The organism is Hyunsoonleella pacifica, from assembly GCF_004310335.1.
Taxonomy (GTDB): Bacteria; Bacteroidota; Bacteroidia; order Flavobacteriales; family Flavobacteriaceae; genus Jejuia; species Jejuia pacifica.
In genome coordinates, this window is record NZ_SIRS01000005.1 from 115344 (window position 1) to 173014 (window position 57671).

Here is a 57671-nt window from a genome sequence, read left to right on the forward strand (position 1 = left end):
ATTCGTTTGATTTGAACGATTTGTTATACTATTGTTAGTAGTCACGTCTATTTCTCTATTTTTTGGAGAAACGTCAGCAACTTTGTTTTCATCAATGGAAAAGTTCTCTAAGTCCTCTAATATTTGTTCAAGTGAGTCCTTTTCTTTTTCCCTCCCAACAATATTTTTGATTTTACCTTTATCTCGCAATTTGTCCAATGAATCATTAACAGACTCTTTGAAGTATGTGTTAGGGTCTTTAATTTCAAGTTCATTTGATTGATTGGGCAGGCTATTATTGTAACCATTATTTTCAATTGAACTATCAGGTGGAGAAGTCATTCCCTGTATACTGTTGCTGATAAAGTACACCAAGAGAAGAACAACAATAGGAAGTGCCATAGCAAAAAGCTTGTGCTGACGTATCCAACTATTAAAATTTTGAGCGAGTTGTGCCATAGTAAGTTAAGTTTTTACATTCCAGTAGGTAAGTCGTTATTTTCTCTAACAACAAAACGGACAATCTTAAGACCGTTAAGGTTGTTAGGGGTAGATTTGGTTTCCTTAATATAGCCAGTCGTTATTAGACTTCTATATTCTGTTTGTCCATCTTTTTCAATTTTTTGCTTTCCAATAAATTCAAATTTGAAAGGGTACTTAGAGTAATCAACAATTATTGTATCTCTTTCTAGTTCTATAGAATAACCACTCTTGGCTATATCATCGTAATAGTCTTGATCCACAAGCCTATTGTAAAGTCGGGCTCCGGAATGACCAACCATATAAAGAGCCTTTTCTTCAATATTCTTTTTTATGTACTCTAAATCCGGTTCTAAATCAAAAAAGAGTTCATGAAAGATTTCTATATGCCCTTCACACAAAATGTCAATTGCGTTTTTGTAGTCCTTGACCCTTACCAGTGACAGCTTTTGTCCATTATCTAAAAGGTAGAATCCATTTTTCGCACTTTCACTGGTTTTGTAAACAATGAATGTGCAACAAATGCTACAAAGAAGCATAAACGTTAAAGATAATAAAACCAGACGGTTAGTCCGCCTTTCTGACATGCTTATATCGTTAAAAACCTTGTAACTTTCGTTTAACTTCATGATTACCCTATTGAATTAATGTTCTTACGGCTTTTGTAGTCCCGCCAGTTTTGGCGTCCATCGCAGTTTGCGCAGCCTTTTTTGTATAATGTTTAGTATTATCTTTAAGTTGGTTTGCACTAACATTCATCCCTTGCATTATGAAATTTGACAATGCAGGTGCTTTTAAATAGACAAACAAGTTCATCAGTACTAAAAGACCACTTGTCAAAACCATACCTAGATTCGCTCCATTTCCAACAAGTAGAGAATCGATTAACTTCTCCATTATTCGAAGCATAAAATTGTCTATTAGATATAGCATTGGAACCCATAGACAAACACTCATAAATTTTTGCACCCATGCCTTCCACATATCGGAAAATGCGGGGATAAAGGATAGCCCAATATTTAAAGGGCCGAAAATTATTAGGACGAACAGATATACAATTGACATTGCCTTAATACCAATAAAGACAACAGTAGAAATTACAGCCGCAAAGGTTGTTATTCCAGATGTTAAACCACTAAGCACAATAGCTTCAAGTGAAGCTGAATCCATAGCTATCAAACTCCATGTTCCACCTTCCTCTGCCAATGCTTTTGTTTGAGCTATAAATATTTTCGTTTGTAAAACATCCCACGAAATATCATTTGATTTTAAAGAATTCCCAATTACCAAATAGAATGACAGAATGGAACGTGTGACGAGTTTATACATGAGAAGAAAAATGGCCAACGGGACCCATTTCAGGTATTCAAAAAAGTCCGTTCTGCGTTCTTCACTCATAAAGGTTTTTAAGGCTACTATTGCAATGCCAATATAAGCTAGCTGTAACCCAATATTCAAAATAGGGTCAACCATTTCAAAAGCTTCTACGATATATGCGTCAAATATATCGTTAGCCGCTTCGCGTAAACCTTTATCTGTTCTATTTTGTAACATTCCAGTCTTTACTTCTTAATTGATATCAATCACTGATTGACGAATTTTTCTTGATGCATTTAACCTAAGTAACTTTTCATTCTCGGCTATAAGCTCCTCTAATATTTGTTCTAGCCTTGCGTTAATATCTCCTATCCTATTTATTCGTTCTTCAGGGTTAATAATAGAATTCGTGTTGAGTATTGTTTTGCATTGTTTGAATAAGGCATTGGTTTTTTTAATTGCCTCAGATGCATTAAGCAAAAACTGTTTTTTCTCTGAAGATTCGAGATTTTTAAAGTCCCTTATCTGCTTTTCACTTGAACGATAGGCCGCTAATATTTTGTTCTTCAAATCTTCTGTAACAACTACTTCTTGCGATTGTAACACATAATTTGGAGCGGTCTTTTTTGCATCCAACTCTTCCTTAAGAATTTCTCTTGATTTAGTTGAAATGTTATTATTCTTCTCTAGTAAACGTATAACCCTGACCAAGTTTCTATTTACACCATTGAGTTGAGCGTTTATCGATTTCAACTGCAAATTCATTTGTAACAATTGCTGGTTCGAAATCCCTAATGAGGCATTTGTAGCTGCATCTGTGACTGGAATTTGGCCCATTACAATAATTGGACACATAATAAAGAGGTAAACTAACTTTTTCATTTTTCGTTTCTATTTAGAGGAATTATAGGCATATGACTTTGCCGTTAATTCCCAGTTGTTATTATTGTTTTTATAGATTGTATTTATCTTGTCGCACTCAGTAGCATTGGTTTCATAAATGCATTTTTCGATTAAAGAAGTTTCAACGCCATAAACTTTCACCCTATCCATCCAACAAAAGGCTACTTCTCTTAGTTTTCTTTTTTCTGGTAAATCTTTATTTATAGAGAGTATGAGTTGTTTTTGTTTTTCACCCAATCCCATTGTGGACTGAACTTTATCGAATGAGTTCTCTAAATCCCTCATATCCAAAAACAGTTTAATATGGGAGTTAACTACAATGGCCGTTTTTATTACTTCTGAAGAAATGAAGTCATCCACTTTTTGAGATATGAAAATAGGCTGTCCCCCATACTTTCTTGCCATTCTTGATTGCCCATTAAAATATGACTCAAGCTCAGGCCTCACTAACGCCTTCCATGCTTCGTCCACAACCATCATTTTATTTATGGATAGCTTTGACTTATCGTTTAGCTTTTTAGTGAAAATCTCCATTATCATTAGCGCCGATATTGGAAACAACAACTCATTATCAATGAGTTTTCCAAGCTTGAAGTAAACAACCTTTTCCTTGCTCAAATGAGTTATACGCTCGTCTTCATGGTTCAATAATTTGCCACGTGGACCATCTTTGTAATATTTCTCTAGTAGAAATAGAAATATATCTGGGTCAAAAATTGTTCTTGAAATACCTTTAGACTGAATAAGAGCAAGAATTGATTGCTTTGAGTATTCAAAAAAGGAATCAAACTTAAAATCTGTCCTATTATAAGACCACATTTCATTGTAATAGCCTACAATGAGGTTTTCTAAAACTGTATTTCTAACCTCTAATGGAATGGAAGGCCCTTCCTTTGAACTCCCACCGGTTATCAATTTTAAAACCGTGACAAGAAAAACTATCTTGTCCTCAGATAAACTTGCCGTAGTGTTACCATTGCTATGTCTGTGAACAACATCATATTCATCTAGCTTAAAGGGATTGTAAGTGAAGGGTTTTTCATCATTATGCTCTATGATAACCCCATTGAAGACTTGGGTTATCTTATCATAGGAATTGCCATCTTCCATTATTACAGCCTCGGCACCTCTTCTTAGTTCAGAGGCCATATAGTGATTTGAGACAAAGGACTTACCTCCACCTGATCCTGAAGCTATTAGTGTTCCTCTATTGAATATCCAATCATTCTTTTCTGGTTCCTCATAAACGCTAACTGTTAGCGGTCGTCCCGAAGTTCTGTCTACTAACCTAATACCGTCTATTGTGTAAGAACTATCTTTATATTCACCTTCAAAATAGAGCATAGAAGCCGCCATATCACTAGACATTGGCAAATACATATCAGTAGATAGTCCCACAGAATTCCCTCCAACACCAGCGAAAAACAAGTTCTTACGGTCTAAAGAATTTTCCTTAATGTTAATTTTCAACTTTTTAAATGCACCAGAAATATTGTTGCACATTTTTCTTCTATCTGCTGAATTTTCTGATATACCAAGAACATTTAAATGGTAATAGACTATCTGTTTATGATTTTCCAGAATGTCCTTGTTGAACTCATATATTTGGTTGGCGTAGATGCTATTTCCGTCGTCTTTCTTTCCATTCGAAAATTGGTTGAATCGTTTCGCCTTTTTTCTTAATTGACTTAAAACTTTCTCTTGATTTGGTATATATATGTATTGATTTATTATGTGCTCATAAGGAATTTTAAAACCTATCGAAAACAGGTTGCCTATTGGAAATAGATTGTGTCTAGTTGTGAATTTACCGTAGTATTCATTTTGACCTATGTGGTTCTTTGTGAACTGGTCCAGATTCTCTAGAGTGAAAAATTGTGCCTTTTTATTATTTATAGATATTTCATTTTCAGAAAAATCAATATCTGGAAGTTCTATGTTGCCATTTGAGATACTAAAGTATCTAGAGTACAATCCATTGTCGTCAAATAAGGCGTCATATTCCAAAACTTTACATTTAACCAGCGATGAACTATTTATTAAATCGCAGACGCTCTCAACGGAATTTTCAAAGTCATTTATTACCTCACTATTCATAAACTCTTCTGGAATGGTTTTCTCTAGAAAATGAGCTCTGGTCTTATTAAGAAAAGAATTAACCCTTCTTGGGTCGTAGTGAATGTAGTTTGAGGGAACTTTACTGATAAAAAGGAAATGCTTAGTTCTTAAATACGGCCTATCTGAAAAGTGAATTTCGTTACCCCTTTCCATGAAATCTCCTGCCAATCTTTTGGCTAGAGGCTTGTAATATTCCTTAAAAAAGTAATCTTGTTTATGTATGATTATGCTAGAACCTAAGACACTGATAATGTTCGAAAAAAGCTCGTTAAGCGCGATATAGTCAGACTCGTCAAGAGTAAAAACCTCTGGCAGTTCTAATTCTAGTGGTACAGTTATACATCCCTTTTCTTTAGAAATCAGGGATTTTCTATCGTACCCATAAATGGGAAATATATCGAGTAACTCTACCTTCTTTCCCATAACACCATTTTTGAAAATGAACCGGAAACCTTTACTTGTTGAGGCTTAGAATTATCTGCTATTTTTTTTATAAACCCATTGGCTCCATAAGTCCTAGAGTAAAACAGAAGTATTACAAAGACACATCCCACCATACCTGTGGTAACTAGTAAAGCCAGACTGGTTGGAATTAGCAGTGAAAGTCCTAAACCAAAGGCAATTACACCAACCCCGATATAAATACAGTAGTTGATGTATTTAGCCTTTAGCCCCAGAAACAGAACTTCTTTCTGAAGTCCTTTTCGTATTTCGGTATAGTTATGGTTCATAAAGAATTGGCTTTATGAACGAATACTATCCCCAACAGCAAGAATTATCCAAAACAAGGCAATTCCAATTATGATTTGCCCCACTTTCTTGGTTAAATCATTTTGCTGTTCACGCAAATACAAGAATACTAAAGCACCAATGATAACAGAAACGGCGGCAATAGTCTTGACAGCACTAATAATGATATCAGCTACTCTTTCAAAACCTGAGCGGCTTCGTTCTAATTCTTGTGCTAAGTCTTCTATTTGACCTATGGCTGTACTCGGAATAAGTACAACGCAGCAAAAAATAATTAATAATTTAAGTTCCGGAATCGGAATCTTTTTTGTTCGCAGAGTCCTCGCTGCGAATGATTTTAAATTTTTCATTCTTTTCGTGAGTTAAGGAATATTTATTTTTTTCGCTTGTAGAACCTTTCTTAAAAACCTCCAGGAGTTCAGAGTTGTTTTCAACTTCATCAACCTGGCTGAGTATGGTTTCTAAATCAGTTTTTTCATGTTCAGAAAGCGAATCATTTACAAATTTATTATTTATTTGCAAATATGCATCATTTTTATCATCTTTTATTTTATTATCTTTCTTTTTGGATAACAATACCCCTAGTACGTATACATAGTATACGCCAGCAAGAGACAGTAATGTAATCCACATAATATTCAAAATCAGTGTTTTATAGTTTTGCTATTATAGCTTGTAATTGACTTTTCCTCTTGTGCATATAGTGCTCAAGAACTTTTCGTATAATATCATTTCTATTAATTCTTTTCTTCGTTTTAAAGCTCATGCCAAAGGCAATGTTCTCATAATCTTCTAAACAATCTCCACTTAGGGACATTAAAAAAGGCTCTTTCTTATCTCTATAAAACTCGGAATCAAGCATTTTATTGAAATCCGACAATACTTTTGATTCAGTGTTTGACACATGTGTTAACGTCTCCCTCTTGTGTGACCCTGAACTAGGAATATCTTCGTTTTCTGTATCAGATTCTTCTTCGTACTTTTTTATAGCTGGTTCTCTTTGATTTTTGAACTCATCCAAGGCTTCAGAAGACTTGTCACCATCAACAATGATTTTCTTGATTAAATCGTTGGTGCTATTATTTTTCATAGTGATAATTTAAACTTGTTCAACTACTTCTGGTATTATAGTCTTTTCTATTATCTCGTTAAAGAAATTCTTAATATCATTACCTTCCAACTCTTTGGTTTCTGGAATTGCATAGAGCGTACTGCGATATTGTTCGCGATATATCTGCTTTTTCTTAACAACACTGTCCATCATTGGGATACCTATATTAATCATCTGTTCTCTAAGTGCCGCAAACTTGTTCCTTTGAATTTCTTGATATTGGTTGAAAAACAAGTGTATCGATTTCAAAACCCTATCATCGTTGTTGAGGAAATTTGTTTTTAAAGTATTGTAAAAGAACAAAGTACTTTCTATTTCGAGCTCATCATGATCGAATGGTATAAAGATGTGTTCTATGAACATCAACCCTTGGACCACCTCTGCCGTTAATCCACCATGGAAATCGACAACTATGAAATCGACAGTACCGTAATATGCTAAAATCTTGTCCTTGATGTTGTCAATCGACACCTTCTCTATTGGATAGGTTTCCAACTCATTTAATCGATCTAAATCGACGAGGTTCAGTTCTCTGTTTCTTTTTTTGAATACCGAGTATTGAGGGTCATCGACATCCATAAGAACTACTTTCTTTTGAAAAAGATGAAATAGGTTAGTGGCTAGCATAATACTTAAGGTTGTCTTTCCTACTCCTCCTTTTTCACTGGCAATTGCAATAATTTTTGTTTCCATATATGTATGATTTAACTAATTAATAAATACATATATAGATATATGAATGAACGTATACTGATTTAAATATATAATCATATATCTATATATGCAACTTTGTAAACACCTTGTAATCAAGTGTTTGATGTTTGTGGTAATTGTTGAAGTACCTTTCCGACATCAGAAAACTAATCTCGGTTTGGTTCAGAGCAATAAATGTTCAGGGTACAGAATTTCTACATTCTGCAATTTTCTCGCTTAAAACAGAATTTACTTAGAGCTTTGATTTGAAGTCCGACAAAGCTTGAGAAACGACACTTTCAAGTGCTTTAAAATCCTTTTGAAGATCTTCTTTCAAAAATAAATTTTCACCCATATTCTGCTTGGGTATAAACTCATTATCTTCCAAAATTATCCACATAGGATTGTAGCCAACCGTATAATAATACATGATTAGCTTAAAAGTCGTTATTGATATTGTTCCTCTTTCCACATTTGTCAATGTAGAATAATCAATACCTAATCTGTCGCAAACATTCTTTCTTGAAAAAAAGCTATCTCGTTTATCCGCTACATCATCTTTTTCGATAAGGTCATCCCTTATTTCTCTTAGCCTTTTACCGATGTAGTAGAAGTTTTCTGCTTTCGCATTTTTGATTTCGTCGCTGTTTTTCATTAGTCTTCGATTTCGATTGGATAGGACGAGAACACATCCTCATCAAAGAGAATATTATCTTCTGGTATTGGGTCCATTGTACCAGCAAATATAGGATCTTGGTTGCTCAAATCAAACTTGTTTAGTAAATCTGTTGTTGACATTTTGTTGTAATCATTTATAAAGTTTTTAGCTATTTCTTGATTGTTTTCTATTGTTGCTTCGATTTCATCATTGATTTTATCAGGGTCGAAAACTGTAAATTCTGGTTGCTTTCCGGTACACCTATAATACTCGGTATTGACTAACGAATCAATGTCTTTCAATACGCTTAAAAAATTCTCATCTAAAACCCTGTTAATCTCTTTTTCGATGAACATTCGTTCCACCCTTTTCCGAATGAATTTTTTTATACTTCTGTCAGTTTGAGAATCCTTTTCTATAATGTTTTTAACCTCGCTTAAATGGTCAAAGAGCTTCAACTCTCTAACGACTTTAATGAACTGCATCCTTTCAATCTTACTCTCAAAGTTTTGTTCTGTGAACTCATTCAGGTAGTCGTTATAGAATTCAATGTAATCAATGAAATCTAGGTTTATTTTATAAAGCTTTTCGTAGAAGTTAAGTCTCTCTATTAAGGCTACTTCAGTCTCCACCAATTCCTTATGATTCGCTACTTTAAAATCCCTTATAACCGGTGTATCATACTTGTTTTGCACTTTCTTAGACTCCATATTGGGTTTCAAAAGTCCGTAACACAGTTTTTGTTTAATGGGATTCTCAAAAGTATCTTGAACTATACCACCAAAATAACCTGTGGACATAGCCGTAATTTTACTTTTAGGTAGCAGTTCCATCATTTGGGTACTTACGTTAGTTGTTGTATCATTTTTGGTAATGTTTTTGGATGTCTTTTCCTGATGAATTTTCCCAAATATTTCACTTATTCGTTTTGCACTTTCTCCTTTGGCCGCACCACTAAAAATATTAGCACAGTTGTCGAAAATCACGTCGGCTAACTCTTTTCCATAATCAGCTATGAGTTGCGAAATACTTTGAATACCAAGTACAGTAGCAATAAGATGAGACCTGCCGGTGTCTATTATTTTACGCAAACCCATTAAGAAAATGGTCGGAACCTCGTCAAGAATAACGCCCATTGGTCTTCCTCCTGGTTTATTGACAACCTGCAATGTCTTGTTAATGATTAATCCGATTGGGGCAGCATAAACTTCCGAACGGTCAGGGTTATTCTGTACACAAACTATTTTTGGCTTTGAGGAACTGTTAACATCCAGTTGAAAATCATTACCCGTCATTACATAGAAGATTTCCTTTGTCGTTAACATAGATAATGATATTTGTGCGCTAGCCGTTTGTCCTGACAATTGTTGACCAGCTTCACGCTCTAATGCGTCTTTAAAGGGAATCATCAAACTACGGACTTCCATATCTTTAAGAATAATCTCAAGTAAGTATTCAATGTTTATTGTAGATAAAATAATCACATGAGGAAGGGTGCATATATTTTTTCCGAGTTCCTCAGCTTTCTTTTTTAAGTACCAGATTAAACCTGAAACATAGCTGATTGCACTTCGTGAAAAGAAATCATTTTGTTTAATCCATTCTTTGTTTAGGTTCTTCATTATTATAGTTGCCGCATCAGCCGCATCTATTTGACTTTTCATTAAGTAAGGATTGATAGGGTTGTTTCTATGTGATTTCTCTGGATTATCAAAAGAAATTGCAAAAAACTCAGGTAATTTTGATAGGTCAGTGCTTTTGGTCTCTTCAAGCTCTTTTTTCTTCCTAAACCAATAATTAAAAGCTATCCTAGTAAGCGTGTCAAGCTTAAAATCATAAATGAGAAGCGTAAAGTATTTATTTATAAACTGTTCTATTATTTCTTCAATTAATGCAAATGATTTTCCACTACCAGGTGTCCCGATTATTAAAAGGGCTCTAAATAGGTTCACAAAATTTATCCATCCATTTCGCAATTTGCCTTTATACTTATACTCAAACGGAATGTTAACCGAATGTTTCGTATCAATTTTTTCTTCCATTTGAAGGAAACTCTCATTGATGTCATTGAATGGGTCTTTATTCGCAAGGTTATCAAAAGAGAGAACTTGAAACAGGTTATTAGTACCGGAGAGTGTAAATAAAAAGCCAAGGAGATATGCTAGTGACGACATCCAATACAAATTCAGATGCCCAGTTTTCATAATATCACAAAATGCCAGAAGCCCAATGCCAAGAATGAAGTAGGTCAGACCTTTCGAGTACTTTTTTCCTTCTACCTTTTTAGGGTTATAGAGCATTACAGAGGCTATTATCGCCATTACCAATAAAAATTTATTGGTGTACTTCAATTTAATAGGTTCGAACTTTATCAAAAACCTATATAGGTGATCTGTTTCAAAACTTACTTGATTGTGGTATACTGCAAGTGGGTAATAGTCTACAAAGCCAATCGCGAGAAATAGAAAACCAGAAATGAGCATGGCAGAAAATGCCATTTTTGTGTCGTTCATGTTGAGTGAGTTTAAGGAATATTTAAAATGGATTACATGAACGTCTGTTCCTTCCAGTCTTCTATAACGGTGGCGGACGCTTGAATAAATGATATTTCTTTTTCACGGATTAACTTAACCGTATCGTCCATTAGCCGAGCAGATTCGTTTTGAATGAATTCTGTATACTCGTCTCTAAGCTGATAGCTGTTTTTTAATTCAATGTTGTATTCTTCAATGAGAGCATCTATTATTTCTAAATAATACAAGTTGTTCTTTAAATCTTCTGATAATTCTTTCATGATGTTATAGTTTAATCTCATTTTTGGACTTTGCTAATTTTCTATTATTTAATTTTTCATCTAGGTTCATTGGTGTCCAATGTTCTTTTATTGATTTGTAAGGAATGATATAAGAGTATTTTAACCCAAAATCAGCAAGAACTCCATGCGACTTAATAACCTTCACCTCACCTACGTTAGTTGACCCCTCTGGGCCTTTCTCGGTTTTAAGAACAATCTTATCCCTTACTTTTATATTATCTATTTTGACCTCACTCATTTTTTGATACTTACTTTTTTTTTTGAATCCATCAAATCTTGATTCCAGTCGTTAGAATGAGATTTTAAAACATCGGTTCTAAAAGGCAAAAAAGTTTCGTTAACGGCCAACATAAATAGTTTTAATCCATTGGTGTTTTGAAAAGACTTGTAATTTAATTTCATTAAATCTTGAAGATTAAACTCATACATGAGCTTATCAGAGAACATAGTTTGTCTAATACTTTTACTTAACACAGGACTTATTGTTAAAGCTTCACCAATCTTTTTAGAATCTAGGCCAAGTTCAGCTATTGCCTTTTGATTATAATGAATTCTTAACTCTACTATCCCATTCTTAAAACTACATTCGACATACTTATCCTTGGCATATTGATTTATCATCTTGGTAAACACCAAAACATCGTACTCATGTCCTGCTTTATCATTGTCAAATGCGGAGACGAGCTCTACATTGTTCTTTTCAATTATTGGAGCAACCAATTGAGATAAAAAATTAATTTTCTCTTGATATATATTTCCACCAAGTGAAATATAAAAATCACCCTCTTTACCATTCAGTTCATGAAATGACAATAAATCAATACCACTTTCGCCTAATATTATTCTATGAATTCCATTTTTTGGAAAGTTAGAATGAAACAAAAAAGCATCTTTTTTGTTTAAGACAAGTCTAAATTTTTTCTCTTCACCGGTATCTTTATCCTTGTACGGTTTATTATAAATGATATAGTTTACTCTCTTATTATTTAAATCGTATTTAGGAAAAGCAATATTGGGAATTCGCCCGCCAGTATCTCTAAAGTGATAGGCATTGAACACCCTACCTTTAAAAGCATTGGAATTCAATGTTTCCAAATTTATTGCTCGTTCCTTTACTAAATAACTAGGATTTTCTAAAGCAACTATATTGTAGTTCTCCTCTATTGACCTACTCGTAGATTTTGGTTTTTCTGGTAGTACTTCTTGATACTCGTAGTCCCTGTTAATAGCACTCAAACCGTCTTTTACCGCTTCATAAAAATTGGCACTCCGTTGTCTTATGAACTTAAAAAAACGTCCTTTATCATTTGAATCGTTTCTATTAAAGTAGGTTGCTGGTTGTCTTGAAGTCAATACTACGATTCTGTCATCATTCTGTATGAACTCCATAGAACCTGCACTTTTTTTCAAAAGCTTAAATCCTGAGTTCAATAAATACCCGCTAAAATTGATTTCGTCATTGATTTTTTCAATGAGCCTTTTATAATGTTGTGGGTTATTGTTGTAACTAATGTTAGCCATATCGGAATTGAATTAAAATAGCCGAGATAAACTAGTATTTCGGCTATTTTATAGATTACTAATAACTACTGGGCTAATTGACTAGACTGTTGTTTCTTTTTTTTTTCAGTCGTCACATTATTCGCAGAGTTTACCTTTAAATCCTTCACTTTATCCATTTCCATAGTTTTAGTGATAAAGCGCTCTGCTTTTGGGCTATAGCTTACCATATAGGTCTTCTTCCCTTTAGTGGTATCTATTGTAATCTGAACAGGCTCACCCTTGTTCATAGATTGCGCTTGACTTTTTGTCAACTTTTGTCCGTAGAAATAAGTGTTTTCAGAAAGTGCAGTCTTCGTTCTTACATCATTTATTTTTGGCTCATAATATGCGAGCTTATTGAAGACTTCTCCATCCCTGGTACTGCCTTGAAAAAGAACATGCTTTCCTTCTTTTACCATGGCATCAAACTCTTGCTGAGTAAACTGATAATTATAAGCTTTGGCTTCCTCTAGGGTTACAGGATTATTGCGCTTAATTTGAACATCTAGCTTAGAGCCAAGGTCCCTATCAAACATCAGTTGAACAGCCTTTACTCTTTCTTTCATTTCACCCTCATGTAAATAGGTTGAAGAGTGTATATACTCTTCTCCCTTTATGAGAGATTCTCGAACGTTTCTGGGGAGCTTATTAAAACTTATGTAAGCTCCTTCCAGCTTTTCCTTGGCATCGCCCATAGCAAACTTTTGGGCTGGAGAAATTGATCGCTCAAAATACGGGCTTGATTCATCAATTTTAAATTCTAGATTTTCAGCGGTTTTAATACGCAGGGTTGAGCCCTCTTGAGACACGATTTCACCCTTTGTCCAAACTTGATTTAACTTTACAAAAACTTTCTGTTTTTCCATTTTAATGAGTATTTAATTGTTAAGGAATATTAATTTTTTGTACCTTTGAATTCTCGCTGACTTGTCAGTGAGTTAAGGAATATTAAGGAAAGAGGGCGGGAGCGCTCTTTTTCCATTTATAATGCAATCTTGTATGTTTTCAGTATTTCCTCCTTTCCTTTTAACGTTATACTTTGACTAGATTCATATTCCAAAAACCAACTATTCAACTTTGGTTTAAGAATATCTATTGAATTTTTTAAATAATTCTTGTAGTAAGACCAAACGAAAAATTTGATAGCATTAACCTCTAATGGCACACGCACACTTAATCTATTTCCTTCTTGTGATACTGTAATGCTGTATTTGTTGATACGATGTTGGTCAATAATTTTGTTGTACTTTAAAAAGCTCTTGGACAGCCCTTCGTTATACCTTCTTACAGAATTGTAGAACCTAACAAAAGTCTTTTCTTCACCAATTTTAAAGCCCACTTTTATTTCGCCATCATAAAGCTGCATGGAAAAATTTGAGCTATCCATGAATGAAAAGAAATTCAGGTCCCTTATGTAGCTCTCTATTTTTTTCTCTCCAGTAAATGATACTATAAGCCTCTTTGATTTTGTTAAATTCTTTATTTGGAACAAAAGTTTTGTAGTTTCATAATTGATTTCTCCTAAAGCTATATATAGAGCCTTATCCAAATCAAATTTTTGATGAAAAGCCACCGCCTCTCTTGGATTGTTGAAAATGAGTAACCACTCCATATCGTCTGGAATGTTTGAAAACCACAGGGAATTTTTAAAACTTGATTCCTTGTAAGCCTTGACCCCATCGGTAGTATCAACGAAGTACCCGTTAATTTCGTTGTTTCCATTGTACAAAGGAAACAACGCCTCACCAGAAGCATTTTGATAAATTCTTTCGTCAAACGCTACTGTTTGATAAACTTTTGAGTAAAGGTCACTTTGTTTTGAGTTTAAAGGAATATTATAGGAAAGAAAGTGATTAAAGGAAGGAGTGACCTTTACCAAGTTTTTATTAGAACTACCCTTAAGTAATAATTCTTCAGTATTTAAAATTTTGTTGTAGTACTCATCTATTTTATCCCAAAGACTCTCGTTATTCTTTCCTTCAATCCTTGATACTTCTTCTATAACCAAGTTTGATGCGGAAAACTTATTCTTTGGACTTTTAACATGATAGTACAGAAATCTGTCCTCGCAAAAAACAAGTACGCAGTATTGTTTTTTTCTTTTGAAAACAAGGTATTCTTCTGACTCATTCGTCATTGAAAAACCGAAGTGTTTAAAAAGATTCGGAAGATTTATTAAATGGTCTTTATCTAACCAGGAGTTCGACATATTTTAAAAAAGTTGCTTATTTGTAAATAATACCTAAATTTGTAAATAATACCACAAATATATGAAACTTTTTAAATTAACAAATCTTTTCTTGAAAAAAGATAACATCTCAAAAAACAAACTCTTAAGTATTCTAAGAAAAAAAGAACCTTGGTATGCCACTTTTATTATGGTGATAATTCTAGTATATCTTGCCAACAGCATACTCTCATCGGACAAGAAAAAACTTCATGAAAATCTTGTAGTGTTAAGTGGTTACGACGAATCCCTAAAAGCGAATATCAACGAATCTATAAATGACAGTATGGTTAATGCGACTGAGCGTAAAAGGTTGTTAAATCAAATTGAAAACAAAATAGTTCACTTCTTATATGAAATCCCTGATTATTCGTATTTCACTCCGTTGGAGACTTATTTGCAACTCTATCCAAAACTATTGGATGAAATACCTTCTTGTTCACCACTAGAGAAAGGTGGCTACTATATTGGTAGCAAGTACGGATATAGGGTTCATCCCATCACCAAAGATGTAAAAAAACATTATGGACTAGACTTTGCCGCCCCAAAAGACACTCATGTTTATACCACCGCTTCTGGTACTATTATATCCATTAAACATTCAAAAACCGGGTATGGAACCCACATAATTATTAAACACAGATTTGGTTTTGAAACCCTCTATGGCCACCTAACAAAAGTCTTAGTTACAAAGGGACAGTATGTAGACCAACATCAGCTTATCGGGACTGTAGGAAGCTCTGGAGCTTCAACTGGAAATCATTTACACTATGAAGTTGTAAAGAATAAACAGAAAATAGACCCGATACCATCACTAAATCAAAAGAAAAATATTCTCAAAAAACTAATAACTAATAACTAGGATTATGGAAAAAGAAGAAAAAAAGAAACCCAAGCTAGTCAAAAGAATACGGAAGTTTTATGCTCAGCTTAGAAATTTTGGGTCCACAATAAGTAATAAAGAGTTTAGGGAATTCAAGACTCTGGAATATGGAAATGTTAGGCCTGAAGATTTAAATGATGTTGAAAGACTTAAATATCTAAGAAATCTAGACCTTGCTCAAACTGGATATATAAACAGTAATTTATCTAAGCTTATTGATTACCACAAAATGAAGGACCAACTTATTAAAACTGACATGGAAGTGTTTCGAGTGGGTCACATTAAAATAAAAGAAGCAGAAAATTTAATATCAACTATACACTTGGGGTTTAGCGATAAAATTAAGGGTTTCAAAATAGCTTCTAGTAAACATGAAAATATTTTAAAATGGAAAACCTTGAACCTGTTAGAACTAGCCCAGAAAATTTCTAGGCTACACCCTTCCAGCGAAAACGCGCTTAATTTTGACCACTCTTTTTTTTATGAGGATGTTAAGAAAACATTTACGGATAATTTAGAAAACATAGTTCAGGTATATGCCAACATTGTCAACTCATCATTCAACTCAAACAAATACTTCGAAAATGGAGTAAAGTCTTTGAACCCAAATATTTTGGAAAACCCTTCTGAACATATCGGAAAATCTTTCACTTTTCCAGTTGCGTATAGAGGGCACCAAATTTTAAGATTGACAGAAGGGAACGACAATTATCTCGTATTTCAACCATTTTTAGAAGTCATACCTGCTTCTAATACTTTTCATTTTACACATGATGACATAAGACAATTATATTTTGAAAGCCATATTGAGAAAATATCCAAACTCAAATATGATGTTGTATTGGGTGTAAAAGACGGAGAACTGTTTATCGGCAAGAACTACAACAGTTCAAACCAAGCACTAAAGTGGTACTCTTTTAAAGATGCACTTGATAGCAAAGATTTTCCTAGCACTGTTAAATACTATTTATCGAAAGAAGTGATAGATAGAAAAAACTTCCATTTAGAAAAGGGAGCTATCGAACTTACAAATGGAGGGCATACTGGGTATTTGAAGAGGCACTACGGTACAAACCAATGGCACTTCGCGCAAAGCTATAATGGTAATAGCAAAGACCTTTCCTTTAGACCAATCTGGGACAACTTCAAGAGTTATATTATACAAAATTTTGAAAATGACCAAAACAAAAATCTTGCCTTGAAAATAGCAGACCAAGCTATTACGAACAATCCATTAAAGGAACCTAAAACTGAAATAAAACTTTAAAAAAAAATTAAATGGTATTCACATTAACTATTACTGACCCACAAACAAAACTCATTTTTTCTGATTTGTTTATAATGAACAGCGAGTTAGAATTTCATTCAAAGTTTAAGTTTTTAGGAGAAAAGCAAAAGCACAGAAAAACTCAAAATGCATATTTCTTGGAAATCAAAACCCTTAAAAAAACACTTATTGAGGTTTCCACGGATTCAACAACTCAAATACAAAATCTAAAAGCAAAAATATACGATGTTCTCATTGAAAAAGTAGAAGCAGATACGCATTACCACTCTCCTGAATCTAATTTGAGCATTAACTCAACAACTAATAAATAACCAAATATGATTTAAAAAAAACAATTTTTAATAAGCATTGAAACAACTCAAAGCACAACATAAATTTCAATGCTATTCCTTAACTCACTGATTTATGAAATACTCCAAGAAAAAGTATCTGGATTATATGATCCGGACTATAGAGGCGTTGCGAGATGCCCCAAACAACAATCACGTATTTATTAATAATCCAGGATTTGGAAACATTTTTGACATCCTTAAAAATGATAGTTACAGATCGCGCTTTAATGAAGCTTTAATATCCTATGTTGACCAAGAATATTCCGAGACTATTATTAATAGTCTGAAGAAATCCTCTTTGAACTCATTTTTTACTCCTGCCCCCTTAATAAGAGCGATTACAGAATACCTGTCATCTATCCCAAACTTTAAGCCCATAAACATATTAGAGCCATCGGCGGGAAATGGACTTATTATTAGAGGACTGTTAAAAGAGTTTCCGGATGCAAAGGTTACGGCATTCGAAAAGGAAATTCTGACGACAAGAATTTTAGAACATAACTTTAAGAACAAACCAAATGTCACTGCATTTGGGATTCCCTTTGAGGCTATCGGAAAGACAACAGCTCCTAAAAACTATGATTTAGTTATTAGCAACATTCCATTCGGTGCAAATAAAATTTTTGATCCAGATTTATTAAAGCATCCATTGAAATCGGAATTGACCAGCAATATTCATAGCTACTTTATTTACAAAAGTCTGAAACTGCTTAAACAAAACGGGATAGCGCTATTAGTCTGTACTAAGAACTTCATGGATAAATCTAAGTATCAGTCCATTCGCAAACACCTTATTGAAGAAAACAACTTTATAGGTGCGGTTAGATTACCTGACAACACTTTTGAAACCGAAAACACATCCATTGTTACCGACATTCTGATTTTTCAAAACAATAGAGGTCTTGAAATATCAAAAGAGCAACATTCAATAAACAGTCTTTTTACCTCATCAATTAAACGATTAATTGGGGAAAATGAAGTAGACTTTAGTGCATATTTCCATGAATATGAAAATAACATTTTCGGTAAAACCCTTCCTGGTGGGCTATATAACAACTCTGATTATACAGTAACAAATGAATTCAATCTTGTAAGGATAGAACCAAACATAAAAAGCTCTTTAACAAAATTCAATCCCTTACTCGGCAAAGCCGTACAAAACTCAATACAAAAAAAGCCAACAAACAACATACAATTCAATAAAACAGACCAAGTATATAACGGTGATTTGAAGCCTGGAAACCTCTTTATTAAAGACCAAAAAGTTGCGAAGATTACCGATACAGGCAGTTTCTATTTTTTAAAGACCAAACGAAATGAATTTCAAAAACTATCACAAATCATATCATTAAGGGATGCCTATTTGAAACTCATAGATGCTGATGATTATAATGGAGAAAAGATACTGAATGACCTAAAATATCAATATGACGTATTCGTCTTTCAGTACGGAAATCTTAATGCCGATTCAAACTATCAATTAGTTACAATAGATGCACAAGGGCCATTAGTTTTATCCTTAGAGACCCCAAAAGACGGACAATTTGTTAAGAGCCAAATACTGCTTGAACCCTGGCATGGAAAAACCAAAAAGCCCGAACTTCTATCTCTTGCAGATGGCATAATGTACTCGATGAATAAAACCAACGATATTAATATAGATGTCATTTCAGACAGTACAGGGTTACAACCAGAGGACATAATTAAGGAATCGCTCGCAAGGAACCTGCTATTTGTTAATCCTTCCAAAGATGGGCCTCATCTTACTCCTAAATTCAGGTTTCTTTCTGGGGATATTTCAAAAAAAATTCAATGGTACGAAAGTAGACAATTTGGAGCGTTCCAACCATATATGGATAGAGCTCAAATATCTCAATCCATTGTTGAACTGGAAAAAGTTAAACCACCAATTACACCATTTGAAGACTTAGATATAAACCTCCATGAGCCTTGGTTTCCAATTGAGGTAACTCAGTCCTTCATATTTGATACTTACAAAACAATTACAAAAATTGATTACATAGAATCAACTTCCAAATATGCAGTAAAGATTGAGTCATACGAGTACTCCCTTATTAAAAAGTTCTATGTCAGTTCAGAAAACAGAAACTATGGATTTAAAGATGTACTTGAAGGGGCATTGAATTCTAGCATTCCCTACATAACAAAAGGTTCAAAAGAATACAAAAGAATTGATCGCACGAAAATGCAAGAGTTTAAAATGAAACATGAACTCATATACAAAGAATTTAGCGAGTACGTTCATCAAAACAGTGAGTTAAAATCTTCTTTGGAAAATCATTTCTATGCAACCTACGAGGCTAAAATAATGCCTAGATACAACGGCGACTATTTAAAGTTTGACGGTCTACAGAAATTCACCCCATACAGGAGTCAAAAAGACACCGTTTCTGGAATTATCATGAACCAGGGTTTATTAGTGAATAAAGAAGTAGGGTTTGGAAAAACACTTGATATGGCTCTATCTGCTCAAAAACTAAGAGAACTTAATTTATCAAACAGAACACTGATAATTGGGCTTAAACCTACTCTAATTCAATTGCAAAAGGAATTCCTTAATGCATTTCCAAGAATGAAGCTCCTAGTAGCCACGGACAAAGAAGTAAGTGGAAAACTAAAAAGAAATCAATTCTTTTCTAAGATAATCTCGCAACAACCTGATGTTGTACTTATGAGTCATGATACTTTTCAGTTTATACCACAATCGCCCGAAGTGATACAAAAAGTGGTTCAAGACGAACTAGACAACCTGACAAAGGACCTAGAAGTAATTTATGACAATAAGTATGATATCAACAAACGCGTCTTAAAAGGATTGGAAACTAGAAAGGAAAATTTGCAAGCACAATTAGACGGAATATATCATAAAATTGAATCTGACAAGAATGATATTCTCGACTTCGACCAACTGGGGTTTGACCACATCATGATTGACGAATCCCACAAGTTTAAGAATTTGATGTATACAACACGTCATTCAAGAGTTGCCGGTTTAAATACAAGTAAAGGATCTCAAAAAAGCAAAAACTTATTAATAGCAATTAGAACCTTGCAAATGAGAAAAGGTACTGATTTTCAAGCAACGTTTCTCTCAGGTACTCCTATATCAAATTCAATAACCGAAGTCTATGTTTTATTCAAATACTTAATCCCAAATCGTCTTGAAGAACTTAATATTTCTTCATTTGACCAATGGGCACAAGTCTTTGCTAACAAATCATTCGAATTTGAACCTACCATATCGGGAGACTACAAGGTAAAAGAAAGATTTCGCTCTTTTAAAAAACTAAAACTACTTTCCTCATTATACAATGAAATATCCATCATAGTTAATGGACAAACGCATACCATAGAAAGACCGAAAATCGCCGTAGATGTAAATACTTTAAAACCCACACAAGTTCAGAAAGACTACTTTGAGCAAATAAAATTATTCTTAAAAACTGGAAATTCTGAATACTTATACGGAGCCAAGAAATACTCTGATGAGCAAAAAACCGCTTTATCATTAATAGCACTTCATCACATGCGTAATGCGTCTATTGACACTAGACTTTTAAATCCCTTCGGTGAAGACAATGAAGAAACCAAACTCTGGACTGTAGCTAAGGAAGTTCATAAAACCTATACCGAGAGTAACCACTTTAAAGGTACTCAGGCAATATTTTCAGATTTGGGAACTCCAAAAGAGTCATTTAATGTCTATCATGAATTAAAACGGATACTGACGGAAGAACTAGGTGTGCCGGATGAAGAAATAGTATTTATTCATGATTTTAAATCAGATAGTAAAAGGTTAGAGTGTTTTAAAAAAGTAAACGCTGGAGATTTCAGAATTATTATTGGCTCAACCGAAAAGTTAGGAACAGGCACAAACATTCAAGAAAGACTAATTAGAATCCATCATGTCAACATACCACATCGCCCAACGGATGTAGACCAGCGAAATGGCAGAGGGGTAAGAAAAGGAAATGTTTTTGCCAAGACACATTGGAACAACCAGGTTATTGTATCATTCTATATTGTTGAAAATAGTACAGACAGTTTAATGTTGAATAATATCAACACAAAAAAGAATTTTATTGAGCAAATAACTAACGGGACAATTCAATTTAACAGGCTCGAACTAGGCGATGTAGATGAGAACGGAGGTATTGACTACAAGACACTATTGGCAGTTGCAAAAAACGACCCTCTTTACCTTGAGAAAGAACACCTAACAAAAGAACTAGAAGAATTAGTACTAGAACAATCAATTTTTAAAAAAAATAAGTTAGAGGCTCAAAACAATGTAAAATTCTATTCAAAAGAACTAGAAACAGCAAAAAATAACTTATCAATTCTAAACGACGATGTGAAACATTGGCACAAGCTACAAGACAGAGAAATTTATTACAGTAAAGTAAAAAGTGTACTCGGGATGTCTCAAAGCTCAACTCCAAAAGATTTAGGTGATGCAATTTTGAGAAAAGTAAAAACCTTAAAATCTCAAAACACCGAAATCGAAATATTCAAGATAGAAAGCAGTTCTCTAAAACTCAAAATCAAATCGGAAGGACATACCTCACTATTAGTTAAAACTGAAAATGCCTCTTACGGCTATGGTCTAAGAAAACTAGTTAGTAATCCAATAAGCATGGCCAACTATTTTTATAACGCACTTTCTAAAATTCCAAAATCAATAGAAAATCAAGAAACAACTATTTCAGAATATCAGGAACTACTAGAAGCCAACAACAAAATCCTAAACCTAAGTTTTGACAAGGTAGACCAACTGATAAGGATTGAGGGCAAATTATCACAAATTTCAATAGACCTCGATAACAAATTCTCTGAAACTCAATCAGAGGAAGAGGAGAAAGAAAAAGACAAAACTATTAAAACCCAAAAAGGAATTTCAAACAATCAAATAACCAGATAGTATAAGAACAAAAGAGCTAAATTTTGCTTTTATTAAAATCCTGCGTTTGTCGCAAAACATAGCACCCTAAAGGGTGCTTTTTTTGTGGAGAGGGAAAATGAAGAATAGGGTGGATATTCGACTTTTAATTCCTGAAAATCGTGTTATTCATTAGTATTTTTACAATATAAGTAATTGTAAAACAGATAATTATACTACTATGTGCGATTTTTTTTCATCATTAAAGGAGATGGGTATTTCTCAAATTGGTTTGAGTATTACCTACGATAAGAACCTAGTTTCGGTGTCATTACTTCCCAAGTCCGAATCAAATGACAAGTCACTAAAAAAGCTGAAAGCTTTAACCATAAGTCTGCCTGTAAATGAAATGGACGAAAGGTTTTTTGAAATCATAAACGAACCTCTTGAAAAAACCAAGGTTGGATTCAACAATGTGGAAGCCTATGAGAAATCTCTTCAAGATAAGTTAAGTAAAACTGAAAGCGGTAAGAAGCAAAAAGAGAGCGTTTCAAAGGATGTTAAATCACTTCAAGAATTCGTTGGTAAAAACGGTTTTAACCCATTGAAAGACCATAAGACCGCCATTGAAATGGCTGAAAAGATATTGGCAGTAAACCCGAATCAAAAAGATGCCAAAAAGGTTATAAAAGACATGAGCGCATATACCGAACCATCATTATTTTAAACATGGAAGCAGTAACATTATTAAGAAGAAAATTCACCTTTTTGAAAGGTAATAGCGAATCGATTGAATTGGATGATTTCAATCCAGATTTAGGAGTTAACCAAATCATGTCTCATTATGCACAACTTTATCCAGAGATAACAAACGCACGAACGGAAGACAAAGGCATTCAAGACGGATTTCACCTTATTGAGTTCCACTCCCTTGCGGGTACAAAAGGTTGATATATGAATGTTGATGAGTTTTTAAAAAACGGAAAATGCAAACAAAGACAAGAGAGAAAAAAATCGAAAGAACTCAAGAAATTCCACAGTTCTTTTTTCAAAGCTATAACTCAGGAAAGTTACAAAAGCGACAACCGAAAAATGAGCGTATTAATATGCAATCAAGATTTCTATTTGACGTAAACTTAAAACCAATAACATCTACTCGACCATTCAACGAATTTAACGAAGTTGATTGTAAGGGCATAGCTAAGTTGATGGTAAAGGCAACTAGAGAATTGACTGGTAATTTGTCAGACTGGAAGTTTTCTAAGAGAGATTCTTTGCAAGATTTAATCTTACGCTGTGCCTTTAGACTTCAAGACAGAGCGCAGGTTGACCACATAGACACCATTGAAGTTGCTCCAAACGAATATGCGCTTTTGCTAAAAAGACATCTAGGTTCAAGAGACAAAGTGTTTTGCATTGAACTGGATAGGGTCTTTTTGTTAAGAGATAAGAACAGATTACTTTATGAAATCATACTATCCTTTATAAAGAATTTGCCTTTTCAATCAATCTTTGATTTGAACAGCCCAATGATAGAATGGTGTTGGTCGTTTCTTCTTGACGAATTTGACTATTGCGAAGAAATCGAGAACACCTTGAAAAAGGTAAAACAATCAGAAGGTTCTATCAATTTTATTAAGAGAAACTATAAGGCTTTTCAATCCCATGTTGAAAGTGATTGGTCAAATCAGTTAAAACACTACAAACCAATAAAGCAAACATATAAGGACATTAAAACTTTGTTGCTTAAATCGGAAAAAATAGACTTTAACTCCATTAATAAAGTGACAATTTATGATAATCGAGAGTGTGATACTGATCACATAGATTCCTTTTTGATTGCAGATTATAATGAAAGTGATTTTGTTAGGCAGTATATAGATATTTTGAATCAAGTATCTGCAGATACAGATATACTTTCGGCTTTTTCTTTTGCCCGAGTAGATTCCAACAAGGTTGAAAGATTCGACGAAAACTTAGCACAAAAAATTTCCGATTTAGAAGATTTTGTATGCGATTTAAACGAGTTACTAAACAAACTATAGACGATGAACGATATTGTAAGAATTGAAACGGAAGAACACTTCACTCCTCAATTTGCAATTGTGGGTTACAAAAAAACACGGAGTTACAATGAGGACGACCACTATTTTACCTACCACAAGGTTAGAGCAGAAAAACTAACAGCAGGGACACCTCTCACAAAAGATACTGCAAAAAATATATTTGAATGTTTAGAGGGGGATTTAATCAAATATTCATTTAAAGGTATAATTCCTAATACGCTATTGCATTTTGAGTTCAAAGGAAATCTAAGTCTAGTATGGACGGTTTTTCCAAAACAAACAACACTTTATTTCAAGGAAAAAACAGGTATTTCAAGTGGACATTATCCAATTCCTAAACTTGTTTTTTGCCTACAAGGTAACAGTCTAAAAGTATTCGCTTTGAATAGAAAAGACCGCATAGAAGCATCAACAAAACTAATGTATGCTCCATTTTTAAACGTAGGAACGAATGGAGATGTATGTATGGGAACTGCCTCGATAAACTACGAGGGATTTGAGTACTACGAAGACATTATGTGTTATTCGGAAAGACAATTTTTTAATTCTGTTTTTACCGAAACCCACAATAACAGACTAATAAAAGGAAACATAGTAGAGAGAATGAACTCAATTAAAGGAAGTGGAAAGTTTGATGATAAACTACTTGTTTCGAGCAACCTACAATTAAAAGATTTATATGAAAAATAGAGTACATATCGCACCGAATTATTTTTTCAATCCTACACATCCGATTACCATTTCACTAATTGGGTTGGGTGGAACTGGCTCTTTGTTACTCGCAAGGTTGGCAAGGATTGATTATGCCTTACGGTACATAGGTCATTCAGGGTTGCACGTTAGAGCATTTGACAAGGACATTGTAGAACCTATGAACATTGGGCGACAACTTTTTACACCCAACGATATTGGGGCAAACAAAGCAGTTTGCGCTATGACAAAAATCAACCAAACATTTGGACTATTATGGGAAGGAATACCATTTCATGCTAGTCCTTATGGTAATGATATTCATTCCAACATTGTTATTACTTGTGTAGACAACGCCAAATTTAGAACTGAACTTTCAAAGTCTATTAAGGATGTCTATAGAGGGAGTGAATATGAAACAATGTTTTACTGGTTAGACATTGGAAATAGCAGAAATACAGGTCAATTTGTTTTAGGGAGTTTATTTAATGAGGAAAGAAACTTTAAAGAGGTAGAATTTGAACCTATACAAAGTTTAAAATCAATAACAGATTTCTACACCAATTTGAATGAGCAAGACAATACAACCCAACAAGGGGAGGGATGCTCTTACATTGAAAAGTTAAACGAACAATCACTTTTCATAAATGATGTGCTAGTTACCCATGCTAGTGATTGTATTATGAGACTATTAATGAATAAAGAGGTAAGTATTCAAGGTGGATTTGTAAATCTAGAGAGTGGTGTGGTTAACCCTATAAACGTATGAATATGCAAAAAGATTCAATCGAAGAATATTCTCCAAGTTCAGTTTCTGTTGGGGATATTTTTGAGGTAAGTATCCCACTTTACAATTTGAGAATTGGGACATTGGTTATCGCTTATCATCTTGACGAAAATGGTATTTATCTATTGTCTGAAAAGATGCTCTTTTTCTATATGTCGTTTCAACAAAAGTCTTGGAATAGTTTAAAGTTTGTTCAAAGGTCAGGACTTGATTATGAATACACCTATGAAACATTTACCTCGGATGTTTACAAAAAGTACTTCAAAATGTTGTTTGTACGCTTCAAAAACTTAGATAAAACTAATTAAATACGTAATATCATGAATTTTAATCAATTGTACGAAGATCTTCCTTTTACTGGATTTTTACTGGTGGTTATTTATACTTTTTTAGGTATAATGAGAGTAAAACGAATACTCAGAATACCACTAATTGTAATGATTATTTTGCTTGGGTTTATACCTGGTATTTGGCTTGCTTTACCAATATTTGCTGCGTTTGAGTTAACTATGCAAATTATGAGAGTATTGAGACCATACCTCAATTAATATATATATCGCCCTATATGTTTATATATTTATAGGATTGTACATTCAGTTGTGTAATCATATAAACATATATTGATTTATTTAAATTGAGATAGATTCATACATAGCTATATTTAAGTCTATATCTGAATATTAATATTGATATATGGATATAATAATACATAAAAATTAAATCACAAAAAGTTCGGAAAATATCCGAACTTTTTGTATATTTGCATCAAGAATGAGATTAGCCAATAAGAAAGCCCTAGAGAAGCTTAAAAGGAAAAATAGAGGAAATACCTCATTAGCAAAAGAAATTGAACTTCTTATTGAGGATATTGAGTCTAATGAATGGAAAGACCAAACTGAATTAAATGAAACTAGGTCGGATGCAGATTGTGTCCATAGTGATGGTTTCTATTTTTTCAATATATCAGTTCATAGAACTATGATAATGATTGAGTTTGATGATGGTGAGGCTACAGTTGTTTGGGTTGGCAGTCATCAAAAATATGAAGAAGTATTTAAGAACAACAAGAACACCATTAGGAAGTGGCTCAAATCTAATAACTGGATTTAATATGAAAACACAATTTAGCTTAAAAGATTTTTTGGAACTTACGGAAATCCGTAATGAACTTGAATTGGAACGTGCCTTGATAGCAGACCGAAAGTTGCGTGTACTCGCTAAAGAGAATCCTGAATATAAAAAGGTCAGAAAGCAACTCAGAGACTTAATTGAAGTCTACGAGAATAAGAACTGGAGCTCCAGTTCAAGAATTTCTGATAAAAAAATACTTGAAAGCGATTTTGCTGAGTTCATTGCCGAAAAGGAGCGCATATTTATTGAGAATAGAAAGGCTCTTATAAGAAAGAAACTTAAGAATGTTGGACTCAATCAAAAAGAACTTGGAAGTATTTTGGGGCATCGTAGTAAAAGTTATATGTCTGAATTAATGAATGGTATTAGTCCTTTTACTTTGAAAGATTTGGTAATTATCAATCAACTTTTGAAAATTGATTTGACTGATTTGGTACCGACATTCTTACCCCATGATGAAAGAATTAAAATAAAAAGCAAAATTGAGAAGTTGGAAAAACCAAAACTGAAGATTGCCAATGAGGAAGATTTTGCACTAGTTAGTTAGATGTCTAAAACAAAATATAATATACTTGATTATAAAGCTCATATTAATGATACTTCCTTTAATGAAGTATTGAGGGATATTGAGGCAAGAAAATTAGATGTTACTAACTGCTCTCTTTCTGATTACCAACTCAAAACATTACTATCCCTCACATTCGTTTATGGAACGTATTACGATAAGATAGATAACAAGGAAAGAGAATTGTTCCTAAAGGCGGTATTTGATGAAAAAATACCTGCTTTGGACCTTCCCAAGAGGTTTTGCCTGCACTTGTTAAACAATTTAGAGATAGAATCAAATCAAGAATTCCGCAATTTAGCTGAATTAAAGTTCGACTTAATCAGTCCTTTAAAAAATGGGGCTGTTTTAGACTTTGTAGAAACGGATTTAATTGATGTTGTGGAATCCCATAGAAAGTGGGAATTTGGACGTTTTGTTGCGGAGAATATGTTCAACAATCCAGCATTGACGAAACTACGTACTGAGTTTGAAACAAACCCACAAAAGAGGGATAAGTTTCAAGATAAACTAGAAAATCAACTTACTAGTACCAAGTCACAACTTAAACCATACGAGAGTACTTTTCTAAAGCTTCTATTCAAAACCAAGTTAAACCCAAAGTCAGCAAGTATTGCGGAGTACTTAATGATTGCAAACATCTTTCAGGAAAAAGTATTCCGTCTTTCCCTTTCAACAAAAAAATATGTTGCTATTTTGAATACTGTTATTTCGAAAACAAATTCGAAGCAAAAGGGCAAAGGTGAGCAAAGGTTATGATTACAAATGAAGAACTTCTAAGACGTCTCAACAAGATTGCTGAAAAAGATGACCTCGTAATCAACAACAATCAGTACACACTTTCCCAAATAAGACTCGCTGAGAAAATCCTTCAAGACCTTGAACTTGATATAGAACTCTCCAAAAGAAAACCTAAGCTTTCAAGAAGACGGGCTTTTATTGTAATCTTGGAAGAACTCTATTACGATGTAAAAGAATATCCCAAGAATCTCACTTTAGATGAAATTCATAAAAGAGCCTCAGTAAGGTTTGAATACTTGAACAGAGATTCAAGAAGTCTTGAGACCCCTTCAGAAATTCATCCAAAAAACCCATGTCTTTATTATGAAGACAATGGAAATGGCAAAGCTAGATACAGAACAGCTATAGAACTTCTTGCCAATAACACTTCACGGTATTTCGAAAAGCCCGAAGCAGAAATTTCCATTAAGGCAATTCTGGAAGAAATAATGCTTTGTTAAGGAAACTATGTTTATAAAGAAGCTGAAAGAACCAAACATTATTAGAACACTCATAATTGCAACGGGGTTATGAAACCCCTGTCATTCAGGTTTTCCCTTACCACTTTTAAGAAACTTTAGTTCACCTTGTTTTTAGTAAAAAAACGAGAATAATGGTATTATTTGCTATTATTATTCTAAATAAACTATTTAATGGAAATAGATTTTCATTTAAATAGGTCTATATACTTCCATTTACGACTTTTTTAATTGCCTCGACCATTCTGGATTTTTTAAAAACAAAAATCTGCCGTACAAAACTCTATGTACGGTAGAGGCTTTTTACACTTCTAAATCATGGTAGGTTTGCTTTAAACGGAGGTCACGAAGCAAGCCATGTTTTTGATAGCAAAAACTGCTCACTGTGTTCGCAGGCTTGTTGGGGATGCTCCCCAAACCCCTAAAGTAAACTAGATATGGCAAGGCCTAAAAAGAACATCAAATCAATTAAGTCAATTCAAGTAAATGTAAGATTTACAGTGGATCAATTTTTACTTGTTTCGGATAGTGCTCATTCTTTAGGTATTGAGACTACAGAATATATAAGAAGAAAATCTGCAGGCCGTCCAATGCCAAGGACTCAAATCAACAATACTGACAGAGCTGTTTTTGTAGAGCTAAGCAGAATAGGTAACAACTTAAATCAAATAACGAAAAAAGTTCATATAGGAGCTCATTCACTGATACAACTTCAAGTACAACTTGTTGAATTAAAAAATGCACTCGATTTCATAAAATCTAAAATTTTAGGAGATGATAGCAAAACAGATTAAAGGAAAAGATTTTTATGGAGTTCTAGCTTACAATCAGAAAAAGGTAGAACAAGGAGAAGGTCACGTAATTGATAGCATCATAACATTGGATGAGACGGTAGCAATGACTAAAGAATTCAACTTAGTTAGACAATTACGTCCTAGGCTCGGAAAGGCTGTGTATCATGTATCCTTGAATTTGCGTCCTGAAGAAAACTTGAGTGATGAGGAATTTAATTTACTAGGACTGGATTATTTGGTCGAGATGGGTTTTGATGATAACCAATACATCATTTATAGACACACCGATCAAGAGCATCAACACATTCATATCATAGCAAACAGGGTAAAGTTCTCTGGAGAAGTGGTTAGCGATAGCAAAGATTATGAACGAAGTGAAGCTGTAGTAAGAAAGCTAGAGAAGAAATATGGTTTGTTAGAATTGGTCAACAAGAAGCCAAAAAATAAAACAAACCTTACTCAAAAAGAAATTGAGAAAACTATTAGAACTGGTAAGATTCCAATAAAACTTTTGCTTCAGGGCAAAATTGAAAATTCTCTATTACACTCAAATAATTTAGGGCAATTCGTTCAAGCCTTACTTGCTGAAGGCATATCACCCAAATTCAATGTAAGTAAAAGTACTGGTAGAGTATCAGGTGTATCCTTTAGACATGACGACGTGATATACAAAGGAAGCACTTTGGGAAGAAATTTCTCATGGAACAACATTATAAAAAGAATAGACTATGAGCAAAGCAGAGACCATTCAATTATTCTCGAAGCTAATAGAGCAAAATTTGGAGCTGCGGGAGTTGCTTTTGAATCTTCAAAAGGACCAGTCAGAGTCAATAAAGAGACAAACAGTTCTTCGGGAAGGTCAAGAGCAGATTTTGAAAAATCAAAATATTATTTGGGGACTACTCAAAAAAGTACTTTGACGGTAAGTAGTGAATTTAATTCGGAATGGACTGCATTTAAATTAGAACTGAATGATTTAGGCATCAAGAAGTCAAAAAAGAAAAGGAAAAAGAAATTCTTGAGACATTAAAATGAAAACGGGTCTGGAACATACAAATATTGTTGAAGCGCTCAAAGAGGCATTTACCATTGAGCAGCTTGAAACGATGTTATCTGAAAAGAGACAGAAAGCAGGGATAGAAGAAATTTCTGTTTTACCAGACCCTATGACTGAAGAAGAACGAATAAAGGAGGAGATGAGGCAATGGCTTTTGGGAACTAGGATATTGTTTCCACCCAGATAATTAGGACATATATTATAGGAAAAAGCGGAAGGAGTAAACTTGAAGAATTGAAAAAGTTTATTATTTTATTGGATTTTATTTTCTTATGATATTATTTATTCTACATTTCTTTCTAAAATCAAATTTAAAAATGAAGTTGGTTGCAAAAAGTAGTTTGGATTTTCCTCCAACTTTTCTTTTATGAGAATAAGACCTCCATTCGTATAAGACTCCATCGTTTTAAGAATTAATTTGATTGCTTGATCTTCGTCAAGTTCACCTTTCTCTAGTTCTACCAAGTCTATATCTGTTTTTGCGATGATTGCAATGAATATGTTTTCTTGAAGATTAGTAAAATCCTTTCGTGTGGTAATTGTCGTTTTGCTTCCCCAATGCTGAATGTGATGACTAAAATCCGTTTTCTTTTCCTTATCTGGAATTGGACTATATTCATTGTTATAAAGTCCTAGAAAAAAGGCGTAGGTATATAGTTCGTAGTTAGTACTGAAATGCTTCCCCAGATTAATCTTCTTTTCGCCTTCCGCACCAAACTTTTGAGAAAGTGAGGCAAACAAATCTTTATGTACCACACTGTATTTTGGAATTTTAGTTTTCCATTTTTCAAATAAATTATTCATCTTATAGTGTAATTACTTGTGAATTAATTGTTTTCAAATTATTTGGGTCAAAAGGTCTTTCTAGTTTTACCCAAAAAGCTTTATTTCTTCTAACGCTCTCAAATTCTTTTTTGATAGAAAGTGCTTTAGTCGTTTTATCAGTATTTAGAAAATCTTTAATGAGTAATATTTTTTGATTCTCGGTTTCAAAAATTAAGTTCAGGAACTGCGCAGTTTTATTCTCACCAAATGATGATGTGGGCGCATCAAAAATCATTGGAAAATTTTCTTCTTTTGTTTCTGTGGCTAATTCTGAAATAGCAAAAAGGATTGAGATATGCATTGATGTTAGCAACGATTGATTGGGCTTATAAAAAACTCTACCATCCTCTTGCAACTCTACTTCAACTATAGTTCGACTAATTTTATTTCGTCTTATAAACACAATCGTACCCGTGAACGCATCAATGTTAATTTTCTTAAAAAAGGTATTTGACTTTGATTGTAGCTTCTCAATAAACTCATCAAACTTTTTCTCTTTAGTGTCCAAAAAGATAGTTTCAATATCTCGCAATATATTTCTAGTTTTAATCAGGAAAGAATTTGCAGAATCAGTATCAATCTTATCTTTTTCCTCTTTCTTTATTTTCAGTTGTGCTTCAATCTTTTCATATTCTGATGTATATCTAAGTTGATCCCGGTTACGGTTTTTCAAATCATCTTGCCAAGCATTATAATTTTTAAGTACATCAATTAATTTTTCTTCTGCAATGCTAGAGTTTCCTAATATCCTCTCTCTTTCTAATTTTTCCTTTTCTAACTGCTCATTAAGTTCTTCAATCTCTTTTTTCCTATCACTATTAAACTCAAACAGTTCTTTAATTTTAGTTCTTATTGATCGTAGATTTTTCAAATTGTCTTCGTGGCTAATACTCAAATTTTCTAGCCTATTTGTGTAATCTAATTTAAAAAGTGGCTCATCTTCTTCGTCTTCTGTTTCATCTACAACTTGGCTTTCGAGATAAGTCTTTAGTCTCTCCATCATAAATTCATAGGCGTCAGAGCCCTTTTTTGCTTCACGATTACAAACTTTGCATATTTCATCTTTTAGCATTTCTTCCATATGTGCCTTTGATGGTACACCGGTCGGAAGTGGAACAGCATTATTGAGCAAATCAGCTTTTGCTTTTTTCTCACCGAGCTTAATTCCCTTTTCTTTATCAAACTCCGATTGAAGTTCTCGTCGTCTTATACTGTGCTTGGATACCTTTTTAGCGAATTCTTTATGATATGGTTCGAAATTGACAAGAATCCAGTTTTCATCAAATAGTGATGTCGTGTAGTTTTCATCAATTTGACCGTTTAGGGAAGAAATATTTTGTTCAATCTCTTTTATACGTTTATTCAAAGTTTCTAGGGCATCAGCATTTTTAACGTGACTTGCTGCCGATTGTAAATTCCCCTCAATTTTCCTAATTTCTTCATCAGTAGAGTTTAGATGAACTTCGTATTTAGCTTTCTCCTTTTGAAGAAGTGAAATTTCCCCCTCAAGTTTCTTGTAAAGATTTGCATTTTTCTTGTCAAGCTTCGCAGAATCTTCTACTGCTTTTTCAGCTTTTTCTCTTAGAAAAGTTCCTTTCTCTGAATATTTATCATAGTGTTTTGCCTCTGAAAATAAATTTATAAGGTTAACTAGAGCATTATCGCTTTCAAAAATGTTCAAATCAGCTTCGCCCTTAAACATAGAGTATTTTCGAATTTGAAAAGGGAATATTCTATCTAAAAGCGTAGCCCCGTCAACTTGACTTCGTTCACCCAAATTATTTTCTTCAATACCTTCAATCATAAAGCTCGATGTTGAACACTGATTCTCTTTTTCCTTCCTAGCTACAAAAGATCTTGTTATTATTTTATTATCGCCATACTGTTCAACAGTCATTGAAACCCTTACTCTAAAACTTTCGCCGGTTTCGGTTTCACTTAATTTTTTTGCAGAAACTAGTAGTTCTAAGTCTTCATTTTCACCATTGAATAACCAATCCACAGCTTCAAAAAACTTTGTTTTTCCTTCCCCATTTTCTCCAAGAATAATATTCAAGCCTTCCGACAATACAAAAGGATTAGTGTCATAGTAACATAAGTAATTGTCTATTTCAATCTTTCTGATAATCATAAGGCCTCGTTTAAATATTGTGTTACTTGATTCCTTAAAACTGAGTCCGTAACTGGTGAAGTACCATCTAATCCCTCTACTATCAAAGCAATTGCTTTTACAATAGTCTTGTCTGAATTTAGAGCTTCCCTTATTGTAGTTGGTAAATCTGTTTTATCAAATTCATATTTAGATTGAAGAAGGTCGTGGTTTAAAAAACTTTTGAGTATGGTATCTTTTCTTGCCATAAGAGTAATATTATATATCGTTCAGGTTTAAACTATAGTAGTCTAAAACATTCTTTAGTGTTTCATAGGTATCAGACTTATTCATAGCTAAATTGGCGAAGTCAACAACTCTCTCAAGTTCTTTCCTTACCAATCCTTTTTCCATCTCAAAAGTATTTTCTTCAGAGCCTACCTCAGGCACTACTACTAAATCGTGAATTGTTGCGTGTGTTTTATCGTCGTGCAAACGTAAAACCCTACCTCTACGCTGAATAAATTGTCTAGGATTTCCTGTGCTAGCACAAAATATGGCTAACTCTGAGCGTGGAACATCTACACCTTCATCCAAACACTTCATTGATGTTAATACGTGAGTATTGCCAAATTCAAAACTCTTGAGTATGTCTTCACGATTGATAGAGTTAGATGTGAACTGCTTTACCATAATAGAGTTATCTGTTTGACTAACAACTCTGGTGTACTCATTTATCAACCTGTTTTCATCTTCCGTTTCGACACTAAAATCCACATTTTCAAAATTTGATTCTACTCCTTCTGGGACATACACCAATGTATATTTTAGATTTCCGCGCTTATTATATTCATTGTTTAATATACTTTTAAAAGACTCTAACTTATTTGCTGCTTTGTGAATAATACGTTTTCTTTGAAGAAGCAATCTCTCGATTTCTGGACTACTCTTGAATGCACCTGTTTCTTCATCAAACATTCCCATTCTTAATAATTGCAGAGATAATCTCTTATATTCCTCCAATTCCTGAGGGGTAAGTCTAACGATGTGTGGGTAATAAGTATAACTACACAACCATCCAATTTTTAGAGCTTCCTCCATAGAATATGAAACTATGTAAGGCGGCTCATCATTAAAAAATTCTTGAATGGCTCTATTTCCAAGTTCATCAAATTGTCTATGCGGTGTTGCAGACAGTCCAATTCTCTTCTCCAAATGTACGTTTGGTAAAATTCTCAAAAGGCCTTGTGAACCCAGATTATGGGTCTCATCTGCTATTAAGATGGTATCGCTAGGAAGTTGGGTAAAATAGCTCTGAAACTTCTTTCTTGGTAAAGAAGCATATGTAACAATGACAATAAAGGATGTTTCAATAAGTTTTGAGGCTGTATTGAAGAAAGCAAGATTACTATCCCAATTTTCCTTGGAACTTACTGTAATAATATTTTTGAAGTTAAACTTGGCACATTCCTTTTTCCACTGCTCTACTAAAGCAATAGTGGGCACCATTATAATGGCCCTATAGACGTTTGTTGTTTTGTATTCATTCAAAAGACAGTTAAGAGAAGTGATTGTTTTTCCTGTCCCGGTAGCCATTGCGAAAACCCCCTTATAATTATTAGAAACCCATTCATTATATGCATCAATCTGATATTCTCTAGGGCCTTCTTTATATGGAAATTTAGGTGTTCTGCGAATGATGTCGATTTGATTGAAAAGTTTTGTAATCGTTCGTTTTAGTTTAGGATTTGAGATGAGACTTCTCTTCTTTTTTAAGAGTTGTTCTTCCTGAACAAGTAATTCATTGATATCCTTTTTACCGAACTTATCCTTAAGTACAACTTCTATCTCATCGACGGGAATATACTCTACGTCTTCATCCTTTTCAGAAAAATAAGTATCAATTAATTTCCGTTGTTTTCGTATCAAGGTATTTGATCGTCCATTTTCCCAACTTAGAAAAGCTTCTAGTTCCTCTAAATTTTCTGATAATCCATAAAGAGTGAAATTACAGGATGCCTTATAACCTACCGAATCTTGTCCATCACTAAAAATCCCAGACTTATAGTGAGCTATTCCTTTTCCATTTTTCGGTTTTATTACTTTGATTTCAATTCGCTTTTCAGAAATGAGATAAGTTAAACACTCAAAGAAGTGAGTATCATATTCGTCCAACACTTTTCCTAAAGAAACTACATCCATCAAATCAAAAACCTTTCCTTGAGGTTCATTACTTGCTCTTGTAATAGCTTCTTTGTCTTTTGAAGACAGTAAATGATTTATGACCATTTTCATTGTACCACCTTTACTGATGAAGGTGGCAAAGCCAACGGAAAGAAGATTGATAGCAGAAGAACTGAAATAGCCTAGTAGTAGATTAAACTCATTACTATTGGCCAACCCATCTAAGTAAAATTGTAGTGGCTCATTTTCCAAACCTGTTTTATAGTCTCGATCTTTTGACCATTCGCAATCTTTAAGCATATTTTGATTGAGGTTCAGTTAGTTTTCTTATGTTCTCAACAACTAGTTCAACATCTTCCATTGTATTATACTTTCCCAATGAAAAACGTAATGACGCGAGTGCATCATCATTACTAAGTCCCATCGATTTGAGAACGTGAGATGGCTCAAAAAAAGCTGATGAACAAGCCGAACCATTTGAAACTGCAATGTTCTTCATTCTACCAATTAGTACATTAGCATCCTGCCCTTTGAAGCATATATTAGTTGTATTATAAATCCTTTTAGTTGAATCGCCATTTAGTGCTGTATTGGGCATTCTTAACAATTCATTTTCCAGTTTATCCCTTAATTCAGATATGATTGTCCTATCCTCTTTCATTTCCTGACTAGAAATTTCACAGGCTTTCGCTAAGGCTATAATCCCAGGTACATTAAGTGTGCCGCTTCTTAATCCTATTTCGTGACCACCACCGTGTGTTTGAGGTGTGAGATTTACCCGTTTATCGCTCTTTCTTACGTATAAAGCACCGACACCTTTTGGGGCGTACATCTTATGCCCGCTGAAACAAAGTAAGTCTATATCTAATTGCTTTACATCAACTTCAATTTTACCAACAGCTTGGGTAGCATCTGTCATAAATAGTGCTCCTTTTCCGTGGGTTATCTCAGCTATCTTGTTGATAGGTTGAATTATCCCTGTCTCATTATTGACATACATAACCGAAACAAGTATAGTATCCGTTCTTATAGACCGTTCTAAGAGGTCCAAATTCAGTAAACCATTTTCTTCAACTGGTAAATAAGTAACTTCAAAACCTTTTCTTTCCAAATCTCCACAAGTATCCAAAACTGCTTTATGTTCAGTTGAAACAGTAATGATGTGACTTCCCTTGCCTTTGTAACTCTCTGATATTCCCTTGAGTGCGAGGTTAATTGCTTCTGTAGCTCCACTTGTGAAGATAACTTCATTGGGTTCTGAATTTATAAATTCAGCGATTTGGTTTCTGGCTTGTTTAACTTTTTCGTTTATTAATTGACCGAAATGATGTGTGCTACTTGAGTTTCCAAAACTATCCTTTAAATAAGGCAACATTGCATCTACTACCCTGGCATCGACTGGGGTAGTAGAATTGTAATCTAGGTATGATATGTTTTGTTTTTGATTCAATCAGATTTCCAATAAAATGTTCAATAGTTTTTAATAATATTAAAAATGGAAGCAAAACCTCCTTGGCTTCTTACAATTCCAACTCCTTAATTTTTCCACTTATTCGTTTGAAAATCAAATGAAACAAGCAGCACATCCTTCATTCTCATCATCACCCAAGATGTCAACCAGATAAGGGGATTTAACTTTAGATTTTCTTTCCATCCTTTTGATATATTCCTCTTTAATTTTTTCTATTCTTTCAGGTTGTATCAATTCTTCTAAACTTTCATTTTGACCCCAGGTATAACCATCCTTCTCATAATCCATAGCTTTCTTATATAATTCAGGGTGTTGTTCATATAACCAAACCCATTCGATTTTTTGTTGAAAAAAGCAAAAGAAACATCCTGAACGGCTTCGAGCATATTCGCCTTTTTTACCGTTAACCTCAAACTCAATTTTATTGTAATAGGCGGGAACGCCTACACCACTTTCTTCTAAAATCTTGAAAATATCAGCTTTAACTAAAACTTCGTCATTGTCCAATAATGGAAACACTTCTTCTTTAGCCAAAGGATAATCTGTTGTTTTCAAAAAATCGAAAACTAGGTGATTAAAGGCTTTAACATTTGAATCTAACAATATGTTGAGTTTCTGATCAAGAGTAAATTGAGGGCTCACCATTTGTGAAAGGGCTTGAAAAGCCTTTTCTTGATTTTGACCAAAATCTATAGTTCTGGACATTAAAACTAGTTGCTCTATATTTTGATTGGATAGCATCTTTTTCACCACATCCTTACTCCAAATATTCTTACGAAAAGGAAATATTGACTGAATATTTTTCTTCGTAGAGATGTAACCCTCTCTTTCTTCATCACCTCTAATACCAACGTATGAAACTACTGGGTCATCACCAACATAGTTCTCAAAAGGTGCTAATTTCAATTGTTTCGTACACCAGCGAGCATTGGATGAAGGTAAAAAACCACCATACATTTTTAGAAAATGATCAAATGAATCTTCTGAACTTTTCTCCGCCCCCTGTAAAAGATTAATTTTTACACCAAGATAGACTTCTAAATTTCTAATCAATTGATATGTTTCTTCTAATTCCTTACCCGTGTCACAAGAATAAAATTCCAAATCAATGGATGGATATTTAGTCTTCACATAAATAGCCAAAGCAGCACTGTCCTTGCCTCCCGATATACCTAATACGTGTCTTGTTTTGCTCATTGCAATAATTCTTTTAATAGATTCAATACAGCTGCTATATTCGAAGTATTATCTTTACCAAGCTTATTCTTTAAATCGTTTTTCAATCGCTCAATCTCTTTGCTCTTACTTTTGGGCATTCTTACTACCTTTGGGTCAATCTTGCTGAAGAAAGAATCAATTTTAACTCCAATTACTTCCTCTTTACTTTCGTCTATATCAGTTTTAGAAATTTTCGTCAAGCTATCTAAATCTAGAATCATTGACTTAAACTTCTCATATAGCAAAATTTCATCTTCATCAGAAAACCTTTCAAGAGTTTTACCCATTATTGCCTGTCCAATTGAATTTAACCAAGCCTTTTTGTCATCAAGCGGTGAGTCAAGGCGTTGAATGAATGATTTTTGATTGTTTAAAAGCATATGCTTTTTTAAACTTGAAAATCTTTTTTGAAGAGATTCTCTATAATCCTCAAATTCAACTTTACTGCCAACAAACTCATTAACTATGAACTCTTCGAACCTATTAAGAAGACCATCATATGCCGTTCTTAATTCCTTAACTGCATTTTGAAGGTTTACAGTATAATTTTGAAGTTTGGACTTATCCTTTTGCAAAGCGCTTAAGGTGATTCCAAGAGCGCTTGGAAAGGCTTCAAAAAATGTTTTTTCAGGATCCCTACTGTTGGCAATAGCTTTACGTATCTTCTTGGCGGAAGGGGATAATCTATTTGTATGTTTACTGTATTCTGGCAATTGTTTGTAAAAAACAATAAATGGCTTAATAGTTTCAATAAAAGACTCGTTATCAAATTTTTCCTGAGTTCCAATATCTAGGAACGTTCGATAGCTGTTGAAAATATCTAGTTTAACACCTTCTATGTCGAAGGCTTTGATGGAATACTTGTCTGGGTACTTAGCAATTAATTCAAGATTTTCTTCAGAAAGGTCTGGTATATAACTGTCATCGTTGAAAATTGCAAAATCGTCGCGTTTTAAAAATAGAAAAGTAGGAATCCAAAAATCAATAAATCCTTGTTTAAGTTTAAAAGGTCTTTTACACAAAATATTAGCCAACTCTGAAATCCTAAGTTGCTCAGATTTGGCACTTTCTATAAAATCTTCAGAGGCTCTCCATAATTTATTGAACGAAGAATTTTCTTTAATGGTCACTACACCTGTAGTGTTTTCTCTTACTGGTGAAATCCCATTTTCTTTTAAAAGTGATAGATAAATAGTTTTTTCTGGCGGAAATTTGGAATCTTCAAAACCTAAGTTCGCTTGATCCCAGCAATTTGTTAAGGCTCTAAAATAATTTCTTTTGGCTGTATGAATTGAAGAAGAAATTTTGTGTTTATTTACCAATTCATTTTTAAATATGGGCGTTGCTTCGTATACGAAGCTACAAACTTGAGAAAGTAGTTTGTTAAAGTCTTTCTTGTCTCCGATAGTTTTTTCCTCACCATTGAAATACCACTTTACTTCTTTGCCTCCAGAATATATGCTATCCTTTATATAATGGTTAAGTAGCCTAATTTGTGATTCTACTATATTTTCGAGCTCCCTTTTAGCAACCTTGTCATCTTTGTTTTCTTCTATGACTTTCTGAATTTTCTCTATCTCAAATAACAAATTTTTAATCTCGGCAGAATTGTTGAAAAAACAATAAATTATAGCTTCTTCTTGAAGTTTAGATTTGTTTTTAATGTCACTTTCTTTCAGCTTACTACTAAAAATAAGATTTACGAAACCGTCAACTTCTCCTAATGGTATTTCCTGAATCGGATAATCTGAAATAACGAACTCAAAATATCTTGGGGTGCCAGTTATGAAAGAATACTGCTTTGCAAATACAGGGCCAAAGTGGAAATGCTTGTTCAAAAGCGTAGTTATATCAACTACTTCCGAAATTTTATTTCCTGCTTCAATTAAAGCATTGTGGATATCCAAATCTGTTCCTTCGAACAAAATAAATCGTTTCGAATGCTCACGATAACGAATAATATTTTTCGTTTCGAGATTCTCAATTACGATCTTTGAGTTAGTGATACCACAAGCAGTTTTAAGGTAATCAACCAAAAAATTCAAATCTAAGACTGAACCACTAGCAGAAAAAATGTTTAAAAGGCCGATAACTTTAACAGTCTTGATATAGTTGTTGATATCAAGGTCAAATGCTCTTTCGACTTCTTCAATAGCAGAACGAATAGAACCCCAGGCAGAAAAATCAGGATTATACCTTGATATTAAAAACGAATAAAAATTAAAATTTAAATAGTCATATACGTTGGACAAATTGTAAAAAGGATTTTCACGCTTATCAAATTTTGATAGGCCGGTATGATCCGAAGATTCAAGAAAGGAAAACAATGATCTTTCGTTTTGACCATATTTTTGAAGAGAAAGAGTTAGAGTGTTAGCCGAAAGAATATCTAAAGGATATAGCTTTGAAGCGATATCCTTCAAAAAACCTGTATTAAAGTTGAAGGCTTTCGTTTCAGTTGTCAATGTCAAGCACTTTTCAATATCTTGAGCCGATGTACTTGCATCAAATTTTTCAACAAGATACTCTGATGCTAAAAACAATAACTGCTCAACAGGCTCATTAAAAGTTATTTCACGAAAACGACCTTTGATTTTAGTCCATTCCTGTTGCTGAGTTTTACTTAAGGAATAAGCATAAGATTCTAAACTCTGGTGAACTGTTGTGATTAGAACAATATTATGATTCGGGTTGTTGCAAAATTCTGCAAGTTGTTGAACAAAATACAGTTCCCTTTCAGGGTTGTTTCTCGTAGCATATTCCAAGAATTTCCCAAACTCATCAACCAAAATAAATAAAACCTTGTTTTGGTCACCTAAAGAATGGTACCTATTGAATATCTCAGAAAGTATGTTTTCCTGTAGATTTTTTTGAGATACAACATCAAATGTATCTTTAAATTGCTCTATAATCGACGTGTAAGAGCCAATTATTTTAACAAAATCAAAATTAGGATTGCTTATAAAATTTGGGTCGAAGTAACGTTTTTCTCCCTTTACACTTTGTTCAAATGCTAAGAGGAAAGATGACTTCCCAGTACCATAAGTTCCTACAACATTAAAAGAACGAATTCCCTTTTTAAAATCATTGACTATTTGACTAACAACTTGTTTTGCATTTGGTGTGGGGATATAATTAAAATCCCTGTTAGTGTCTCTAATGATATTAACTGATGTCGTGAAATTATTTGCCATAATATTTATCTAATATCTTAAATGCTTGAACCTTATTTTTGAACTGCAACTCTTTTATTCCCGCTTGGTCTGTAAAAGTTATTCCTTCAAACTCACTAACTATTTCAGAAATTTTATTCATCAAGCCTTGACGGTTCAATGCAAAAATTGAGCCTGGGCTATTGATATTGAACTCTAAGGAATTTAAACTGATGGAATTTCCGTAATCTTCATTTTGAAGAATTGCATAGAGCACGACAAATTCAGATAGGCTATCTCTTTCGCTGTTTTCTATATAGAATTGTTCATCTTTTCCTTTCCCGGTGGTCAATAGAAGCCCTATTTCAGATAGAATCCCTGTGAAACTATCTTCTATATTCTTTCCTTTAGATTCATTTTTATACAAATTCGTAAATACATTAAAGTCTTTAGCAACAGTATTTTCATTGAAATTAAGATGACTATTACTTTCAGCAATCCTCTTCAAATAATTAATATATGTTTCTTTATTAAAGAAGAGCTTTTCTTTTCTGAACTCATTGAAAACAATGCTGTATATAGAAGCAAAACCAGTTTTTACTAAATTGTAGTGTAAAAGCCATAAGCTTGCTTCATCTTCCAAAAATGGGTCATAGCCAATCTCGTCATCAAATAGCTTTTTCCCAAATTCGGTCGGTGAATCATTATTGTCTACAATGTTGAACGCTTTTAGCCAAAAGCGAATTGAAGAAACCATATTTTTACCGACGCCAAGTTTGACAACTGCATCTTCATCATTAAAGTTTTTATTATCGACTACGTAGTCATAACCTTTTTTCAACCACAACTGTCTACACTGAAAAGAGTCGTGTCCTGAAAAAGTATATTTCGTATTTAGCGAACCCAAATTTTATTAGTTTGATATGTATTTTTCTCTCTACTATGGTAAATAAAAAAGCCAGAAACCCCTGGTTTTCTAGCCAATTTACATCTTCAAATCCAATAAAAATCTTGCATTCTTTTGATAAATTAGCTTAGACAAATTCCTGAAATATAATCTGAAATTCAAGCCAAGCCTAAAGTCATCTCAAGAAATTTTCATCCCATATTCAAGGTCACTTTGAAGTGTTAAATTAATTTAAATACCCAATGGGTAAATCTACAAAGAATTGATTCTGTTAACAAGTTTTTGGGCTTCAACTTTGACCAAAAATTAGACTAATTTCTGTATGACTCTTATAAACTTGAACAATTGATAAATTTCTGTGTATTCTTAAAATAGTGTTATTATGAAGCAGGTATTCCTAATCTCTCTGTTAAACCAGACTCTATAACCATTGAGGAATCTACAAAAGAGGAAATGAGAAGATGGATTTTAGGAACCAGAATATTATTTCCACCCAGATGATATAAACTATATCAAGTCCATTGCAGTGCATAATTTACAAATACACCCTCTACTTTTCGAAATTGCAATTAACAGTTTTAAATTATTTGAATTTAGGCAAACTTTGAACTAACATTCCACTATAGTCCTCAGCAAGTTCGGCATCTATATCCCTTAAATATTCTTTTAGAGCTTTTAGAGTTGAATGACCTGTGACAAGCATTAATTTATCATAGGTTTCTGTTATAGTATATTTTTTCCTGAATTCGCTAAATAATATTGTAATGATTGTATGCCTGAAAGAGTACATGGTATGGTCATCCGTTAGTTGGTAATTAATGTTTTGCTCAATTAGATACTCATTGAATTTCGTTTTTAAACGCCCATATCTCTTTGTGAAATATTCTCTTCTACTTGTTTCTTGTACTTCCTTTCCGTTTTTTCCTTTTACCAACCAAGATTTTCCCATACCACCTGGAGTAAAAAGAAGTGCATTTTGCTTAGAATAGTCCAGATTCAACAATTCCGAAACAACTAGATCAGGAATGAGTTTCCTTTTTGTGGGCTTGTTTTTTGCTTTAACATAAAGATATTTTTCTGGAATAATCAAATCCTTTAAGCGCAATCTACATACTTCTATAGGTCGTAAAAAATTATAGGCTACTACTTTCACAAATAAGAATAACAAGGGGTCATTCTCAATCATAAATTTGAAAAGTTCTTCTAATATTGAAATTGGATAAGTTTTATGTACTACTGAATTGGTTTTAAGATCATCAATATCCTTAATGAAGTTTCTTGGAATAATTTCATCCTTTTCTAGAACACCGAAAAATGAACTCAATACGGTTTTATGATTATTGCTAGAGCGAGAATTAGAAATTCCATTCAAATAAAGATTTACATGCCTTTTTGTAACATCTAATATATTTCTTTTTAGAAGCCCTTTTTTTTCAAGATACTCCTTGAACAATTTATGTTTGCTCTTATAATCGGGTAGTGTGGTTGCCGATACTTTTTTAGTTCTATATTCCAATGCATAATCCAAGGCAGCTTCAGCAGTATAATTCAGTGATTCTTCATTAAAGAACTTTTTTCTGTCGTATGGTGAATGCCCTTGCTTTAACAATTCATGTATTACGTCCCTGAGCCATTCCAAATACTTTAACCGCTCCCTAACCGTCTTGAACTTTCTATTAGCCCCGTACATGATATGCGACTGGCGAACCATTTTGGGAGATCCATCTTTGTTTTTTAATGTTGGATGTTCATACGAATAATAAACGAACCATCTTTTCGAAAGGTCAAAATTGTCACCACCATGATAGATACGTGGCTCGATGTATTTCTTTTTTAAGCTGATAGGAAAGGTATCTTTATATTTAGTGAATTCTGATTCACTGTTTACGTTACTGTTTACGCTTTGTAAGATACTAAAAAAATAACTCATTGTATTAAGACTTAAAATCTTGAATAACAATGAGTTATTGTTGTAGCGGGAACTGGACTCGAACCAGTGACCTTCGGGTTATGAGCCCGACGAGCTACCTACTGCTCTATCCCGCGATATTGGACGACAAATATACAACCCTTTTTAGATTTAGCAATGCTTTATTTTGAAAAATTTATTGTTCTATACTAGTTGCCTGAAACTCTGCGATTTCTGAATTAAAAAAGGTAATCTTTATTTGTATTGGGTTACAGCACACTTAACAATCTTCAATATACTCTTGTTTCATTATAGAATCATCTAACAACATTGAGATCTCCTCCCAACAATATGGACAAACAAAATAGTGTTCTTTCATATATAAATATAAAAAAAGGCACAATTACTTGTGCCTTTTACCAATAACTATTTTTCAAACTATTTATTAATCTTTTTCAATGTCCATTGTTGCTGTTGAATTATTAGATTCAATCAACATCAACGATGGTGGATTTTTTCCTGATACACTAATGTATTCTTTGTTTAGCTTGTTATCGCTAACCATTATTGTATTTAATTTTGTTAAGTTTATAAACTCAATAGGTACATCTCCTGTAAATTGGTTTGTAGATAATAATAACTCTTCCAATTCTGTTAACTGAGCCATTTCTACTGGAATTTCTCCATCCATTTTATTATCCATTACACTAAACTTCTTTAACTTTTCTAATGCTTGGATTTCTCGTGGAATATTACCAGTTAAAAAATTACTTCCAATTAAGAGCTCTTCAAGATTTGTCAAGCCCATAATAGATAAAGGAATATTACCTGTAAGTTGGTTACTATATAATTTTAATGATTTCAACTTTTTTAATTGTCCTAACTCAGATGGAATTTCTCCTTCAAACTTATTCATAAACAACTCTAAAGTTTCAAGGTCTTGTAAATTACTTAATGCAGTTGGTACATTACCTGTTAAACCATTAAAACCTAGATTTAATTTTACCAATCCTTTAAGGTTTCCTATTTCAGCTGGTAATGGTCCTCTTAAATTGTTGAAAGGTAAATTAATTTCTACTACTTTATTATTTTCTATTCTAACACCATGCCATGTATCTATTGATGATGCTGTATCCCATGGGGAATTCCATTCTGCACCATTAGTACTATTGTACAATGCCAATAATGCTTCCTTTTCGCTATTAGAAATATTAGCAAAGGCTGCAAATGATATTAAAAAAGTTAAGATTGTATACTTTAGGTTTTTCATCTTTAGGTTGATTTGGGACTAATTTCTATTACGAAAATAGCAACCAAATAGATAAAAAACTATTTTTATCGATGAAATACATAAAATTTTAACATTTCACACTAAACTAATGCTTCAATCTGCATTTGAACATCTTCCCATTGCTGCATATAGACATCTAAATCTGATTTCTTTTTTTGGTAATTATCAAAGAAATTAGGTTTTGAGGTTGCCTCATGATAATTAATTTCCAACTCTAAATCAATGGCTTTTATTTCTTTTTCTAATTGTGATATTTTAGATTCAATATTACTTAACTTATTATTTAAAGATTTTAATCGTTTTTGTTCTTCATAAGATTGATTCTTTTTCGCTTTTGGCAACTCTTTTACTGCTGTACGCTTTTCAACTTCTCTTAAGTTTTCAACCTGTCGCTCTTCTAAGTAATAGTCTATATCTCCAAGGTATTCTTTTATTTTATGATCTTTAAACTCATAAACCATATTGGTTAATCCTTGTAGAAAATCCCTATCGTGAGATACTAACAGAAGCGTACCTTCAAAACGCTTTAAGGCTTCTTTTAGCACATTTTTAGATTTGATATCTAAGTGATTGGTAGGCTCATCCATAATAAGCACGTTAAAAGGCTGTAACATTAGCTTTGCTAATGCTAAACGGTTTCGCTCTCCTCCTGACAATACTTTTACATATTTCTCTACCTCATCGCCTCTAAACAAAAACGATCCTAATATATCGCGTACTTTACTTCTATTAGTTTCATTGGCCGCATCTATCATGGTATCTAAAACCGTTTTATTACCATCTAAATATTCTGCCTGGTTTTGAGCAAAATAGCCTATTTGCACATTATGCCCCAATTTTAAACTGCCGTTATATTTAATCTCATCTACTATTATTTTGGCTAAAGTGGATTTGCCTTGCCCATTTTGTCCAACAAAGGCGGTTTTACTATCGCGTTCAATTAATAAATCAATTGACTTTAGTACATGATTGTCCCCATAACTTTTTGAAATAGCTGAAGCCTCTACAACTACTTTTCCTGGAGTAACCGAAACAGGGAAATTTAAAGTCATTACACTGTTATCATCTTCATCAACTTCAATACGCTCAATTTTATCTAATTTTTTAATTAGCGATTGTGCCATTGTAGCCTTTGACGCCTTGGCCCTAAACTTTTCAATAAGTTTCTCAGTATGTTCAATCTGTTTTTGTTGATTTTTTTGAGATGCCAGTTGCTGATCTCTAATTTCTTTTCTAAGAACTAAATACTTAGAATATGGTTTTGGATAATCGTATATACGCCCTAAAGAAATCTCTATGGTTCTATTAGTAACGTTATCCAAAAACATTTTATCGTGAGATACTATCACTACTGCTCCTGAATAATTTTTTAAAAAACCTTCTAACCAAATAATAGACTCAATATCTAAATGGTTTGTAGGCTCATCCAAAAGCAAAATATCGTTATCTTGAAGCAGTAACTTGGCAAGCTCTATACGCATACGCCACCCCCCAGAAAACGTGTCAGTAAGGCTATCAAAATCTTCACGTTTAAAACCTAAACCTTGTAATATTTTCTCTGTATTACCTTGATAATTGTAACCTCCAAGTATTTCATATTGATGCTGAAAATCGTTAATATCAATCATTAACTGATTATACCCTTCACTTTCGTAATCGGTACGTTCGGCTAATTGGGTATTTATGCCTTCCATTTTAGCTTCTATCCCTTTAATCTCAGTAAAGGCTTGGTAGGCTTCTTCTAAAACAGTTCTTCCAAGAACAAAATCTATATCTTGTTTTAAAAACCCAATCTTTAAAGCTTTATCTGCAGCAATTTGTCCTGAATCTGGTTCTAATTCTTTTGATAAAATTTTGAGCATTGTAGATTTCCCTGCTCCGTTTTTACCAATTAAACCTATTCTATCGCCATTCCCAAGTTTAAACGTGATATCTTCAAAGAGGTATTCTCCTTGAAATGAAATAGATAAATTATGAATGTTAAGCATAGAAATGTGACTTTAGTTACAGTCGTTTAAACTTTAAAATATACCTTTGTATTATAATATTGCGAGCAAAAATACAATAAAAAATTACTTGTGATTTTTTATTTAGATTCCCGTTTCCTCGGGACAGATAATTTTAACTGAATCCTCGACACTATGAGTTGAGAAGCCATTTTTAATAAAGAAATGTTTAAAAAAGGAACCAAAATTTATAGCATTTTAACTGGATGTTGTCCTAAATGCCATCAGGAGTCTATGTACAGTAATAAAAATGCCTATGCATTATCTGAGACATTAAAGGTAAACGAACGTTGCTCTAAGTGTAATACAAAATATAGGATTGAACCTTCTTTCTTCTATGGCGCCATGTACGTAAGTTATGCTGTTGGTATCGCTTTTGGCGTAGCTGCTTTTGTGGTTAGTAACTTAATATTGGGTGCAGATTTAAAAATTACCTTTATTTCTATAGTGGGCACACTAATAGTGTTTATGCCAATTATTATGAGACTTTCAAGAAATATTTGGATTAATATGTTTATGAGTTATGATGAAACTCTAGTGCATAAAAATGAGAAAACTAATTAAGTCTTGATAAACTAATTTCTCGATCCAAAGGGTTTTCATTGTCAATAAACTCAAAAAGTTGCTTTGCTACATAAGGTCCAATCATTACTCCTCTTGTCCCTAACCCATTTAATAAATACATATTTTCATGGGTTTTATGCTTACCTACTAAAGGTCTTCTATCTCTTACAGTAGGTCTTATACCTGCTACTTGGTTTATAATTTCAAACGGACAAGAAATCATACTTTTTAATCCGTCTAAAAGTTTCATTTTTGCTTTATCTGTAGTATTATGTGTTAAATCGTATAATTCATAAGTTGCCCCAACTACATACAAATCATTACCTATCGGAATTAAAAACACAGGACCTTTTAGGACAAAATCAATTTTTAATTCTGGAGCGTGAATAGTTAGTAACTCTCCTTTAGTTGGGCTTAAAGGTAAGTCTGTAAAAAATGGATTTTTTGTAACTCCAAAGCCTTCAGAAAAAACAATATGCTTGGCATTGATATTATTGTAGGTTATAGGTTGTTTTTTAACATTTAGGGCATCATAGTTAAACGATTCCTGAATTAAAGCGTTATGAGAGTTTAAAAAAGTTTTATACGATGTAATGAGCTTACTTACATCTATACGGCCAGTGTGTAATACTTTACCAAAACCGTAATCTGCTTTTATTCCAGCATTTTCATTTGCAATAATAGCACTCGATAGGTAAGTCTTCAATTTTGGTTTATCTGTAGCTATAAACCAATTGTTCTGCTCCTCGATTGAAGCAAACTTTCTATATACTGGAATCTTATAGTCTAAGGTAACTTTTAAAAGCTTTTCTAAATCGCTGTAATGTTGCAAAGCTAAGTTTAGTTGCTCATCACTTTTCCATACTGAAGTAAAGCGTTTTAAAACTACAGGATTATACAATCCTCCTGCCACAACTGATGATTTTTGCGAGCTATCATCAAATACCACAAATGTTTTATTATGTGCTCGTAATTGTTCGCAAAAACTTATTCCTGCTAAACCTAGGCCTACAACTATATAATCTACTTGCATTTTGCGAAGATAAAAAATGGATACCTGTCTTTATATAAATCACAAAAAAAACGCCTACTTTTCAGTAGGCGTTTCCATATAATTTTGAATTTAAATTAGTATGTCCACATATCTAATTCAAAATCTCTAATTTTTGTTTTGATACGTTCGGATTCTAAAAGCTGCATTAATGCATTATCCGAAATATATTCATTTACTTTTCTATCGCCTTGAACATTTTCCTCTTTATAGATATAGCCTTGGAAACGTCTGGAATTTAGTAAATGATCAAACGAGTGTGGTATAGCACTATTAGTATTATTAAAGGCCTTAGATTCATGTAATACTTCTCTAGCATCTGGGAAAAACACCCAAAATAATGGCACTAAGTCAGGGTTTTCATCATCAATAAAGTTAACATCTGGAGCTACTGGAGCAATTCCCAAAAGCCTGTACTTCATTTCAGCATGGCGCTTATCAAAATACCATAATCCTTTCACTCTATATTCAACAATATCAGCAGCAGTAATATCGCGTCTATCGATAAACTCATCAGATAACTCTTCTCCTGCATTTAATTGCTCGATACCATATTCGGTAGTATCAATTTTAGACAAAGCTGCTTCAATATCCTTTAGCGTACGCTTTGTTGTGAAATAAGAATCGTCATAAATGTTTTTAATTTTACCATTTTTAATGCTTTTCATTAAAACATCATACAATGAACGTCTGTTACTACCAATATTGTTGGTGTCGATAGGATAATATAATGGAAAGTTTGCGCGCTCATCAAGGCTTACTCTTTCCCATACCATTTTAGAATAGAGTATATCTCTATCATCAACATACCCATACTCTAATGGTTTATCGTTATCAATAGCTTTTTGTTCTTCTGTTCTTACTCCTATTTCTTCTGGACTTTTAGCATTAAGTATATTAGCTTGTGCAAATACACTTGACACTGTAAAAACAGTTACAACAGTTAATAAAACACTTTTCAAATTCATCTTATTCCTTATTTTATGTGTTATTAGGCTAACCGCTAACGATTAGCCTAATATATTTTAATTTGTAAGCTCAACAAATACTGGAGATACTTTTTTAAGAATCACACTTACGCCACTTGCTTTTGCTTCTATATCAAATATTTGAACACCAGAACCACGCTTCGCTTTACGTAAAGCACTTTTAGCTCTGTCATTTAATTTGTTTCCTCTTACATTAATTGTAGGCTGTCCTGGAACTTTAAATTTAAATCCGCTAACTCTGAGTGGTAATTCAAAATCGAAATCATCAAACTTAGCACCGATAGAAGATTTTTCTAAACTCTGACGTTGCATTTTAATAGCACCATCCTCACCTCTTACAGTTCCTGTTGGCTTTGGTAAATCTTTAATTCTGAATTTAGCATTATCGCTAACTTTTCCACCATCAGGAAGTGTACCTGTTACATTAATAGTAACTTCTCTACCTTTGATAGATGTTGCATCCATAACATATTTACTACCACCACCTCTAGATAATCCTTGAGCACTAGCATTTACTTTGTTATCAGGAATACCAGCAAATGAAATCGTCATAGGGTTTTTAACACCTCTATACACCACATTCATTTTATCAGCAGAAATTGTAGCTGCATTTGGCTTAGCAACAGTTGCAAAAGATGATTTTACTGGAACTTCAATTTCCTCACCACCTTCTCCAAAGATTAATTTACCTTCAATTTTGTGCTCTCCTACTCCACCAGTACCTATTTTAAGCTTTACCTTACCATCTTCAATAGCGTATTGATTTTCTGAAAGTTTTCTTCCATCTAAAGTCAATTCAACTCTCTTTGGCTTAGTAGTAGCATCTTTACGACCTAAAACGATTTGTCCATCAAACTGCTCACCATTGAAATAGGCAGATTTTGAAGTCTCCATTAATGTTGTATAGTTCGTCATAGATAACTGAGCTGCTTGAGTACCTTGTAGCATCGTTGATAAAATTTGAGACTCAGTAGTTTTGATATCAGCTTGCAATTGCGTCATTTTTGTTAATGAAGCCACTAAAGGAAAACCTTTGTAGTGGTAGTCTAACCAATCTACTTTGATACCATCTCTGTTTTTTACCTGATCAGTATTAAACTTTTCATTAACTTCTTTTATTACTGGTGCCATTGCTGGATTATCTCCTAGTACTTCTGCAACACCTTCTCTAAAAGTTTTCATGTGGTTTAAGAAAGCTTGACCTTCTTCCTTTATTTTGTCTCCTTTAAAGAAATTTTGATCTAAATAATCTCCCTTATCCATTACTTCGTAATCTGTAGCATCATCAATTTTAGCTGTCATTTTTCCTTTTAACTCAGATAAATAAGAATCAAAATCATGAGCTAACTTGTCTATTTGACTCGCTTTAGCCTGTAAAGGTTGATACTTCTCTGGTTGATCAGCAGCTTTTTGCTCTAAACTAGCCACAAAGCTTTCATTTCTTGCTTCGGTTGCCTCGTTGGACTCCGTTAATTTTTCGTTCATTAAACCGAACGCTGATAATACTTCTTTTGACATATTTAACGCTAACATCGCGATGAATATTAAATACATCAAGTTTATCATTTTCTGTCTTGGGGTTTCTTTTCCTCCTGCCATGTGTAATTAGGTTTTTGGTTATTAAAAATTTGGGTAACCCCTAATTATTTGTTCATTGCAGATAACATTCCACCATACACACCATTAAGCGACGATAAGTTTGAAGCTAAAGACTCCATTTGTTCTTTTAACTTAGCAGCATTTTCTACAGATTCTTCGTTAATAGAAGCTTGTTTGTTAATGCTTTCTAATTGTACTTTATAAAGGCTATTTAAAGATTCCATTTGTGCTGCTGCTAATGATAACTCTTCGCCATATTTTTGAGTAGCTTGAATAGAATCTACAGTTGGAGAGATCCCTTTGGCTGCACCTTCGAAGTTTTTAATACTCTCACCTAAACTAGCCATTAATTCTCCATCAATTTTAGCTTCTTTAAGTAACTCATCTAATTTTTGAGATAATACACCTTTAGGGTTTTGTGCTTCTTTACTTGAAGCTTGTCCTCCTGCTAATTCAGGATATACTAGAGACCAATCTAATTCATCATCTACAGGTTCGAAGGCTGATAATGCGAAAATAATTGCTTCTGTTACCAGACCTATGGTTAACATTACGTTACCTGTTAAGAATCCGATTTCGAAATGTATAATTTTGAATAATGCTCCAACGATTACAATTGATGCTCCTAATCCGTAGGCCATATTCATAAATTTCTTGCTTGCTTTTGACTTTGCCATAATTTTTGGTTTTTAATTTTAAGTAGACAAACTACTTAAGTAGGTTAAATTAATAGTTATTACTGATTTGATTTAATACGATTTATTTCCCGTTGTTCGTTACGTTTGTCCCCATGTAATCTTGAACGGTTCTGAAACCTATATAACTTCTTGCAGAATCTGCATATTCGTAATCTCGTGAACTTACCTGTAAAAAGTAAGCTACATCTTTCCAAGATCCACCGCGGATAACTTTACGCGTATTATCCGGATCGTTAACGCTTGGATTTATTGTTGATGAGTATTCATAAGATGCTGGATCGTATGAAGCATTTACCCATTCTGAAACATTACCAGCCATGTTATATAAATTATAATCATTTGGCTCATAAGATTTTGCTTCTACTGTATATAATGCTTGATCTGCTGCGTAATCTCCACGTACTGGCTTAAAGTTTGCCATAAAACAACCTCTATCACTTTTTGTGTAAGGTCCTCCCCATGGATAGGTTGCCGCTTGTAAACCACCTCTGGCAGCATATTCCCATTCTGCTTCTGATGGTAATCTAAATCTATTTACCATAGCAGCACCTTTTCTACTCTTTTGGTATGTATTTTTATTTATGGTTCTCCACTCACAAAATGCTTTTGCTTGCTTCCACGTAACTCCTACTACTGGATAATCGCCATAAGCTTCATGCCAGAAATAATCGTTATGCATGGGTTCGTTATATGAATATTGGAAATCTCTAATCCATACTGTTGTATCTGGATAAATTTCTACTTCTTCCTTTTTAATTACCTTACTACGCTTTACGCCTCTGTTTCTAGCTGCTTCTTGGATATCCATATAGCTGTATTGGAACTTGAATTTTTTAACGTCCCAAGTACGTTGCCCATTATAAGATTCTTCTAATGGTAAATACATAGTATCCATTACCTCTGCATAGTACTCATCTAAATACTCCTCAGTATCTAAAACTAAATCTATGTCTTTATTTATTTTTCTACCTTCATATCCTGTAGGTCCCAATCCTGTATAATTCTCGTACATATACTTTTCGTATACAGACATATTTTCAGGATCTGCATCACTAAATGCATATTCTCCAATGGTACCTGCATCTGCTTGAGTTAAACCTACATCATCAGCTAGGATTGCTAATTTCATTCTAAGAATAGAATCTCTTACCCAATGTACAAACTGGCGATACTCACTATTTGTAATTTCGGTTGCATCCATATAAAAGGCTCTAACTGTTACTGTTTTACCTGGAGCATCATTTACCCCAGCAAGATCGTCATCAGCTTTACCCATTATAAATGCACCACCTGGAACAAGCTCCATACCATAAGGCTTTTCTGGATGCCACTTTTTTCCTTGAACTCCTACTAGCTCTCCTCTATCTTTAGAGCCACAACTAGCTAGCAATGTCAATACTGCGGTTAATAAAATAAACTTCTTCATATTCATAGAAAACTGGAGGTTAATTATTATAGCTTCAATTTTGAGAGCGTAAACATATTTATATATTTCCTAAAAAACAACTTTTTATCTAAAAAAATAACATTTCATCGTGAAAATTCAGCATTTCAACGATGAAATTGACCTTTTGACCATGGTTTGTCTATAACACAGAATTCTTCTGAAATGCTTTAAACCAGCGGTTTGGCACTATATCGTTACATGCATCTAAGTAATCTTGATGCGTGCATGGTAATAACGTATGTCTTTTCAATTTATTATTTACTTCGGCTAAAAAAGGAATCTCAACCCACCAACGTCCTGTTTTTGTGCTCTTATAAAACACCAACTCGTGAGATTCTACCATAGTGTAGAATTTTTGATAGCTTCTTTCATCTGCAAAATCATCATCCATTACTCTACAATTAACACCTTCGATAAAATACCATATAATTTGTGCTATAAGCATTGATGTAATTTCGTCGTTATTTGATGACTTATACTCATATATCCCAAAAGAGCTTACTTTATTACTTATTCCTGCATATCTAGATATTGCACAAATCTCTTTCCCATCTAATCCATTAGGAGAATACTTTTGCTTTAAACTTACTTCTGCTCCCTTTACTGCTTTTAAATCAATACTAACTAAATTAGCATCTCTTAGTACGGGTTCTACAATAGTTATATCTTTATTAACTTCCCCTAAGCGGTAAGATTCAAAATATAAACGCTCCATTAAATCTATTTCTTCTTGCGAATTAAAATAGGTTTGGTAGCCTATATTTGAGTAGTTAAATAAGTTGTAAGGTTCGTCTAGTATAATTTTCCCAACGTAACTATTATTTTTTATGGGTTTTGCTGAGTCTCCTAAATCGAACTTACAATCTACATTTACCAAATTTACCATAGGCATCAATGCATCATAAGCACGATAATTCGCATATGTTAAGTCTTGACTGCCTCCTAATAAAACAGGAATTATATTTTTTTTAATGAGAATCTCAATGGTTTCTCTTAGTGCAAAGTATGTATCCTCTACACTCTCTCCTGCATTAATATCGCCTAAATCTGCTATAGTAGTATTCCAACTACCAGGAAATAAAGCGTAAAGTGATTTTCTAATTTCGTCTAATTGAAATATCTCGCCAATATAATCTGCATCATTTCTATTTTCAATGACTCCTAATAAAGCAATTTGGACGCCATCTAGTTCTGGGATGCCATTTTGGCTAGAGTGTATCTGAAGTTTTCTTCCCAGAGCTTGCATCGACAGAAGTTCATTATGAGCTAAAACTTTGTCTGATACCGGGGAAAGAAAATTAAAATTCATGTTTTATGTACTTTTATTTTTTTGCTGCAGTTTTCTTTTTAGTAGTGCGTTTTTTAGTTGCTTTTTTCTTAGGAGCTTTTGTTTCAATATGTGCTTTTGCTTCTTCTAAAGTCATATCGGTCACATCTACCGTTTTTGGCAACTCTACTTTTATTTTACCTTTTATAACATTGTGACGTCCCCATCTTGCTTTTTCTACACGAATGCCTTCATCTTCCCAATGGTGGATAAGCTTATCTTTTTCTTTTTGAATCTTATCTTCAATCAATTCTACTATATCAGTATCAGATAAGTTATCCCAATCGTACTTCTTATTTACATTAATAAACATATTGTTCCATTTTATAAATGGGCCAAAACGTCCTTTACCTTTTTGCACGGGTAAATCTTGATACATATATATAGGCGCATCAGCTTTTTGTTTTTCTTTAATTAAAACAATAGCATCTTCCAACTCTACACTTAAAGGGTCTTGCCCTTTTGGTAACGACACAAATGACTTACCAAATTTTACATACGGTCCATAACGCCCATTATTAACCACTACTTCTTCTCCTTCATAAGTTCCTAAATCTTTTGGCAACTGGAATAAATCCATGGCCTCTTCAAAAGTAATCGTATTTAATTGTTGCTCTGGGCTTAAACTTGCGAACAATGGTTTTTCTTCATCATCTACAGTACCAACTTGTACCATAGGACCAAACTTACCTAAACGTACACTTACTTGTCTTCCTGTTTTAGGATCAGTTCCTAAAATACGTTCTCCAGATTCTCTATCAGCATTTTCTTTTACATCTTCAACTACTGGATGAAACTTCTTGTAAAACGATTGCATCATTTCTGTCCAATCCTCTTTACCTTCGGCTATTTCATCAAAATCTTCTTCAACTTTTGCTGTAAAATTATAATCTAAAATAGCTTCAAAATGATTTACTAAGAAGTCTGTTACAATCATTCCTATATCAGTTGGCACTAATTTACCTTTATCAGAACCTACTTTTTCTGTTAATGTCTTATCTGTAACTGTTCCCTCTTGAAGCTTTAGTTGTGTATACTCTCGTTCTATACCTTCAACAGTTCCTTTTTCAACATAGTTTCTATTTTGAATTGTTGAAATAGTTGGCGCGTAAGTTGATGGACGCCCAATACCTAACTCTTCTAATTTTTTAACCAAAGAGGCTTCGGTATATCTTGCTGGCGGTCTTGTGTAACGTTCTGTTGCTGAAATAAAACTATTTAATAAGGCTTCATTTACTTTTAGAGCAGGTAACATCCCTTCTTGTTCAACATTTTCATCATCAGTACCTTCCAAATACACTTTTAAAAACCCATCAAATTTGATAACCTCTCCATTTGCGGTAAAGGTTTCGTTATGTGTAGATGCATCAATTTTAACATTAGTACGCTCTAATTGAGCATCACTCATTTGAGAAGCAATTGCGCGTTTCCAAATTAAATCATATAAACGGGCCTGATCTCTATCTATATTTACCGAATGTCTTGAAAAATCTGTAGGACGAATAGCTTCGTGAGCTTCTTGCGCACCTTTAGATTTTCCTTTATAATTTCGAGGATTACTATAATTGTCGCCATAAGCCTTCTCAATTTCAGCTTGTGCGCCTTGTCTCGCTTCATCTGATAAGTTTACACTATCAGTTCTCATATAAGTAATTAAACCTGCTTCATATAGGCGTTGTGCCATAGTCATGGTTTTACTTACTGAAAAATATAATTTACGTGATGCTTCCTGTTGAAGCGTTGATGTTGTAAATGGTGCTGCAGGCGATTTTTTAGCTGGTTTCTTTTGAAGATCTGCAACTTTAAAATCTGCTGAAGCATTATTTTGTAAAAACTGATACGCTTCTTCTTTAGTTTTAAAGTTTTTAGGAAGCTTTGCTTTAAATGTTTGTCCATCTTCATTTGAAAACTCAGCGTCTATCCTAAATGAAGCTTCTGGTGTAAAACCTTGAATTTCACGTTCTTTTTCTACAATTAATCTTACAGAAACGGATTGTACTCTACCAGCAGATAGGCCTCCTTTTACTTTTCTCCAAAGAACAGGAGAAAGTTCATAGCCCACTATTCTATCTAATACTCTACGTGCTTGTTGCGCATCTACTAAATCATAGTCTATTCCTCGAGGATTTTCAATAGCTTTTTTTATCGCAGCTTTTGTTATCTCATGAAAAACAATGCGCTTTGTTTTTTCTTTATCTAATTTTAAAGTTTCTGCTAAATGCCATGCTATTGCTTCTCCTTCTCGATCTTCATCACTCGCTAACCAAACCATTTCAGCCTTTTTTGCAAGATCTTTTAGTTTCTTTACAACGTCCTTTTTATCTTTTGATACTTGATATTTTGGTTTAAAATCGCCATTTACATCAACACCTAGTTCTTTAGAAGGAAGGTCGGCAATATGTCCAAAACTAGATTCTACTTTGAAATCTTTACCTAAAAATTTTTCTATAGTTTTCGCCTTTGCAGGTGACTCTACTATTACTAAATTCTTCGCCATACGTCATTTTTTGAAGCTACAAATGTATATGAAAAAAAGTTTATCTGCCTAATTAATCGATATTTTACCTAATCTTAACACAAAAAATAACACTCTATTTTT

General features: G+C 33.4%; 53 protein-coding genes, 1 tRNA gene and 1 pseudogene (1 of these 55 only partly in view). 18 read left to right on the top strand and 37 right to left on the bottom strand.

Features of this window, described 5'->3' with window-relative positions:
* From traM to EYD46_RS12555, 17 genes are all read right to left on the bottom strand, one after another.
* Positions 1-438, bottom strand: partial view of a conjugative transposon protein TraM gene (traM, locus tag EYD46_RS12475; protein WP_130937505.1) — the 5' end (the start) only. The gene continues 591 nt to the left of window position 1, outside the view; only the first 438 of its 1029 coding nucleotides appear in the window; the start codon lies at positions 436-438; its stop codon lies beyond the left edge, outside the window.
* A gap of 14 nt (positions 439-452) precedes the next feature.
* Positions 453-1088, bottom strand: coding sequence for a hypothetical protein (locus tag EYD46_RS12480; protein ID WP_130937506.1), 636 nt, complete (start codon positions 1086-1088; stop codon positions 453-455).
* A 7-nt stretch (positions 1089-1095) separates the two neighbouring features.
* Positions 1096-2013 carry a hypothetical protein gene (locus EYD46_RS12485; RefSeq protein WP_130937507.1) on the bottom strand — a complete coding sequence of 306 codons (918 nt, stop codon included), beginning with the start codon at positions 2011-2013 and terminating at the stop codon, positions 1096-1098.
* 15 nt (positions 2014-2028) lie between these two features.
* Positions 2029-2658 (bottom strand): hypothetical protein, encoded by a 630-nt coding sequence (locus EYD46_RS12490; protein ID WP_130937508.1) that lies wholly within the window; start codon positions 2656-2658, stop codon positions 2029-2031.
* A 9-nt stretch (positions 2659-2667) separates the two neighbouring features.
* Positions 2668-5220, bottom strand: coding sequence for a TraG family conjugative transposon ATPase (locus EYD46_RS12495; protein WP_130937509.1), 2553 nt, complete (start codon positions 5218-5220; stop codon positions 2668-2670).
* A complete protein-coding gene (locus EYD46_RS12500; protein ID WP_130937510.1) occupies positions 5205-5528 on the bottom strand; it encodes a DUF4133 domain-containing protein in 324 nt (107 codons plus the stop codon). Before EYD46_RS12500 ends, EYD46_RS12495 begins: the two co-directional genes overlap by 16 nt.
* Positions 5529-5540: 12 nt before the next feature.
* Positions 5541-5897, bottom strand: coding sequence for a hypothetical protein (locus tag EYD46_RS12505; RefSeq protein WP_130937511.1), 357 nt, complete (start codon positions 5895-5897; stop codon positions 5541-5543).
* On the bottom strand, positions 5830-6180 hold the full coding sequence (locus tag EYD46_RS12510; RefSeq protein ID WP_165454381.1) for a hypothetical protein: 351 nt from the start codon (positions 6178-6180) through the stop codon (positions 5830-5832). Before EYD46_RS12510 ends, EYD46_RS12505 begins: the two co-directional genes overlap by 68 nt.
* 19 nt (positions 6181-6199) lie before the next feature.
* Positions 6200-6637 carry a hypothetical protein gene (locus EYD46_RS12515; RefSeq protein ID WP_130937513.1) on the bottom strand — a complete coding sequence of 146 codons (438 nt, stop codon included), beginning with the start codon at positions 6635-6637 and terminating at the stop codon, positions 6200-6202.
* A 9-nt stretch (positions 6638-6646) separates the two neighbouring features.
* The gene (locus EYD46_RS12520) at positions 6647-7351 is read right to left on the bottom strand and encodes a ParA family protein (protein ID WP_130937514.1); all 705 of its coding nucleotides are present in this window, start codon (positions 7349-7351) and stop codon (positions 6647-6649) included.
* Between the two features lie 253 nt (positions 7352-7604).
* A complete protein-coding gene (locus tag EYD46_RS12525; protein ID WP_130937515.1) occupies positions 7605-8006 on the bottom strand; it encodes a helix-turn-helix domain-containing protein in 402 nt (133 codons plus the stop codon).
* Positions 8006-10522, bottom strand: coding sequence for a type IV secretory system conjugative DNA transfer family protein (locus tag EYD46_RS12530; protein WP_130937516.1), 2517 nt, complete (start codon positions 10520-10522; stop codon positions 8006-8008). The genes EYD46_RS12525 and EYD46_RS12530 overlap by 1 nt, the downstream gene beginning before the upstream one ends.
* 32 nt (positions 10523-10554) lie before the next feature.
* Complete coding sequence (locus tag EYD46_RS12535; protein ID WP_130937517.1) at positions 10555-10803, bottom strand: hypothetical protein; 249 nt, start codon at positions 10801-10803, stop codon at positions 10555-10557.
* A 4-nt stretch (positions 10804-10807) separates the two neighbouring features.
* Entirely contained in the window at positions 10808-11062 is a 255-nt protein-coding gene (locus EYD46_RS12540) for a hypothetical protein (protein ID WP_130937518.1), read from the bottom strand.
* Complete coding sequence (locus EYD46_RS12545) at positions 11059-12345, bottom strand: toprim domain-containing protein (RefSeq protein WP_130937519.1); 1287 nt, start codon at positions 12343-12345, stop codon at positions 11059-11061. Before EYD46_RS12545 ends, EYD46_RS12540 begins: the two co-directional genes overlap by 4 nt.
* Before the next feature lie 65 nt (positions 12346-12410).
* Positions 12411-13232, bottom strand: a complete 822-nt coding sequence (locus EYD46_RS12550) for a hypothetical protein (protein WP_130937520.1) — start codon at positions 13230-13232, stop codon at positions 12411-12413.
* A gap of 116 nt (positions 13233-13348) precedes the next feature.
* A complete protein-coding gene (locus EYD46_RS12555) occupies positions 13349-14374 on the bottom strand; it encodes a hypothetical protein (protein ID WP_130937521.1) in 1026 nt (341 codons plus the stop codon).
* 370 nt (positions 14375-14744) lie between these two features.
* Here EYD46_RS12555 and EYD46_RS12560 point away from each other — a divergent pair, with 370 nt between their 5' ends.
* From EYD46_RS12560 to EYD46_RS12640, 17 genes are all read left to right on the top strand, one after another.
* Positions 14745-15455: a M23 family metallopeptidase gene (locus EYD46_RS12560; protein ID WP_165454382.1), complete on the top strand. Its 711-nt coding sequence runs from the start codon at positions 14745-14747 to the stop codon at positions 15453-15455.
* 4 nt (positions 15456-15459) lie between these two features.
* Positions 15460-16743: a hypothetical protein gene (locus tag EYD46_RS12565; protein WP_130937523.1), complete on the top strand. Its 1284-nt coding sequence runs from the start codon at positions 15460-15462 to the stop codon at positions 16741-16743.
* Between the two features lie 11 nt (positions 16744-16754).
* Complete coding sequence (locus EYD46_RS12570; RefSeq protein ID WP_130937524.1) at positions 16755-17075, top strand: hypothetical protein; 321 nt, start codon at positions 16755-16757, stop codon at positions 17073-17075.
* A 127-nt stretch (positions 17076-17202) separates the two neighbouring features.
* A complete protein-coding gene (locus EYD46_RS12575; protein WP_165454383.1) occupies positions 17203-22038 on the top strand; it encodes an Eco57I restriction-modification methylase domain-containing protein in 4836 nt (1611 codons plus the stop codon).
* Positions 22039-22237: 199 nt separating this feature from the next.
* Entirely contained in the window at positions 22238-22723 is a 486-nt protein-coding gene (locus EYD46_RS12580) for a hypothetical protein (RefSeq protein WP_130937526.1), read from the top strand.
* Positions 22724-22725: 2 nt separating this feature from the next.
* Positions 22726-22947: a PRTRC system protein C gene (locus EYD46_RS12585; protein WP_130937527.1), complete on the top strand. Its 222-nt coding sequence runs from the start codon at positions 22726-22728 to the stop codon at positions 22945-22947.
* A gap of 35 nt (positions 22948-22982) precedes the next feature.
* Positions 22983-24041, top strand: coding sequence for a hypothetical protein (locus EYD46_RS12590; protein ID WP_130937528.1), 1059 nt, complete (start codon positions 22983-22985; stop codon positions 24039-24041).
* A 3-nt stretch (positions 24042-24044) separates the two neighbouring features.
* Complete coding sequence (locus tag EYD46_RS12595; RefSeq protein WP_130937529.1) at positions 24045-24752, top strand: hypothetical protein; 708 nt, start codon at positions 24045-24047, stop codon at positions 24750-24752.
* A complete protein-coding gene (locus tag EYD46_RS12600) occupies positions 24742-25521 on the top strand; it encodes a PRTRC system ThiF family protein (protein WP_130937530.1) in 780 nt (259 codons plus the stop codon). Before EYD46_RS12595 ends, EYD46_RS12600 begins: the two co-directional genes overlap by 11 nt.
* A 2-nt stretch (positions 25522-25523) precedes the next feature.
* Entirely contained in the window at positions 25524-25847 is a 324-nt protein-coding gene (locus EYD46_RS12605; protein ID WP_130937531.1) for a hypothetical protein, read from the top strand.
* Positions 25848-26310: 463 nt separating this feature from the next.
* Positions 26311-26649 (top strand): type II toxin-antitoxin system HigB family toxin, encoded by a 339-nt coding sequence (locus tag EYD46_RS12610; RefSeq protein WP_130937532.1) that lies wholly within the window; start codon positions 26311-26313, stop codon positions 26647-26649.
* Positions 26582-27217, top strand: coding sequence for a helix-turn-helix domain-containing protein (locus EYD46_RS12615; protein WP_241657678.1), 636 nt, complete (start codon positions 26582-26584; stop codon positions 27215-27217). Before EYD46_RS12610 ends, EYD46_RS12615 begins: the two co-directional genes overlap by 68 nt.
* The gene (locus EYD46_RS12620) at positions 27218-27994 is read left to right on the top strand and encodes a hypothetical protein (protein ID WP_130937533.1); all 777 of its coding nucleotides are present in this window, start codon (positions 27218-27220) and stop codon (positions 27992-27994) included.
* Positions 27991-28476 (top strand): hypothetical protein, encoded by a 486-nt coding sequence (locus EYD46_RS12625; RefSeq protein ID WP_130937534.1) that lies wholly within the window; start codon positions 27991-27993, stop codon positions 28474-28476. Before EYD46_RS12620 ends, EYD46_RS12625 begins: the two co-directional genes overlap by 4 nt.
* A 455-nt stretch (positions 28477-28931) precedes the next feature.
* Positions 28932-29288, top strand: coding sequence for a plasmid mobilization protein (locus tag EYD46_RS12630; protein WP_130937535.1), 357 nt, complete (start codon positions 28932-28934; stop codon positions 29286-29288).
* Positions 29269-30318 carry a relaxase/mobilization nuclease domain-containing protein gene (locus EYD46_RS12635; protein ID WP_130937536.1) on the top strand — a complete coding sequence of 350 codons (1050 nt, stop codon included), beginning with the start codon at positions 29269-29271 and terminating at the stop codon, positions 30316-30318. Before EYD46_RS12630 ends, EYD46_RS12635 begins: the two co-directional genes overlap by 20 nt.
* A gap of 1 nt (position 30319) precedes the next feature.
* Positions 30320-30532: a hypothetical protein gene (locus tag EYD46_RS12640; protein ID WP_130937537.1), complete on the top strand. Its 213-nt coding sequence runs from the start codon at positions 30320-30322 to the stop codon at positions 30530-30532.
* 95 nt (positions 30533-30627) lie between these two features.
* On the opposite strand, the gene EYD46_RS12645 is transcribed toward EYD46_RS12640, so the two are convergent.
* The 13 genes and pseudogenes from EYD46_RS12645 to EYD46_RS12705 all read right to left on the bottom strand — a co-directional run bounded on the left by EYD46_RS12645 (position 30628) and on the right by EYD46_RS12705 (position 47379).
* Positions 30628-31149, bottom strand: a complete 522-nt coding sequence (locus EYD46_RS12645) for a hypothetical protein (protein WP_130937538.1) — start codon at positions 31147-31149, stop codon at positions 30628-30630.
* Position 31150: 1 nt separating this feature from the next.
* A complete protein-coding gene (locus EYD46_RS12650; protein WP_130937539.1) occupies positions 31151-33301 on the bottom strand; it encodes an AAA family ATPase in 2151 nt (716 codons plus the stop codon).
* The gene (locus EYD46_RS12655) at positions 33298-33528 is read right to left on the bottom strand and encodes a hypothetical protein (protein ID WP_130937540.1); all 231 of its coding nucleotides are present in this window, start codon (positions 33526-33528) and stop codon (positions 33298-33300) included. Before EYD46_RS12655 ends, EYD46_RS12650 begins: the two co-directional genes overlap by 4 nt.
* Positions 33529-33538: 10 nt before the next feature.
* Positions 33539-35743, bottom strand: a complete 2205-nt coding sequence (locus tag EYD46_RS12660; protein WP_130937541.1) for a DEAD/DEAH box helicase family protein — start codon at positions 35741-35743, stop codon at positions 33539-33541.
* On the bottom strand, positions 35736-36893 hold the full coding sequence (locus EYD46_RS12665) for a cysteine desulfurase family protein (RefSeq protein ID WP_130937542.1): 1158 nt from the start codon (positions 36891-36893) through the stop codon (positions 35736-35738). Before EYD46_RS12665 ends, EYD46_RS12660 begins: the two co-directional genes overlap by 8 nt.
* Positions 36894-37007: 114 nt before the next feature.
* The gene (locus EYD46_RS12670) at positions 37008-38111 is read right to left on the bottom strand and encodes a phosphoadenosine phosphosulfate reductase family protein (protein WP_130937543.1); all 1104 of its coding nucleotides are present in this window, start codon (positions 38109-38111) and stop codon (positions 37008-37010) included.
* Entirely contained in the window at positions 38108-41326 is a 3219-nt protein-coding gene (locus EYD46_RS12675; protein ID WP_130937544.1) for a hypothetical protein, read from the bottom strand. Before EYD46_RS12675 ends, EYD46_RS12670 begins: the two co-directional genes overlap by 4 nt.
* Complete coding sequence (locus tag EYD46_RS12680; protein ID WP_206662894.1) at positions 41316-42125, bottom strand: DUF4007 family protein; 810 nt, start codon at positions 42123-42125, stop codon at positions 41316-41318. The genes EYD46_RS12675 and EYD46_RS12680 overlap by 11 nt, the downstream gene beginning before the upstream one ends.
* A 649-nt stretch (positions 42126-42774) precedes the next feature.
* A complete protein-coding gene (locus EYD46_RS12685) occupies positions 42775-44121 on the bottom strand; it encodes a tyrosine-type recombinase/integrase (RefSeq protein ID WP_130937546.1) in 1347 nt (448 codons plus the stop codon).
* 43 nt (positions 44122-44164) lie between these two features.
* Positions 44165-44237: transfer RNA gene (locus EYD46_RS12690), tRNA-Met, on the bottom strand.
* Positions 44238-44296: 59 nt separating this feature from the next.
* A pseudogene (locus EYD46_RS18000) lies at positions 44297-44479 on the bottom strand (CPXCG motif-containing cysteine-rich protein).
* Positions 44480-44545: 66 nt separating this feature from the next.
* A complete protein-coding gene (locus EYD46_RS12700) occupies positions 44546-45370 on the bottom strand; it encodes a leucine-rich repeat domain-containing protein (protein WP_130937548.1) in 825 nt (274 codons plus the stop codon).
* A gap of 101 nt (positions 45371-45471) precedes the next feature.
* Positions 45472-47379: an ABC transporter ATP-binding protein gene (locus EYD46_RS12705; protein ID WP_130937549.1), complete on the bottom strand. Its 1908-nt coding sequence runs from the start codon at positions 47377-47379 to the stop codon at positions 45472-45474.
* A gap of 183 nt (positions 47380-47562) precedes the next feature.
* On the opposite strand from EYD46_RS12705, the gene EYD46_RS12710 reads away from it, so the two are divergent.
* The gene (locus EYD46_RS12710) at positions 47563-47961 is read left to right on the top strand and encodes a DUF983 domain-containing protein (RefSeq protein ID WP_130937550.1); all 399 of its coding nucleotides are present in this window, start codon (positions 47563-47565) and stop codon (positions 47959-47961) included.
* On the opposite strand, the gene EYD46_RS12715 is transcribed toward EYD46_RS12710, so the two are convergent.
* From EYD46_RS12715 to topA, 7 genes are all read right to left on the bottom strand, one after another.
* Positions 47954-48994 (bottom strand): NAD(P)/FAD-dependent oxidoreductase, encoded by a 1041-nt coding sequence (locus tag EYD46_RS12715; protein ID WP_130937551.1) that lies wholly within the window; start codon positions 48992-48994, stop codon positions 47954-47956. The two genes, EYD46_RS12710 and EYD46_RS12715, sit on opposite strands and share 8 nt — an antisense overlap.
* Before the next feature lie 95 nt (positions 48995-49089).
* Positions 49090-49980, bottom strand: a complete 891-nt coding sequence (porN, locus tag EYD46_RS12720; protein WP_130937552.1) for a type IX secretion system ring subunit PorN/GldN — start codon at positions 49978-49980, stop codon at positions 49090-49092.
* Positions 49981-50037: 57 nt separating this feature from the next.
* Positions 50038-51600, bottom strand: coding sequence for a type IX secretion system motor protein PorM/GldM (porM, locus tag EYD46_RS12725; RefSeq protein WP_130937553.1), 1563 nt, complete (start codon positions 51598-51600; stop codon positions 50038-50040).
* A 44-nt stretch (positions 51601-51644) separates the two neighbouring features.
* Positions 51645-52277, bottom strand: a complete 633-nt coding sequence (porL, locus tag EYD46_RS12730; protein WP_130937554.1) for a type IX secretion system motor protein PorL/GldL — start codon at positions 52275-52277, stop codon at positions 51645-51647.
* Between the two features lie 82 nt (positions 52278-52359).
* Positions 52360-53724, bottom strand: coding sequence for a T9SS ring complex lipoprotein PorK/GldK (gene porK / locus EYD46_RS12735; RefSeq protein WP_130937555.1), 1365 nt, complete (start codon positions 53722-53724; stop codon positions 52360-52362).
* A gap of 160 nt (positions 53725-53884) precedes the next feature.
* Entirely contained in the window at positions 53885-55054 is a 1170-nt protein-coding gene (locus EYD46_RS12740) for a formimidoylglutamase (protein ID WP_130937556.1), read from the bottom strand.
* Between the two features lie 13 nt (positions 55055-55067).
* Positions 55068-57569, bottom strand: a complete 2502-nt coding sequence (gene topA, locus EYD46_RS12745; protein WP_130937557.1) for a type I DNA topoisomerase — start codon at positions 57567-57569, stop codon at positions 55068-55070.
* Positions 57570-57671 lie beyond the last annotated feature (102 nt).

Bases quoted from the DNA above. Each gene is read 5' to 3' on its own strand.
- EYD46_RS12480 (WP_130937506.1), bottom strand. From the start codon at position 1,088: ATGAAGTTAAACGAAAGTTACAAGGTTTTTAACGATATAAGCATGTCA.
- EYD46_RS12485 (WP_130937507.1), bottom strand. From the start codon at position 2,013: ATGTTACAAAATAGAACAGATAAAGGTTTACGCGAAGCGGCTAACGAT.
- EYD46_RS12490 (WP_130937508.1), bottom strand. From the start codon at position 2,658: ATGAAAAAGTTAGTTTACCTCTTTATTATGTGTCCAATTATTGTAATG.
- EYD46_RS12495 (WP_130937509.1), bottom strand. From the start codon at position 5,220: ATGGGAAAGAAGGTAGAGTTACTCGATATATTTCCCATTTATGGGTAC.
- EYD46_RS12500 (WP_130937510.1), bottom strand. From the start codon at position 5,528: ATGAACCATAACTATACCGAAATACGAAAAGGACTTCAGAAAGAAGTT.
- EYD46_RS12505 (WP_130937511.1), bottom strand. From the start codon at position 5,897: ATGAAAAATTTAAAATCATTCGCAGCGAGGACTCTGCGAACAAAAAAG.
- EYD46_RS12510 (WP_165454381.1), bottom strand. From the start codon at position 6,180: ATGTGGATTACATTACTGTCTCTTGCTGGCGTATACTATGTATACGTA.
- EYD46_RS12515 (WP_130937513.1), bottom strand. From the start codon at position 6,637: ATGAAAAATAATAGCACCAACGATTTAATCAAGAAAATCATTGTTGAT.
- EYD46_RS12520 (WP_130937514.1), bottom strand. From the start codon at position 7,351: ATGGAAACAAAAATTATTGCAATTGCCAGTGAAAAAGGAGGAGTAGGA.
- EYD46_RS12525 (WP_130937515.1), bottom strand. From the start codon at position 8,006: ATGAAAAACAGCGACGAAATCAAAAATGCGAAAGCAGAAAACTTCTAC.
- EYD46_RS12530 (WP_130937516.1), bottom strand. From the start codon at position 10,522: ATGAACGACACAAAAATGGCATTTTCTGCCATGCTCATTTCTGGTTTT.
- EYD46_RS12535 (WP_130937517.1), bottom strand. From the start codon at position 10,803: ATGAAAGAATTATCAGAAGATTTAAAGAACAACTTGTATTATTTAGAA.
- EYD46_RS12540 (WP_130937518.1), bottom strand. From the start codon at position 11,062: ATGAGTGAGGTCAAAATAGATAATATAAAAGTAAGGGATAAGATTGTT.
- EYD46_RS12545 (WP_130937519.1), bottom strand. From the start codon at position 12,345: ATGGCTAACATTAGTTACAACAATAACCCACAACATTATAAAAGGCTC.
- EYD46_RS12550 (WP_130937520.1), bottom strand. From the start codon at position 13,232: ATGGAAAAACAGAAAGTTTTTGTAAAGTTAAATCAAGTTTGGACAAAG.
- EYD46_RS12560 (WP_165454382.1), top strand. From the start codon at position 14,745: ATGGTGATAATTCTAGTATATCTTGCCAACAGCATACTCTCATCGGAC.
- EYD46_RS12565 (WP_130937523.1), top strand. From the start codon at position 15,460: ATGGAAAAAGAAGAAAAAAAGAAACCCAAGCTAGTCAAAAGAATACGG.
- EYD46_RS12570 (WP_130937524.1), top strand. From the start codon at position 16,755: ATGGTATTCACATTAACTATTACTGACCCACAAACAAAACTCATTTTT.
- EYD46_RS12575 (WP_165454383.1), top strand. From the start codon at position 17,203: ATGATCCGGACTATAGAGGCGTTGCGAGATGCCCCAAACAACAATCAC.
- EYD46_RS12580 (WP_130937526.1), top strand. From the start codon at position 22,238: ATGTGCGATTTTTTTTCATCATTAAAGGAGATGGGTATTTCTCAAATT.
- EYD46_RS12585 (WP_130937527.1), top strand. From the start codon at position 22,726: ATGGAAGCAGTAACATTATTAAGAAGAAAATTCACCTTTTTGAAAGGT.
- EYD46_RS12590 (WP_130937528.1), top strand. From the start codon at position 22,983: ATGCAAACAAAGACAAGAGAGAAAAAAATCGAAAGAACTCAAGAAATT.
- EYD46_RS12595 (WP_130937529.1), top strand. From the start codon at position 24,045: ATGAACGATATTGTAAGAATTGAAACGGAAGAACACTTCACTCCTCAA.
- EYD46_RS12600 (WP_130937530.1), top strand. From the start codon at position 24,742: ATGAAAAATAGAGTACATATCGCACCGAATTATTTTTTCAATCCTACA.
- EYD46_RS12605 (WP_130937531.1), top strand. From the start codon at position 25,524: ATGCAAAAAGATTCAATCGAAGAATATTCTCCAAGTTCAGTTTCTGTT.
- EYD46_RS12610 (WP_130937532.1), top strand. From the start codon at position 26,311: ATGAGATTAGCCAATAAGAAAGCCCTAGAGAAGCTTAAAAGGAAAAAT.
- EYD46_RS12615 (WP_241657678.1), top strand. From the start codon at position 26,582: ATGAAGAAGTATTTAAGAACAACAAGAACACCATTAGGAAGTGGCTCA.
- EYD46_RS12620 (WP_130937533.1), top strand. From the start codon at position 27,218: ATGTCTAAAACAAAATATAATATACTTGATTATAAAGCTCATATTAAT.
- EYD46_RS12625 (WP_130937534.1), top strand. From the start codon at position 27,991: ATGATTACAAATGAAGAACTTCTAAGACGTCTCAACAAGATTGCTGAA.
- EYD46_RS12630 (WP_130937535.1), top strand. From the start codon at position 28,932: ATGGCAAGGCCTAAAAAGAACATCAAATCAATTAAGTCAATTCAAGTA.
- EYD46_RS12635 (WP_130937536.1), top strand. From the start codon at position 29,269: ATGATAGCAAAACAGATTAAAGGAAAAGATTTTTATGGAGTTCTAGCT.
- EYD46_RS12640 (WP_130937537.1), top strand. From the start codon at position 30,320: ATGAAAACGGGTCTGGAACATACAAATATTGTTGAAGCGCTCAAAGAG.
- EYD46_RS12645 (WP_130937538.1), bottom strand. From the start codon at position 31,149: ATGAATAATTTATTTGAAAAATGGAAAACTAAAATTCCAAAATACAGT.
- EYD46_RS12650 (WP_130937539.1), bottom strand. From the start codon at position 33,301: ATGATTATCAGAAAGATTGAAATAGACAATTACTTATGTTACTATGAC.
- EYD46_RS12655 (WP_130937540.1), bottom strand. From the start codon at position 33,528: ATGGCAAGAAAAGATACCATACTCAAAAGTTTTTTAAACCACGACCTT.
- EYD46_RS12660 (WP_130937541.1), bottom strand. From the start codon at position 35,743: ATGCTTAAAGATTGCGAATGGTCAAAAGATCGAGACTATAAAACAGGT.
- EYD46_RS12670 (WP_130937543.1), bottom strand. From the start codon at position 38,111: ATGAGCAAAACAAGACACGTATTAGGTATATCGGGAGGCAAGGACAGT.
- EYD46_RS12675 (WP_130937544.1), bottom strand. From the start codon at position 41,326: ATGGCAAATAATTTCACGACATCAGTTAATATCATTAGAGACACTAAC.
- EYD46_RS12685 (WP_130937546.1), bottom strand. From the start codon at position 44,121: ATGAGTTATTTTTTTAGTATCTTACAAAGCGTAAACAGTAACGTAAAC.
- EYD46_RS12700 (WP_130937548.1), bottom strand. From the start codon at position 45,370: ATGAAAAACCTAAAGTATACAATCTTAACTTTTTTAATATCATTTGCA.
- EYD46_RS12705 (WP_130937549.1), bottom strand. From the start codon at position 47,379: ATGCTTAACATTCATAATTTATCTATTTCATTTCAAGGAGAATACCTC.
- EYD46_RS12710 (WP_130937550.1), top strand. From the start codon at position 47,563: ATGTTTAAAAAAGGAACCAAAATTTATAGCATTTTAACTGGATGTTGT.
- EYD46_RS12715 (WP_130937551.1), bottom strand. From the start codon at position 48,994: ATGCAAGTAGATTATATAGTTGTAGGCCTAGGTTTAGCAGGAATAAGT.
- porN (WP_130937552.1), bottom strand. From the start codon at position 49,980: ATGAATTTGAAAAGTGTTTTATTAACTGTTGTAACTGTTTTTACAGTG.
- porM (WP_130937553.1), bottom strand. From the start codon at position 51,600: ATGGCAGGAGGAAAAGAAACCCCAAGACAGAAAATGATAAACTTGATG.
- porL (WP_130937554.1), bottom strand. From the start codon at position 52,277: ATGGCAAAGTCAAAAGCAAGCAAGAAATTTATGAATATGGCCTACGGA.
- porK (WP_130937555.1), bottom strand. From the start codon at position 53,724: ATGAAGAAGTTTATTTTATTAACCGCAGTATTGACATTGCTAGCTAGT.
- EYD46_RS12740 (WP_130937556.1), bottom strand. From the start codon at position 55,054: ATGAATTTTAATTTTCTTTCCCCGGTATCAGACAAAGTTTTAGCTCAT.
- topA (WP_130937557.1), bottom strand. From the start codon at position 57,569: ATGGCGAAGAATTTAGTAATAGTAGAGTCACCTGCAAAGGCGAAAACT.